Annotated in this window: 48 protein-coding genes (2 of these 48 only partly in view); 32 read left to right on the top strand and 16 right to left on the bottom strand. The window is 36.8% G+C overall.

All coding sequences use genetic code 11. The features are described from left to right. Window positions 1–398 carry the 5' portion of a hypothetical protein gene (locus tag SJY30_RS00275; RefSeq protein ID WP_396633652.1) on the bottom strand. It extends 289 nt beyond the left edge of the window, so only the first 398 of its 687 coding nucleotides appear in the window; it begins with the start codon at window positions 396–398; its stop codon lies off the left edge, out of view. 75 nt (window positions 399–473) lie between these two features. Then, entirely contained in the window at window positions 474–1217 is a 744-nt protein-coding gene (locus SJY30_RS00270; protein WP_396633651.1) for a hypothetical protein, read from the bottom strand. A gap of 294 nt (window positions 1218–1511) precedes the next feature. Between SJY30_RS00270 and SJY30_RS00265 the strand changes: the two genes are divergently transcribed. The 8 genes from SJY30_RS00265 (at window position 1512) to SJY30_RS00230 (ending at window position 15150) form a co-directional block, all read left to right on the top strand. After that, the gene (locus tag SJY30_RS00265; RefSeq protein ID WP_396633650.1) at window positions 1512–5339 is read left to right on the top strand and encodes a beta strand repeat-containing protein; all 3828 of its coding nucleotides are present in this window, start codon (window positions 1512–1514) and stop codon (window positions 5337–5339) included. Continuing rightward, a complete protein-coding gene (locus tag SJY30_RS00260) occupies window positions 5339–6502 on the top strand; it encodes a gliding motility-associated C-terminal domain-containing protein (protein WP_396633649.1) in 1164 nt (387 codons plus the stop codon). The genes SJY30_RS00265 and SJY30_RS00260 overlap by 1 nt, the downstream gene beginning before the upstream one ends. Window positions 6503–6716: 214 nt before the next feature. Continuing rightward, window positions 6717–10835 carry a beta strand repeat-containing protein gene (locus SJY30_RS00255; protein WP_396633648.1) on the top strand — a complete coding sequence of 1373 codons (4119 nt, stop codon included), beginning with the start codon at window positions 6717–6719 and terminating at the stop codon, window positions 10833–10835. A gap of 2 nt (window positions 10836–10837) precedes the next feature. Further along, window positions 10838–11998, top strand: coding sequence for a hypothetical protein (locus SJY30_RS00250; protein WP_396633647.1), 1161 nt, complete (start codon window positions 10838–10840; stop codon window positions 11996–11998). 4 nt (window positions 11999–12002) lie between these two features. Further along, the gene (locus SJY30_RS00245; RefSeq protein WP_396633646.1) at window positions 12003–13175 is read left to right on the top strand and encodes a gliding motility-associated C-terminal domain-containing protein; all 1173 of its coding nucleotides are present in this window, start codon (window positions 12003–12005) and stop codon (window positions 13173–13175) included. Between the two features lie 128 nt (window positions 13176–13303). Beyond that, window positions 13304–14038, top strand: a complete 735-nt coding sequence (locus SJY30_RS00240; protein ID WP_396633645.1) for a M15 family metallopeptidase — start codon at window positions 13304–13306, stop codon at window positions 14036–14038. Window positions 14039–14077: 39 nt separating this feature from the next. Then, a complete protein-coding gene (locus SJY30_RS00235; protein WP_396633644.1) occupies window positions 14078–14848 on the top strand; it encodes a M48 family metalloprotease in 771 nt (256 codons plus the stop codon). Between the two features lie 134 nt (window positions 14849–14982). Next, window positions 14983–15150 carry a DUF6747 family protein gene (locus tag SJY30_RS00230; protein WP_396633643.1) on the top strand — a complete coding sequence of 56 codons (168 nt, stop codon included), beginning with the start codon at window positions 14983–14985 and terminating at the stop codon, window positions 15148–15150. 107 nt (window positions 15151–15257) lie between these two features. On the opposite strand, the gene SJY30_RS00225 is transcribed toward SJY30_RS00230, so the two are convergent. Beyond that, entirely contained in the window at window positions 15258–15650 is a 393-nt protein-coding gene (locus tag SJY30_RS00225; protein ID WP_396633642.1) for an ankyrin repeat domain-containing protein, read from the bottom strand. A 223-nt stretch (window positions 15651–15873) separates the two neighbouring features. On the opposite strand from SJY30_RS00225, the gene gpmI reads away from it, so the two are divergent. From gpmI to SJY30_RS00210, 3 genes are read left to right on the top strand one after another with little or no spacing between them, the layout of a single operon-like run. Continuing rightward, window positions 15874–17391, top strand: a complete 1518-nt coding sequence (gene gpmI / locus SJY30_RS00220; protein WP_396633641.1) for a 2,3-bisphosphoglycerate-independent phosphoglycerate mutase — start codon at window positions 15874–15876, stop codon at window positions 17389–17391. A 30-nt stretch (window positions 17392–17421) separates the two neighbouring features. Next, window positions 17422–18240, top strand: a complete 819-nt coding sequence (map, locus tag SJY30_RS00215) for a type I methionyl aminopeptidase (RefSeq protein ID WP_396633640.1) — start codon at window positions 17422–17424, stop codon at window positions 18238–18240. A gap of 9 nt (window positions 18241–18249) precedes the next feature. Beyond that, a complete protein-coding gene (locus SJY30_RS00210; protein ID WP_396633639.1) occupies window positions 18250–19014 on the top strand; it encodes a class I SAM-dependent methyltransferase in 765 nt (254 codons plus the stop codon). Here SJY30_RS00210 and SJY30_RS00205 read toward each other — a convergent pair whose 3' ends face one another. From SJY30_RS00205 to SJY30_RS00170, 8 genes are all read right to left on the bottom strand, one after another. Next, complete coding sequence (locus SJY30_RS00205) at window positions 19015–20028, bottom strand: FAD:protein FMN transferase (RefSeq protein WP_396633638.1); 1014 nt, start codon at window positions 20026–20028, stop codon at window positions 19015–19017. Next, window positions 20025–20387, bottom strand: coding sequence for a Na(+)-translocating NADH-quinone reductase subunit F (locus SJY30_RS00200; RefSeq protein ID WP_396633637.1), 363 nt, complete (start codon window positions 20385–20387; stop codon window positions 20025–20027). Before SJY30_RS00200 ends, SJY30_RS00205 begins: the two co-directional genes overlap by 4 nt. Before the next feature lie 75 nt (window positions 20388–20462). After that, window positions 20463–21770 carry an NADH:ubiquinone reductase (Na(+)-transporting) subunit F gene (nqrF, locus tag SJY30_RS00195; RefSeq protein WP_396633636.1) on the bottom strand — a complete coding sequence of 436 codons (1308 nt, stop codon included), beginning with the start codon at window positions 21768–21770 and terminating at the stop codon, window positions 20463–20465. Between the two features lie 2 nt (window positions 21771–21772). Then, entirely contained in the window at window positions 21773–22534 is a 762-nt protein-coding gene (gene nqrE, locus SJY30_RS00190) for an NADH:ubiquinone reductase (Na(+)-transporting) subunit E (RefSeq protein ID WP_396633635.1), read from the bottom strand. 20 nt (window positions 22535–22554) lie between these two features. Then, complete coding sequence (locus tag SJY30_RS00185; RefSeq protein WP_036156129.1) at window positions 22555–23202, bottom strand: NADH:ubiquinone reductase (Na(+)-transporting) subunit D; 648 nt, start codon at window positions 23200–23202, stop codon at window positions 22555–22557. Window position 23203: 1 nt separating this feature from the next. After that, a complete protein-coding gene (locus SJY30_RS00180; RefSeq protein ID WP_396633634.1) occupies window positions 23204–23956 on the bottom strand; it encodes a Na(+)-translocating NADH-quinone reductase subunit C in 753 nt (250 codons plus the stop codon). Window positions 23957–23958: 2 nt separating this feature from the next. After that, window positions 23959–25239: an NADH:ubiquinone reductase (Na(+)-transporting) subunit B gene (locus SJY30_RS00175; protein WP_396633633.1), complete on the bottom strand. Its 1281-nt coding sequence runs from the start codon at window positions 25237–25239 to the stop codon at window positions 23959–23961. A 3-nt stretch (window positions 25240–25242) separates the two neighbouring features. Beyond that, on the bottom strand, window positions 25243–26592 hold the full coding sequence (locus SJY30_RS00170; protein WP_396633632.1) for a Na(+)-translocating NADH-quinone reductase subunit A: 1350 nt from the start codon (window positions 26590–26592) through the stop codon (window positions 25243–25245). 152 nt (window positions 26593–26744) lie between these two features. Between SJY30_RS00170 and SJY30_RS00165 the strand changes: the two genes are divergently transcribed. The 5 genes from SJY30_RS00165 (at window position 26745) to SJY30_RS00145 (ending at window position 31867) form a co-directional block, all read left to right on the top strand. Next, the gene (locus tag SJY30_RS00165; protein WP_396633631.1) at window positions 26745–27986 is read left to right on the top strand and encodes a DUF5103 domain-containing protein; all 1242 of its coding nucleotides are present in this window, start codon (window positions 26745–26747) and stop codon (window positions 27984–27986) included. Between the two features lie 26 nt (window positions 27987–28012). Continuing rightward, on the top strand, window positions 28013–29137 hold the full coding sequence (locus tag SJY30_RS00160) for a DUF3667 domain-containing protein (RefSeq protein WP_396633630.1): 1125 nt from the start codon (window positions 28013–28015) through the stop codon (window positions 29135–29137). A 5-nt stretch (window positions 29138–29142) separates the two neighbouring features. Next, the gene (apaG, locus tag SJY30_RS00155; RefSeq protein ID WP_396635291.1) at window positions 29143–29529 is read left to right on the top strand and encodes a Co2+/Mg2+ efflux protein ApaG; all 387 of its coding nucleotides are present in this window, start codon (window positions 29143–29145) and stop codon (window positions 29527–29529) included. Between the two features lie 81 nt (window positions 29530–29610). Beyond that, entirely contained in the window at window positions 29611–31239 is a 1629-nt protein-coding gene (pruA, locus tag SJY30_RS00150) for an L-glutamate gamma-semialdehyde dehydrogenase (RefSeq protein ID WP_396633629.1), read from the top strand. Between the two features lie 115 nt (window positions 31240–31354). Next, window positions 31355–31867 carry a DinB family protein gene (locus tag SJY30_RS00145; protein WP_396633628.1) on the top strand — a complete coding sequence of 171 codons (513 nt, stop codon included), beginning with the start codon at window positions 31355–31357 and terminating at the stop codon, window positions 31865–31867. A 295-nt stretch (window positions 31868–32162) separates the two neighbouring features. On the opposite strand, the gene rsmG is transcribed toward SJY30_RS00145, so the two are convergent. After that, on the bottom strand, window positions 32163–32798 hold the full coding sequence (gene rsmG / locus SJY30_RS00140; protein ID WP_396633627.1) for a 16S rRNA (guanine(527)-N(7))-methyltransferase RsmG: 636 nt from the start codon (window positions 32796–32798) through the stop codon (window positions 32163–32165). 120 nt (window positions 32799–32918) lie between these two features. On the opposite strand from rsmG, the gene SJY30_RS00135 reads away from it, so the two are divergent. Together SJY30_RS00135 and SJY30_RS00130 are read left to right on the top strand one after the other, a co-directional pair. After that, window positions 32919–34019, top strand: a complete 1101-nt coding sequence (locus SJY30_RS00135) for an acyl-CoA desaturase (protein WP_348351188.1) — start codon at window positions 32919–32921, stop codon at window positions 34017–34019. Between the two features lie 15 nt (window positions 34020–34034). Then, window positions 34035–35225 (top strand): pyridoxal phosphate-dependent aminotransferase, encoded by a 1191-nt coding sequence (locus SJY30_RS00130; protein WP_396633626.1) that lies wholly within the window; start codon window positions 34035–34037, stop codon window positions 35223–35225. 54 nt (window positions 35226–35279) lie between these two features. On the opposite strand, the gene SJY30_RS00125 is transcribed toward SJY30_RS00130, so the two are convergent. The 3 genes from SJY30_RS00125 to trkA form a co-directional block, all read right to left on the bottom strand. After that, a protein-coding gene (locus SJY30_RS00125) for an IS3 family transposase (RefSeq protein WP_396633625.1) occupies window positions 35280–36514 on the bottom strand; the annotation gives its coding sequence in 2 pieces (ribosomal slippage) (window positions 35280–36178 and window positions 36178–36514; 1236 coding nt in all). A 106-nt stretch (window positions 36515–36620) separates the two neighbouring features. After that, window positions 36621–38114, bottom strand: coding sequence for a TrkH family potassium uptake protein (locus SJY30_RS00120; protein ID WP_396633624.1), 1494 nt, complete (start codon window positions 38112–38114; stop codon window positions 36621–36623). 1 nt (window position 38115) lies between these two features. Further along, window positions 38116–39465 carry a Trk system potassium transporter TrkA gene (gene trkA / locus SJY30_RS00115; protein ID WP_396633623.1) on the bottom strand — a complete coding sequence of 450 codons (1350 nt, stop codon included), beginning with the start codon at window positions 39463–39465 and terminating at the stop codon, window positions 38116–38118. A 229-nt stretch (window positions 39466–39694) separates the two neighbouring features. On the opposite strand from trkA, the gene ubiE reads away from it, so the two are divergent. Beyond that, window positions 39695–40426 (top strand): bifunctional demethylmenaquinone methyltransferase/2-methoxy-6-polyprenyl-1,4-benzoquinol methylase UbiE, encoded by a 732-nt coding sequence (ubiE, locus tag SJY30_RS00110; RefSeq protein WP_396633622.1) that lies wholly within the window; start codon window positions 39695–39697, stop codon window positions 40424–40426. 61 nt (window positions 40427–40487) lie between these two features. Next, window positions 40488–41180, top strand: a complete 693-nt coding sequence (locus SJY30_RS00105) for a porin family protein (protein WP_396633621.1) — start codon at window positions 40488–40490, stop codon at window positions 41178–41180. A gap of 138 nt (window positions 41181–41318) precedes the next feature. On the opposite strand, the gene SJY30_RS00100 is transcribed toward SJY30_RS00105, so the two are convergent. Then, window positions 41319–42038: a TrmH family RNA methyltransferase gene (locus SJY30_RS00100; RefSeq protein ID WP_396633620.1), complete on the bottom strand. Its 720-nt coding sequence runs from the start codon at window positions 42036–42038 to the stop codon at window positions 41319–41321. A 54-nt stretch (window positions 42039–42092) separates the two neighbouring features. Between SJY30_RS00100 and SJY30_RS00095 the strand changes: the two genes are divergently transcribed. The 12 genes from SJY30_RS00095 to rpe all read left to right on the top strand — a co-directional run. Beyond that, window positions 42093–44657, top strand: coding sequence for a BamA/TamA family outer membrane protein (locus SJY30_RS00095; protein WP_396633619.1), 2565 nt, complete (start codon window positions 42093–42095; stop codon window positions 44655–44657). A gap of 60 nt (window positions 44658–44717) precedes the next feature. Beyond that, the gene (gene fbaA, locus SJY30_RS00090; protein ID WP_396633618.1) at window positions 44718–45785 is read left to right on the top strand and encodes a class II fructose-bisphosphate aldolase; all 1068 of its coding nucleotides are present in this window, start codon (window positions 44718–44720) and stop codon (window positions 45783–45785) included. 30 nt (window positions 45786–45815) lie between these two features. Beyond that, entirely contained in the window at window positions 45816–46691 is an 876-nt protein-coding gene (gene accD, locus SJY30_RS00085) for an acetyl-CoA carboxylase, carboxyltransferase subunit beta (RefSeq protein WP_396635290.1), read from the top strand. Beyond that, entirely contained in the window at window positions 46688–47008 is a 321-nt protein-coding gene (locus tag SJY30_RS00080) for a hypothetical protein (RefSeq protein WP_396633617.1), read from the top strand. The genes accD and SJY30_RS00080 overlap by 4 nt, the downstream gene beginning before the upstream one ends. A gap of 272 nt (window positions 47009–47280) precedes the next feature. Beyond that, window positions 47281–47550, top strand: a complete 270-nt coding sequence (gene rpsO, locus SJY30_RS00075; RefSeq protein ID WP_036156156.1) for a 30S ribosomal protein S15 — start codon at window positions 47281–47283, stop codon at window positions 47548–47550. Between the two features lie 206 nt (window positions 47551–47756). After that, entirely contained in the window at window positions 47757–49973 is a 2217-nt protein-coding gene (locus SJY30_RS00070; RefSeq protein WP_396633616.1) for a polyribonucleotide nucleotidyltransferase, read from the top strand. Between the two features lie 160 nt (window positions 49974–50133). Beyond that, on the top strand, window positions 50134–50997 hold the full coding sequence (locus SJY30_RS00065) for an RNA polymerase sigma factor RpoD/SigA (protein ID WP_036156158.1): 864 nt from the start codon (window positions 50134–50136) through the stop codon (window positions 50995–50997). 253 nt (window positions 50998–51250) lie between these two features. After that, a complete protein-coding gene (gene pulA, locus SJY30_RS00060; protein ID WP_396633615.1) occupies window positions 51251–53233 on the top strand; it encodes a type I pullulanase in 1983 nt (660 codons plus the stop codon). A 28-nt stretch (window positions 53234–53261) separates the two neighbouring features. Then, window positions 53262–53486, top strand: a complete 225-nt coding sequence (locus SJY30_RS00055; protein ID WP_068482283.1) for a VF530 family DNA-binding protein — start codon at window positions 53262–53264, stop codon at window positions 53484–53486. Continuing rightward, on the top strand, window positions 53486–53938 hold the full coding sequence (locus tag SJY30_RS00050) for a tRNA (cytidine(34)-2'-O)-methyltransferase (protein WP_396633614.1): 453 nt from the start codon (window positions 53486–53488) through the stop codon (window positions 53936–53938). Before SJY30_RS00055 ends, SJY30_RS00050 begins: the two co-directional genes overlap by 1 nt. 271 nt (window positions 53939–54209) lie before the next feature. Continuing rightward, a complete protein-coding gene (locus SJY30_RS00045) occupies window positions 54210–57320 on the top strand; it encodes a WD40/YVTN/BNR-like repeat-containing protein (RefSeq protein WP_396633613.1) in 3111 nt (1036 codons plus the stop codon). 83 nt (window positions 57321–57403) lie between these two features. Next, window positions 57404–57671, top strand: partial view of a ribulose-phosphate 3-epimerase gene (gene rpe, locus SJY30_RS00040; protein WP_396633612.1) — the 5' end (the start) only. Its footprint extends 383 nt past the window's final position; only the first 268 of its 651 coding nucleotides appear in the window; its start codon is at window positions 57404–57406; its stop codon lies off the right edge, out of view.

The following is a 57671-nucleotide window of genomic DNA, read 5'->3' as shown; positions in this document are numbered from 1 at the left end:
ATAATAGGGTTTCCTGTGGCAGCCTTTAATTCGCGCTCTGCCTTGGTAGGTATTTTAACGTAGGCATTGGGTAGACCCAATGTAGATGCCGTGACTATGGGGTCGGTTTCCAAGGTAGCCAAATCTGTTAATAAATTGCCGCTTAGGCTATACGGAGTTACGGTGACCTCGTCTAATTCGGTCAAAGCGTCTTCTAAGCCCACGGAGATCAATTTGCTCTCAAAAATAGCGGAACTGACTACCACCATTTTCTTTTTGTATTGTACCGCAGAAAACTCTAAGGTATCCAATAATTTTACCGCAATGGCGAAATATCCATTTTCATCGGTAATACTGGCTCTTTTAGATGTTAGGTTAAGTACATGCGTTGCGGCAACGTCACCGTTGTCGCTATACACCCTACCCTCTAACTTTTTGAACTCCCCTATTTGCGCCCATGAGAAGAGACTTGAAAAAAGTAAAAAAAAAGGAAATTACCTCTCATTTAAACTTATAAGAAATGATTTACTGTTATTGACCAAAGCATCGATCAATTGAAATTCATTCTCTTTTTTAAGTAATGTCGTTGCTGGCATTCTGTCATCGCAGTAGTATAGAAACTCATCGATTTTATCTTGTGGTATCTGTAAATCGACCACAAAGAAAGAATCATCATAAACTTGACGTAGCACTTCGCTTACCTTCAATTTAGGCGCTTCTTCTACATTTTCATTTTGAGATTTAAAAATAGCCCTGAATATGTTCACAAAATTTAAACCGTCTTGCATCCCTTTTTCAGCATCTGACATCGCTATATTATCTACCCCTGTACCACGATCTATCTCGTACTCATATTCTTTGAACTCTTGGTTCTTGGCATTTAAAAATCGCTCTTTCTGTTCTGGTGTAATAACAACCTCGTCCAATTCTGTCACTTTTTCGTTGACCTCTACCACCAAACGATTATTGGCTAAAATTTGTTCGGTAACAGTCACTACTTTAATATTATAATTTACGGCAGTAAAAACGAGTTGATCGCCCACTTTTACATCTATTCTAAAGACACCTTGATCATTGGTTATCGTAGCACGTTCAGCTGTGGCATTGATCACATTTTCGTTTGGCACCCCAATATTCATGTAGATTACCGAACCACTTAAAGGCTGCCTGTCGTCTTCTTGTGCAAAACTTGCCACGGTAGTAAATAATACGATTAAGAAAAGTAATTTTTTAGTCATGTAGTGTATATTAAACTTATCATACCCTTTTTAGCGGGGCATTTAAAAGATAAAGAAAAGATTTGTAATCATCATAAAAAAAACTGCGCCAATAAACTTTTGTTAATTTCTTCTTCTTTACCACAAACTTGGCAAGTGTTTTCAGCCCTTTTATGGGCACTCTAAAACGAGCTGTTCAACGACGTTACATGTTCTTTAACCCATTACCCTATTATTTCAACTTATAAATAAAGAGGATTAGCAAGATAATTCTATTTTTGTTCATCACTATTTTCTCGTCATAAGACACTAAGTATGAAAGCAATAATTTTCTTTTTTTTATTTACAGTACTGGCGGCACCGACCGCATTCGCACAAATTAAAATTGGAGACAACCCGCAAAACATAGATGCTTCATCTGTTTTAGAACTTGAAAGCACCTCTAAAGTGCTGGTAATTACACGTGTTACCACGGCAGAAATGGAAGCTATTACACCACAACGTGGTGGTATGGTCTACAATACCGACACAGAGTGTATAAATTATTACGACGGTACCCAATGGGTTAATTTGTGTGATGCCGTTGACTTTTCGATTACCAACGACCCAATTATTAATGGTAGAAGTACTATTGAAATTACCGATACCGCAGGTAGTATTAACCTAGAAGTTGCCAAAAACAGTATTTTGGGCGATAATATTATAGATGGCGGTATTGGACCAGATGACATTCAAGACAATTCTATTTCTCAAGATAAATTAGCTGCCGAATCTGTAGGTTCGAGCGAATTGAGGCAAAATGCAGTTGGTGCCGAAGAAATTAGGGACGGTAGTATTACCCCGGCAGATATTGCCAATTTTACACCGGGGCAGGTATTGACTACCGATGAAAACGGAATTGTACAATGGGAAGATTCTGACGGACTTTACGATCTAACCTTCAATAAACTAGATACCACGTTAACCATTGCAAGATCCACCATTGCAGGCGTTTCTACTATAAGCTTAGGTGCCTTAATTGGTTCTGACGATCAGCAATTAGATCTTACAGACAATATTCTTAGTATTGAGAACGGTGAGAACACCATTGATCTGTCTACATATTTTCAAACCTTGAGTATTGACAATACCACAAACGAAATAACTTTAAGTAACGGTAATTCAATTCCATTACCCGCTGCAGCTGTGGAAGCTGATGGTATTGTCGGAAATGAAATATTAGACGCTACAGACGGCACTCTAGTTCGTAATGGTGAAGGCACTAACGCCAACCCTTATACCATTGATGTTAAAGCAGGTGGTATTGACACCACAGAATTGGCAAACAATTCTGTAACAACCGCTAAAATTGCAAATAATGCCGTAACAACCGCAGACATTCTAAACGGCACCATATTGCCGGAAGATATTGCACCATCTGCTGCTGCCCCAGCAAATGCACAGATTTTATCGACTAGTACTACAGGAGTTGTTGGATGGATAAATATCCCTGAAGGCACAGCAGAAGTCGATGGTGACATTAGCAATGAACTACAAGATTTAAATTTCAATCCAGCTACTAATGTTCTAACTATATCTACACCTTTGACCGCAGGAAACCAGGTTAACTTAAGTGGCTTGGCTAATGGAGGTGCCTTAAACGACGGACAAATTTTTGTTGGTAATGCAACAAATACCCCTACAGGAGTAAACGTTGGTGGTGATTTAACCATGAACAATATTGGACAGTATCAAATTATCGACAATACAATTGAAAGTGCAAACATTATAAATAACACCATTACCCTTGAAGATTTAAACCGGAATGGGGCAACTGATGGTCAAGTTATTAAATGGGATGCTACTCTTAATGCGGGTGTTGGAGCTTGGACGGTTGCCAATGATATAGCTAATGGAACAGGTTCTAACGTTACTGATACTGATGCTAATGATGGACTAAGTAATTATAGCAATACATTAGGTTATAATGTTATTGTCGACGACACCACAATCGAAATTTTAGGCGATGCACTACAGGTTAAAGAAGATGCAATAGGTTTAGATCAATTAAACCCTATGGGTGCAACAACGAACGGTCAAGTTCTCAAATGGAACCAAGACAATACAGAATGGGAATTAGGAACAGATGCTACTGGGTCTGCAGTTACCGATATCGATCCCAACGATGCACTGACTGATTTCAATGCTACCACAGGATATAATATAAAAGTAGACGACACCACAATCGAAATTTTAGGCGATGCACTACAGGTTAAAGAAGATGCAATAGGTTTAGATCAATTAAACCCTATGGGTGCAGATACCAATGGACAAATTCTAAAGTGGAATGAAACGACATTAGCTTGGGAACTGGGAACGGATGTCGGAGGTACTCTGCTTGAAGGGCAGGTTTTAATAGGTAATGCAGCTGACGAAGCTACACCTCAAACTATCACAGGCGACGCCACAATTAGCAATTCCGGCATTATCACCATTGAGGAGGACGCCATTGACAATACGATGATAGCGGCAGATGTAGCAGGTAACGGACTTGTTCAAAATGGAATTTCGGGAGCTTTGGATATTATCCCAGGAACTGCCGCAAATCAAATCCTGAAATGGAACAATACAACTTCAATTTGGGAACTGGGAACGGATCTCGGAGGTACTCTACTTGAAGGGCAGGTTTTAATAGGTAATGCAGCTGACGAAGCTACACCTCAAACTATCACAGGCGACGCCACAATTAGCAATTCTGGCGTTATCACCATTGAGGAGGACGCCATTGACAATACGATGATAGCGGCAGATGTAGCAGGTAACGGACTTGTTCAAAATGGAATTTCGGGAGCTTTGGATATTATCCCAGGAACTGCCGCAAATCAAATCCTGAAATGGAACAATACAACTTCAATTTGGGAACTGGGAACGGATCTCGGAGGTACTCTGCTTGAAGGGCAGGTTTTAATAGGTAATGCAGCTGACGAAGCTACACCTCAAACTATCACAGGCGACGCCACAATTAGCAATTCCGGCATCATCACCATTGAGGAGGACGCCATTGACAATACGATGATAGCGGCGGATGTAGCAGGTAACGGACTTGTACAAAATGGAATTTCAGGAGCTTTGGATATTATCCCTGGAACTGCCGCAAATCAAATCCTGAAATGGAACAATACAACTTCAATTTGGGAGCTGGGAACAGATGCAACTGGGTCTGCGGTTGTTGATGCCGAAGTCAATGACGGACTTACAGATTTTAACACATCAACAGGATACAGCATAAAAGTAGACGATAGCACTATAGAAATTGTTGGTGATAATCTCCAGGTAAAAGGTTCTACAGTAAATGGTCAAGTATTGCAAACCGTTGGTGGTGATGCTACGTGGCAAAATTTAACAGATGATACAACTACAGGCTCGCTTTTATTTTCAGATGGCAACGGTGGAATAACTGAAAATAACAATCAACTCTTATGGGATGAAACCAACAATCGATTTGCAATAGGAAATTTACCTGGAGCCCCTCAAAGCAAACTTGATGTTGATGGTCAAATTCAAGCAAGAGGTGGATTCGCTTCTACATCAGGTAGTGCTGGTAATCCTGGTTATGGTTTTTATACTAACGATAACACTAATCTAGGAATGTACAGAATAGCCGAAGATTTATTAGGCTTTTCAACCAGTGGTACAGAAGCAATGAGAATAAATGCCACAGGCGATGTTGGTATTGGTATAGCACCAACCTCCAAACTTCATGTAGCTGGTGACATTAGAGCTGAAGGGGCTATAACGGCATCTGGACCAATTACAACTGTTCCAGACTACGTTTTCCAAAAATACTTCTTAGGAAATTCTATATTAAACCCTAACTATAAGTTTAATGACTTAGCTGAAATAGAGGCTTTTGTGAAAGAGAATAATCACCTACCAGGTATACAATCTGCTGCAGCCGTAAAAGAACAAGGTTTTTGGAATGTAAGTGAATCATCTAGAGTCAACCTAGAAAAGATAGAAGAATTGTTTTTGCATACTATTGAGCAAGAAAAGAAAATTAAAGAATTACAAAGTGCCAATACTAACATGAGTACAGAATTAGAGGAGTTAAAAGCTCAAATGGCAGAGATCAAAACCATGTTATTAGAAAAGCAGAAAAACTAATGAAAACATACATACACATAATATTCATCCTATTTACGGCAACTATTTCTGCCCAAACAGCACTATACAACAACGGCAACTTACGTATTCACGAAGGTGGGCAAATTGGTTTTCATACCAACCTCATTAATGAATCGCCTTTAGATAATAATCTTGGGCTGGCAGGTTTTTACGGATCTGAGCTTTTGACCGTTTCGGGTAATGTTACTCCGCAGTTCCATGATATGGAAATTGCTCTGGAAAACAATATGCAGCTGAATTTGGGCATGGACAATACCAATAACACCAATTTTATTTTTGGCAGTATCATTACCCCTACTGCGCAACCTGATATTTTTTACAATTTTGTAGACAACTCATTTTACAGCGGCGAAAATGACTTTAGTAAAATTGAGGGTTATGCGGCAATTACCAATCAGCAGAATTTTGGTTTCCCAGTTGGTGATGTTCAGTACTTAAGACCATTGATCATAAATTCAGAGAGCGTTAATCTTTTTGCTAAATGTGCCTATTACTTTGAAAGTCCAAATAACGCACCTGCTCCACTTACACCTTACGATACCAATGCTACCGATTTAGATGTAGAACTGGTAAACACCTTTGAATTTTGGAGATTAGAAGGTACCGTTCCTTCAACGGTTACGCTTAGTTGGAATATACGTAGCACTGTAGAAAGTTTAACCGATAACGTAGACGAGGTCATCCCTGTAGGCTTTAGCAAAGCATCACAACAATGGGTAAACTTGGCAGGCAGTGCCCCTGTAGGTACTTTGACCGAAGGGTTTGTAACTACAGAGTCGTTTGTACCAGATGATTATGAAGCCATAACTCTTGGTTCATCCAAAAATCCGTTCGAGCCTTTTGCCAAAGATGTTCTTTTTATAGATAATTTCTATGTTTCTGTAAACGGCGACGGTATTAACGATAACTTTTATATTGAAGAACTTGAGGAATTTGGCGGTAATTTTCTTCAAATTTATGACCGTTACGGTCTAAAAGTGTTTGAGATGACCGACTATGTAAACGAATTTGTCGGATTTTCTAACCTTAACAATGTACCATTTGGAGAAAAAGAAGGACTACCTACCGGAGTTTATTTTTATACCATCTATATTCCTGAAGATGATTTAAATTATCAAGGCTTCTTATATCTATCAAGATAATACATGACTCTTACAGATAAAATGTAAGAATTTACTTACTTTTTTATTTTCCTACAAACCCCGAATTATTAATAATTTCTGTAACATACGATAAACATTGTACCTATAGACCTCTCTTGTTTGCCAACAAAATCGTCTACGTACACAACAAAATGTAATCCTCCTACAAATATTGAGTTAATTTCGAAAGCATAAACTATTCCCCTAGTATTTTATGTCTTCAAAAATTAAATTGCTCCTTTTTTTCATTTTATTTTCTTTCTGTGTAAACGCCCAAGTTAAGATAGGGGAAAATCCAAATAGTATTGACCCAGCTTCTATTGTCGAGCTTGAAAGTACAAACAAAGCCTTTGTACTTACTAGGCTAACTACTGCCCAAATGCAAGCGATGGCTCCCCTTAACGGTGCCTTGGTTTATAATATAGACACACAATGTGTGCACTATTATAACGGAGTTGTTTGGACAAATCTTTGTGACGGTCTTAATAACCCTATTTTCACCTTTGAAGATAATGGAAACGGGACTATTACACTATCTGACGGTAATGGTAACGATATAACTTTTGACGGTGCATCGCAAATAATATCCACTCTTGAAGATAATGGCGACAGTACGTATACCTACACCAATGAAAATGGAATAGAAACCAATTTTTCGATTGTTAATACCGACAATCAAAATTTACAGACCGACAGTACACCTGGTAATATCAGCATAGATAATGGTAACGCTATTACAATAAATGTAGAAGATGCAGATGCAGATGACCAAAACGAAATTCAGACCTTAGAGTATACCTCGGGAGTATTAACACTATCTAACGACCCAAATGCAACTACTGTGGATTTATCGGGATTTGACCAAAATGCTGCCGATGATTTCTCAGGAAGTTTCAATGATTTAACTGACCTACCCGTAAATTTAGATACAGATGCAACAGATGATTTCAATACAGGAATCTCTTTTGATGGAACCAACTTAACAGTAACGGATGCAGGTGGGGATGTTAGTACTAATATTAGCGGACTTGCATATGACGATACTGCCATAAGAGCGGATATTGATCAAAACGAACTTGATGCCGATAACGCTATCGCAGCCGTGGACACCAAAATAGATAACCATATTATTGCAGATGAAGATGTTTCCGCAACGAACGAACTTTCGGATCTGAGCCTGGACGCTTCCAATATCCTGACGCTAACGAACCCTGCAACGGGCACCAACGAAGTAGACCTTTCGGGATATGTTTCTACAGATGACCAAAACCTTGAATCCGCTACTCTTTCGAGTGATAGCGAACTAGGAATAAACATTGAAGGTGGTGAAGATGTTACGGTCGACCTTTCCGCTCTTGAGGAATCAGATGATATCACAGCTGTTCAGAACGATGTGGACCAGAACGAAGTGGATGCCGATAACGCTATCGCAGCCGTGGACACCAAAATAGATAACCATATTATTGCAGATGAAGATGTTTCCGCAACGAACGAACTTTCGGATCTGAGCCTGGACGCTTCAAATATCCTGACGCTAACGAACCCTGCAACGGGCACCAACGAAGTGGACCTTTCGGGATATGTTTCTACAGATGACCAGAACCTTGAATCCGCTACTCTTTCGAGTGATAGCGAACTAGGAATAAACATTGAAGGTGGTGAAGATGTTACGGTCGACCTTTCCGCTCTTGAGGAATCAGATGATATCACAGCTGTTCAGGACGATGTGGACCAGAACGAAGTGGATGCCGATAACGCTATCGCAGCCGTGGATACCAAAATAGATAACCATATTATTGCAGATGAAGATGTTTCCGCAACGAACGAACTTTCGGATCTGAGCCTGGACGCTTCCAATATCCTGACGCTAACGAACCCTGCAACGGGCACCAACGAAGTAGACCTTTCGGGATATGTTTCTACAGATGACCAAAACCTTGAATCCGCTACTCTTTCGAGTGATAGCGAACTAGGAATAAACATTGAAGGTGGTGAAGATGTTACGGTCGACCTTTCCGCTCTTGAGGAATCAGATGATATCACAGCTGTTCAGAACGATGTGGACCAGAACGAAGTGGATGCCGATAACGCTATCGCAGCCGTGGACACCAAAATAGATAACCATATTATTGCAGATGAAGATGTTTCCGCAACGAACGAACTTTCGGATCTGAGCCTGGACGCTTCCAATATCCTGACGCTAACGAACCCTGCAACGGGCACCAACGAAGTAGACCTTTCGGGATATGTTTCTACCGATGACCAGAATCTTGAATCCGCTACTCTTTCGAGTGATAGCGAACTAGGAATAAACATTGAAGGTGGTGAAGATGTTACGGTCGACCTTTCCGCTCTTGAGGAATCAGATGATATCACAGCTGTTCAGAACGATGTGGACCAGAACGAACTTGATGCCGATAACGCTATCGCAGCCGTGGACACCAAAATAGATAACCATATTATTGCAGATGAAGATGTTTCCGCAACGAACGAACTTTCAGATCTGAGCCTGGACGCTTCCAATATCCTGACGCTAACGAACCCTGCAACGGGCACCAACGAAGTAGACCTTTCGGGATATGTTTCTACAGATGACCAAAACCTTGAATCCGCTACTCTTTCGAGTGATAGCGAACTAGGAATAAACATTGAAGGTGGTGAAGATGTTACGGTCGACCTTTCCGCTCTTGAGGAATCAGATGATATCACAGCTGTTCAGGACGATGTGGACCAGAACGAACTTGATGCCGATAACGCTATCGCAGCCGTGGACAGCAAAATAGATAACCATATTATTGCAGATGAAGATGTTTCCGCAACGAACGAACTTTCGGATCTGAGCCTGGACGCTTCCAATATCCTGACGCTAACGAACCCTGCAACGGGCACCAACGAAGTAGACCTTTCGGGATATGTTTCTACAGATGACCAAAACCTTGAATCCGCTACTCTTTCGAGTGATAGCGAACTAGGAATAAACATTGAAGGTGGTGAAGATGTTACGGTCGACCTTTCCGCTCTTGAGGAATCAGATGATATCACAGCTGTTCAGAACGATGTGGACCAGAACGAAGTGGATGCCGATAACGCTATCGCAGCCGTGGACACCAAAATAGATAACCATATTATTGCAGATGAAGATGTTTCCGCAACGAACGAACTTTCGGATCTGAGCCTGGACGCTTCAAATATCCTGACGCTAACGAACCCTGCAACGGGCACCAACGAAGTGGACCTTTCGGGATATGTTTCTACAGATGACCAGAACCTTGAATCCGCTACTCTTTCGAGTGATAGCGAACTAGGAATAAACATTGAAGGTGGTGAAGATGTTACGGTCGACCTTTCCGCTCTTGAGGAATCAGATGATATCACAGCTGTTCAGGACGATGTGGACCAGAACGAAGTGGATGCCGATAACGCTATCGCAGCCGTGGATACCAAAATAGATAACCATATTATTGCAGATGAAGATATTTCTGCAACGAACGAACTTTCGGATCTGAACTTAGATGCTACTTCTAACATTCTTACCTTAACCAATGCGGAAGCCGGAGCAACAGGTGTAAACCTTTCTGGATATAAATTAACAGGTACTACAGGATCTATTTTCTTTGCGGATACCGATGGAACCCCTACTGAAGAAAATTCTGAATTATTTTGGAATAATAGCAGCAATAGTCTTGGTATTGGAACAAATACACCATCAAATAAGTTACATGTTTCTGGTGCAATTCGTTCTCAGGGCATACTTAATTCAAATGGAACTGTTGGCGAACCTTCGTACAGATTTTCAAATGACCCCAATACCGGTATGTACAGACCGGCAGCAGACGAAATTTCATTTAGTGTTGGCGGAATTGAAGCTTTAAAAGTGGAGGAAACATCTAACAACACTTCTGTAATAGTAAACGAAACTTTAGAATTAGAAGGTGCAGTATTAGATGAAAATGATTCTGCCGGTACTGCAGGACAAGTACTGACATCTACCGCTACAGGTACCGAATGGGTAGACAATTTCAACCCTGTTAAAGCAATAGGTAAAATTAGTTCTACCGGTACGATTACTAAAGCAAGCACCGGAGTGGCGGTCACAAGAATAAGCATTGGCTATTATAGAGTTACATTGCCAGCAGGCTCAGTATCTGATGCAGATTATATTATTCAATTAACACAGCCAGGTAGAGCAGGTGCAGGTAATGACGACCCAGGTATTTCTTACGCTAACCAAACCGCGACCAGTTTTGAGGTAATCATTGGTGATAATGATAATGGTGGTACAGATAGAAGTCGTTTCGATTCTGAATTTATGTTTACTGTTTTAGATTTATAATTATGAAGAAATTACTGATTTCATTATTCGTTCTAAGCATAGGTTCATGTTACGCACAAGCACCTACCGCAGGTGATTTGGTAGCTATACATTCGGCTACTTTAGCTGAAATAAATGCAATTGTTGACCCACATGAGGGATCATTGATTTACAATTCCGATGACAGCTTTCTGTATCAATTTACAGGTGCTTCATGGCAGAAACTTACCCCAGAGGGGAATGAAACGAAAATAATATCTGACGGAAACGTAAGCATATCTGGTTCAGGGACTTCGGCAGATCCATATATTGTGTCGTCAATTAAACCAACTTTTACCACCAACCCAGATGGTTCTTTTACATTTTCTAATGGTGTTGACCCAGATGTAGACTTCTTGCCAACTGTACCAGGCAACACACCTATTGTTTCAAATTCTGATGCCGGAACCGGTAATTGTAATTTATTTGGAACCAATGAAACCAGAAATGTAATCATTCAAGGTGCCTACTTTGACGGTGCTTCTACAGTTGCTATTACAGGACAGACAGTAAATTCGGTAGTTATTAACAGTTCTTCTCAAATAACCGCAAATGTTACTTCTGGCTCTTCGTTTGGAAACTATGATATTACAGTAACTAATAATGCAGGTGCCAGCACATTAGTTGGAGGGTTTGTACTACATGCATCAACAAATTTAACCACCACTAGTATCGCAATTGCAGATATGGTCTTGACAGGCTCTATGACCTATGATGGAAATACACTGACAAAGACAGCTACAGCTGGTTGGAATGCGCAAGGATATTCTCCTACACATGCCATTAGCGCAACAACTGGCGGTCACTTAGACTGGATTGCCGATCAATCCAACAAATACGTTATGATCGGCTTAAGCACTACCCCATCTACAAGTGCATCCTATACTAATTTAGATTACGCCATGTATATGGTAACCAACAGCAATATTCAAATTAGGGAAAACGGAGCAAGCTTAGGCTATGTAAGCGGTTATTCTGCTGGTGATAATTTGACTATAAACATAGACTGCTTAGGTAACGTAACATATTTGAAGAATGATATCGTCATATTTTCTTCATCTAAAAAAGCCACCAACCCACTGTATTTTGATTCGTCATTTCACGGTGTAGACGCCTCTATTTCCAATATAACAATGACCTACTAAAATCATGAAATTACTCAAAATCATACTTGGCTTCTTACTACTACAAAATACCATTGTAGCACAAGATGCAGTGCATAATTATGGTAATATTCAAATTCATGATGCCGGACTTGTTGGTTTTCATATGGATGTTATCAATAATGGCGCATTTAATCAAAATAAAGGGCTGGTAGGTTTTTATTCTTTTGACAAGGCTTTGACCATATCGGGTGGATCCAACCCCATGTTCTATGATTTTGAAGTTGCGGTAGACAATGATCTATACATAGACAACACCGTTCATGTTCAAAATAATGCCAACTTTATTACCGGTGATATCGTTACTAACAGAACTACATCAGAAGTAAACATAAATTTCTTAAACGATTCGTTTTATACTGGTGAATCAGATAATACAAAAGTTGATGGTTATGCCGCCATGAGCAAAAAATCTGAATTTACTTTTCCCATAGGTCAATTTGACAAACTACGCCCGTTGACCATTTCATCTATAAGCACTAACGATTATACTAAATCTGCTTATTTCTTTGAAGACCCGAATACACCAAGTGTTTTTGGTACCAGTTTTAATACCGGTATTACAGCAAATGAAATTTTAGCGGTCAGTGAATTTGAGTTTTGGCATTTAGAAGGTACTGTACCCTCTAAAGTAACATTGACCTGGGACGATGATAGCAATGCCAACCTTTACGGAGAGTTTATTTCTGACTTAAAAGTGGTAGGATGGAGCATTGAAGATATGCAATGGGTAGATTTAGGGAACAACAATGTAGAAGGCGATCTGGATAAAGGCGCAATAACTTCTAAAGAATTTACACCTAGCGATTATGCTATAATTACCATTGGAGGTAAAACGAATGATTTAGCTATTTTAGACGGCATTATTTTAGATAATTACTACATGACTCCAAATGGCGATGGCATTAACGATTATCTTGTTATAGAGGGTATTGAAGGTTTTCAAGATAATGTATTGGAAATTTATAATAGGTATGGTAGACTGGTATTCTCAAAACAAAATTATACTAACGAATTCAATGGTATTTCCAACGTTGATGCAGTAGTCTCCAAAAACGTTGGTTTACCTTCTGGCATTTACTACTATATCATTAAATTGAACGATATTGATTTTAAACATCAGGGATTTTTACATCTTACTACTTTAGAAGAAAATTGATCATAAATTCCAATACGATCAATATTCATTACTTTTACTTTATTATAATATGATTTACTACTTTCAAAAGTTTTTATCTTTTGTTTAGTTTGGCAAATCTTTTGCATTGAATAACACAATATATAATTATGCAGAGAAGAACATTTATCAATAGAAGTAGTTCGGCAGCTTTAGCCCTTGCCCTAGCCCCTAGTTTCTTTATACAAGAAGAAACCGAGTATGGTATATTAGAACTTATGGGCAAAGAAGATATTAAGTTGTACGGTAAGGACATCAATCTTAGAAAAGAAGCTCACGATGCTTTTCTTGAAATGAAGAAGGCCGCATATAAAGATGGTATTGACCTAAAAATAGTTTCAAGTTTTAGAAGCTATGACAGACAGGCTGCTATATTTGAACGCAAGTATTTAAAATATACAGACGATGATGGCATGAAACCTATAGATGCAATTGACAAAATCATTGAATACTCAACTATACCGGGTACCAGCAGACATCACTGGGGTACTGACATTGATGTTGTAGACGGCTATAGAAAAGTGGAAGGTGACGTATTGGTGCCCCATAAATATGAAGGTGACGGTCCCTACGCAGATTTTAAAAAGTGGATGGATGAAAATTCTGAAACATACGGCTTTTTTCTAGTTTACACAGACGAATCAAAAAGAAGAGGTTTTAAATATGAACCTTGGCATTACAGCTACGCACCACTATCAGTACCAATGCTAGAACAATTTAGAAGTAAAAACGTTGCTTCAATTATAATTAGAGAAGATTATTATGGGGCAGAGCATTTTACCATGAACTTTTTAAAAACGTATATTCAAAATAATATATTGGACATCAATAGAAACTTATTATAAGCATTTCGTACATTAGAACCTGTACTTTAACACGTTACCATGAGAAGAGGAAGTTGGAAAATTAGAATATTTATCGGTTTGGCCATTGTTGCCTTTGCATTTATACAAAAATGTAGTAATACCGAAGAGAACCCTTATACCGGTCGCTCCCAACATATCACCATGTCTGCTGACCAAGAAATTGCTATTGGTCTGCAAAGTGCTCCAGAAATGGCACAGCAACATGGCGGGCTCTACCCTGACCAACGTTTACAGGCTTTTGTAGAATCTGTAGGCAACAAATTAGTACAAAACAGTATAGCAAGAGAAACTCCCTACCAATATGATTTTCATTTATTGGCAGATGATCAAACCATTAATGCTTTTGCATTACCCGGCGGGCAATGTTTTATTACCTATGCGTTATTTTCACAATTAAACGAAGCTCAACTAGCAGGAGTTCTTGGTCATGAAATAGGTCATGTAATAGGTAGACATTCCGCAGAGAGAATTGCCGATAGCCAAACTTGGCAGACTGCAACAATGGGGGCAACCGTTGGTGCCGGAGATATGGGTAGTATCTTAGGTAGCATCGGTCAGAATACACTTTTAAAAAATGGTAGAGGTGATGAATTGGAAAGTGATGAACTGGGAGTTTTATTCATGATTCAATCTGGTTACGACCCCTATGAAATGATAAAGGTGATGGAAATTTTAAAAACAGCTGCCGGTCCAAACCGTACTCCTGAATTTCAAAGTACACACCCTGATCCCGAAAATAGAATTGCAAAAATCAAAGAAGCCATAGACAAATATAAAAACCAAGGTTAATCGGATTTTTTATACAGTTAGTCTAGTCAACTATTCCCCGCAATTAAATTTGTTTACATTTGGCAAGTCCCAAGCTTATTTTGCCATATTGAATTGCCTTTATAGCTATGATTTAATCATAGAAGAACACTATAATGGGAACAATTACACATTTCAAGAACTTGTACGTGCAGGCGTTTGAGAACTGTAGACCAGTAGTATTGGTTACATTTTTAAAAGTCTACTCTGTATTTTGTGCCCTAATGATATTTTCGGCACTGTATGCCTTTGTTGTCAGAGCAGCAAATGGATTTGATTTTTAACGCGTTTTACTCTTTTACCTGAACACTATTTGAAGTAGAATCTCGTAGTATTAAAAAGGGCTCAATGAAATTTCATTGAGCCCTTTAGTTATTTTAAAAATATAAAGCTAGCTTCCTGTTGCAGCCTTAATTACCTCCAATGCCTCTTTTGCGTTAGATAGTTCGGCGTAACGTTTGGCGGTATGACCTTGACGGCTCTGTATTTTTAAATCCGCCCCATTATTAATGAGCATTTCCAATACCGCTACCTTATTATAACGAGCAGCGAACATGGCAGGTGTCATACCTAGAGATTTCTGATTTACATCTTCCCCCAAATCAATTAAACGACTTACGGTTTCTAAATCGCCATTGATAACCGCTTTACAAAATGAACTTATTTCTGCCTTTTTCACAAGCTCTGTCGTAGAACTTGAAGCGTTTCTTGTTTTTTCTGCAGCCATTACAGTTGTGCCCATGGTAAGAGCTACCATAGATAATGTTAGAATTACTTTTTTCATGATGATTGATTTTAATTGATGAGTACAATAGTGTACACCTAAAAGACGCCGATCAGCACAAATTGTTTCATCCTTTAACAATGTTATAACTAAACTTTAACAAACAAATCTTCATTGAAAATGAAAAATTGTTGCGTTATGCCGCGAAAACAAAAAAGGTAGACAATCTAATAGCTTAACTTGGCAAATCATAGTATTTTTGTACTCTTAAAACCTAAAGAAGATGAACAAAAAAGTAATCTTAATGATATTAGATGGCTGGGGTAAATCTCCTGATCCATCTGTATCTGCCGTAGATAAAGCCAATACTCCTTTCATAGATAGTCTATATACCAAATACGCTAATTCCAACCTTCTAACAGATGGTATGAATGTTGGGCTACCTGAAGGACAAATGGGCAACAGCGAAGTTGGTCATATGAATTTAGGTGCGGGTAGAATCGTGTATCAAGATTTGGCTAAAATCAATAAGGCGGTAAAAGAGAATACGTTAAGTTCTGAACCTGTTTTAAAGAGCGCTTTTGAATATGCTAAAAACAACAATAAAGACGTTCATTTCTTAGGTCTTTTAAGTGATGGTGGTGTTCATAGCCATACCAATCACATTAAAGGGTTGATTGCTGCGGGCAAAGAATCTGGAGTTGAGAACATGTACCTACATGCATTTACCGACGGTAGGGATGTTGACCCAAAAAGTGGAAAAGGTTTTTTAGAGGATATTGTACACTTTGGTGCTGATAAAAACACAAAACTAGCCACGGTTATTGGTAGATACTACGCAATGGATCGCGACAAAAGATGGGAGCGCGTTAAAGAAGCTTATGATGTTATCGTAAATGCGGAAGGTGAAAAATCTACCGACATTGGTAAGACTATTCAAAAGAATTATGATGCCGATATCACAGATGAGTTTATAAAACCTATAGTAATGACCAATACAGATGGCACACCTGTAGCCTCTGTAAAAGAAGATGATGTTGTTATTTTCTTTAATTTTAGAACGGATCGTGGTAGAGAATTGACGCAAGTATTAAGTCAGGTTGATATGCATGAACAAAACATGCACAAATTGAACTTGCATTATGTTACGTTAACAAACTATGACGAATCTTACAATAATGTTCACGTTGTTTACAATAAAGATAATATTGTTGAGACATTAGGAGAGGTTTTAGCCAATGCTGGCAAAAAACAAATACGTATTGCCGAAACAGAGAAGTACCCTCATGTTACTTTCTTTTTCAATGGTGGTAGAGAAGTTCCTTTTGAAGGCGAATCGCGTATTTTATGCCCATCGCCAAAAGTTGCTACTTATGACCTTCAGCCAGAAATGAGTGCTTATGAAATTAGGGATAAAATTATTCCTGAAATTCAAAAAGGAGAAGTGGATTTTGTTTGCTTAAACTTCGCAAACCCAGATATGGTTGGTCATACAGGTGTTATGGAGGCTGCAATAAAAGCTTGCGAAACGGTAGATGAATGTGCTAAAGATGTCATTACAGCAGCTATAGATAAAGATTACTCTGTTATCGTTATTGCAGATCATGGTAATTGCGAAACAATGGTAAACAAAGACGGCACCCCTAATACGGCGCACACGACCAACCCTGTTCCATTAATTTTAGTGGATAAAGACATTCACCAAATCAAAGATGGTGTTTTAGGTGATATAGCACCTACAATTTTGAAATTGATAGGTGTAGAAAAGTCTGAATTTATGACCCAAAACTCGTTGGTATAAATTTAGACACACAAGAAAGGATAACATTTTATGATAAAATTAAAAACAGCCGAAGAAATTGAATTAATGCGTGAAAGCGCATTAATCGTTTCTAAAACTTTAGGAATGATTGCCTCTGAGGTTAAACCAGGAGTTACCACACTACAGCTAGACGCTTTGGCTGAAACTTTTATTCGAGACCATGGTGCAGTGCCAGGTTTCTTAGGTCTATACGATTTTCCTAATTCTCTATGTATGAGTCCGAATGCTCAGGTTGTACATGGTATTCCAAATAACAACCCTTTGGTTGAAGGGGATATTATTTCTATTGATTGCGGAGCGTTGAAAAATGAATTCTACGGGGATCATGCGTATACTTTTAAGGTTGGGGAAGTTAGTCTTGAAATTGAAAAACTACTTGAGGTCACCAAAAAATCGTTGTATGTTGGTATACGAGAATTTAAAGTAGGTAACCGCGTTGGCGATGTTGGGTATGCTATACAAAAATTCACTGAAGATCACGGTTATGGTGTGGTACGAGAATTAGTAGGCCACGGTCTTGGTAGAAAAATGCACGAAGGTCCAGAAATGCCAAATTACGGAAGACGTGGCAGAGGAAAGAAATTTGTTGAGGGAATGACCGTTGCCATTGAACCTATGACAAACATGGGAACAAAGAATATTAAACAACTTAAAGATGGTTGGACCATTCTAACGGCAGATGGTAAACCTAGCGCTCACTTTGAACATGATGTTGCTATTGTAAACGGAAAACCAGAGTTACTTTCTACCTTCAAATACATTTATGACGCTTTAGGTATTGTTAGTGATGAGGAAGATGAGTTTACTTCTTCTACCATGAAAAGTTAGGAAATACAGATGAAGAAAATTTTTAAATTTTTTCTTAACCTTGTTCCAAGGCCTGTATTAATTTCACTTAGCTATTTGGTAAAGCCTTTTTTTAAAGCATATTACCGAGGTAACACTTACGAAGACCCTATTGACGGAAATACTTTTCGTAGCTTTTTACCTTATGGATATGAAAGTCCGAGAGAAAATGTACTTTCTCCTTCCACCCTATCTTTAGAACGTCATCGCTTGCTGTGGTTATTCTTGAAAGAGGAGACCGATTTTTTTATAGCTCCCCTGCATGTATTGCATTTTGCACCAGAGCAAGCTTTCTATAAAAGATTTAGAAAACTAAAGAATCTTAATTACGTTACCACAGACCTAAATTCACCATTGGCAGACGTCAAGGCAGATATTTGCAACCTACCATTTGATGATAATACATTTGATGTTATTCTATGTAACCATGTATTAGAGCATATACCAGATGACACGAAAGCAATGTCTGAATTATATAGAATTCTTAAACCTGGTGGTTGGGGTATTTTTCAAATTCCGCAAGATTTAAACAGAGAAGCGACATTTGAAGATGATTCTATCACCGATAAAGTTGAACGTGCTAAAATATTTGGGCAATATGACCATGTTCGTATTTATGGTAGAGATTACTTTGATAAACTAAGAGATATTGGTTTTAAGGTAGAAGAAATAGATTATACCAAAATTATGAGCCAAGAAAAAATAGATAGATATCGTTTAGCCCCGGGAGAAATTATTCCCCTTGTAAAAAAATAGCTATTTAACTACTACCGATTTAAAACCTTCTGTTGAATACTCTTTTGTAATACCATTCTCATCTATATAAATGATATAAGCTTCTAACTTTTCATTTTCATTAATAAGTTTAAACGCTTCATCTAGATTCATCGCCATAAATGCAGTTGCATAAGCATCGGCAGTAGCACAATTATCAGCCAATACGGTTACCGCAAGCGTGTTTGAAATTTGTGTGTACCCTGTTATTGGATTTACGGTATGCACAAACTTTTTACCGGTTTCTTCATCTACCCTATACTTTCGGTAATTACCTGAAGAAGCTAATGCTTTATCGTTTAAATGTATTAGTATTTTAGTAGCTCTACTCCCTTCCATTTCAGGATCATCAATGCCAACTGTCCAAAACTTATCTTTAATCGTGTTTTTGCCTTTTGCAACCAATTCACCACCTACTTCTATAAGATAATTCTCAATACTCTTAGCATCTAACATAGTCGCTAACCTATCTATAGCATATCCTTTTGCAATAGCGTTAAAATCTAAGTAGATATTAGGATTGGCTTTTACTATACGATGATTATCATCTAATGTAACTTTATCCAACCCAACAAAGTTCAACAAGCTATCAATTTTTAAACTGTCCATAGAGATTTGGCGTTCAGGCCCAAAACCCCAGGCGTTGACTAACGTACCTACTGTAGGATCAAAGAAACCGCTAGTTTCTTGATGTATAGATTTAGAAAAATCCAAAACCTCCTGAAACATTTTATCGACAACAACAGTAGTATCTCCGCTATTAATTCTAGAAATATCGGACTCGGGAATATAGGTTGACAAAGATTGATTTACTACAGCAAATACAGAGTCAATCTCTTGTTGTAAATCCATCTCTTCAGGTGTAATAGAAATAATACTATAAGAAGTGCCTAATGCCCCTCCAGTATTCTGATTGCGTATATAATCTGTGTTATCCTGTTTACATGACTGTAAAGATCCTACAGTTACCAAAATAGCTAAAATGTATGTTTTCATATCTCAACCAGACCATCATAGTCCACTATATATTCTTCGTTCAAGTAAACTGGCAAATTATGATCTGTAGCATTGACCAAACCTACCCCTGCATAAAATGTGGTAGCTTCAAATTTAATGGCATGATCCTTCATTTTTTTAAGGTCAGACATAAAGAAGTCCATATCTTTTGGGTCGCCGGGGTATTCAATAGCCTTTACCACAACAAAGCGCATCTTTTTATCTTTAGTACACACAAATTGTGGATTCTTACGCAATTCACTGTTTACCGCTAAAAATTCAAAACCTTCTTCTTCCAATTGTTTTCCAACAATATTCATGGCTAAATTATGAAGTTCTTGTTCTGTTAGTACATGCATTTAAATATCTTTTTTATAAAAAAACCGATACATTACATATCGGTTTTTATACTATTCGTTTAAAGACTTAAAAGATTATCCTCCAAAGTCATCAAAACGTATATGCTCGTCTGGAATACCGAAATCTTCACCCATCTTCTGAACAGCTTTGTTCATTAATGGAGGTCCACAGAAATAAAGTTCAATATCTTCTGGAGATTCATGATGACTTAAGTAATTATCAATTACACAATTGTGAATGAAACCAACAAAACCATCACCAGGAGCATCAATATTCTCTTTTACTTTCCAGTTATCTTCTTCTTGAGGCTCTGAAAGTGCCAAGTAGAATTTGAAATTAGGAAATTCTTCCTCTAATTTATAAAAGTGATCTAAATAGAATAATTCTCTTTTAGAACGACCACCATACCAATACGTTACCTTACGATCCGTTTTTAATGTTTTGAATAGGTGATATAAGTGAGAACGCATTGGCGCCATACCTGCACCACCACCTACGTATAACATCTCTGAGTCTGACTCATTGATAAAGAACTCACCATAAGGCCCAGAAATAGTACAATCATCACCAGGCTTTAGGTTAAAAATATAAGATGATGCCACACCAGGGTTTACATCCATCCAACCATTTTTAGCACGATCCCATGGCGGAGTAGCTATACGAACATTCAACATAATCTCTCTACCTTCTGCAGGGAAAGAAGCCATTGAATATGCTCTTTCAACCGTTTCTGGATTCTTCATTACCAAAGGCCAAAGGTTGAATTTATCCCACTCAGCTTGGAATTTATCTGGAGTTTCATGTTCCTCTGGGTGTGCTGTAATATCAATATCAGAATATTTAACCTCGCACTCAGGAATTTCAATTTGAATATAACCACCAGCTTTGTAGCCCATATCCTCAGGAATCTCAACTACAAACTCTTTAATGAAAGATGCTACGTTATAATTACGAACAACTTTTGCAGGCCATTTCTTAATACCAAACACCTCTTCAGGGATGGTAATCTCCATGTCTTGCTTCACCTTTACTTGACAGGCTAATCGAGCACCATGGTTCAATTCTTTTTTAGAGAAATGTGGTGTTTCCGTAGGCAAAGCTTCACCTCCACCAGTAAGCACATGACATTCACATTGAATACATGTTCCACCACCACCACAGGCAGATGGTAAAAACACTTTTTGGTTACCTAAGGTAGACAACAAAGATCCACCAGATGCAACTTCAATTTTCTTTTCTCCATTTATCGTAATGGTCACAGGACCAGATGGAGAAAGTTTTTGTTTGGTAAACAGAAGCAATGCCACTAACACCATCAACAGTATTAGAAATGCGACAACAGTTATTAGTATTGTTCCGCCAGTACTTGCAGCTAAAATCATATTTATTTGTTTACGTCGTTATAAGAAATCACCTTTTCGTCAATTTCTTCGTTCTTATCTACTACTACTTCTTCTACAGGAGTTACTATTTCTGGCTGAATCGCCTGATTTACTTGTTCGTTAGCTTCTTCAGTTTCTTCTCCTCCGCCGGTTAACATACCACCAAAACTTTGAAAGCCGATACCCATTAAACCAGTAATAATAAACGTAATACCTAAACCTCTTAAAGGAGCAGGTACATTACTATATCTAATTTTTTCACGGATAGCCGCAATTGCTAAAATTGCCAAGAACCAACCAATACCAGAACTAACTCCATAATTAAATGCCAATCCGAAGGTTTCAATTTCTCTTGCCTGCATGAATAAAGAACCACCAAGAATTGCACAGTTTACCGCAATCAATGGTAAGAAAATACCCAATGAGTTATATAAAGAAGGTGAGAATTTCTCTACCACAATTTCTACCAGCTGTACCATTGTTGCAATGGTAGCAATGAATAGGATAAAGGACAGAAAGCTAAGGTTGTAATCCGCATATTCAGGACCCAACCAAACTAATGCTCCGTCTTGTAATAAATACTTATCCAATAACCAGTTCATTGGTACAGTTACCGCCAATACGAATATAACCGCTGCACCTAAACCAACTGCAGTAGCTACTTTTTTGGATACCGCTAAATAAGAACACATCCCTAAGAACACGGCAAACACCATGTTATCGATAAAGATGGACTTAAAAAATAATTCTACATGTTCTAACATAATTTCTACTTAAATGTCGTTTAATTTTCTTCTACAAGCGCAGGGTTTCTTGAACGTTGTACCCAGATAATGATACCAACAACGATCAATGCCGCTGGTGGAATAATCATAAATCCATTATTCTCATAACCTGTAGCATACAAACCTGTTTTTTCAATTGGATCACCTAATACCGGAATACCAAATAAGGTACCCGAACCCAATAATTCTCTAAAGAAACCGACAATTATTAAGATTACACCGTAACCTAAAGAGTTACCAATACCGTCTAAAAATGAACGCCATGGTCCGTTTGCCAATGCAAACGCTTCAAAACGTCCCATAATAATACAGTTCGTAATAATAAGACCAACGAATACCGCTAAGGTTTTACTTAATTCATAAGCAAAAGCTTTTAGTACCTGATCCACAATAATCACCAGGGTCGCAACAACAATAAGTTGTACAATAATTCTAATTTTGGAAGGAATAATATTTCTCATTAAAGAGATTACAACATTACCCGCACCTAATACGAACATTACAGAAATTGCCATTACTAATGATGCCTTCAATTCTGCTGTAATTGCCAATGCTGAACAAATACCTAATACCTGAATGGTAATAGGGTTGTTATCCGCTAATGGATCTGTAATAAGATTTGTATCTTTTTTTGATAGTAGTGCCATATTACTTTACTCTAATTGTTTCTAAATAAGGTTTGTATAATTTGACAGTTTCGCTGATCATAGCAGAAACACCGTTACCGGTAATGGTAGCACCGGCCAAGGCATCTACTTCATTATCATCTTTTGTTTTGTTCAATGGATCATTGTTACCCTTAGCAACAGAGATACCTGCATATTTGGTACCATCAAGAATAGTCTCACCTTTAAAATCGTCCATGAAATAACGCATTTTAATGTTAGCACCTAAACCTGGAGTTTCCCCTTTGTGATCAAAATAAACACCTTGAACAGTCATAGTATCATCTAAGGCGATAAAACCCCAAATAGCATCCCAAAGACCTTTACCGTACATAGGAACGATATAGAACTTCTCACCATCTTTTTCTCCAATAAATACAGGTAATTTATAATCTTCACCCTTTTTCATGGCAGCTAATTGCTTTTTTAAATCAATTAAATAAGCTTCGTTATCTTCGGTAATTTTATCACCCTGTATAACCAATTGCTCTTTGATATAACTGGCAAATTCATTTTCAACTACGTCTGTTGGTATAAAGTTTACACTACCGGCATCATCTCCATTTTCATTGACACCCATTGCATAAAGAATGTTCTGTTGCTTTTCAAAACGTTCGTTTTCTTTGATGTTAGGACTTAAAAATGAAGCCAAAAACGCAAGTATTGACCCAACTACCACAACCATAACAGCAGCAAAAACTACTGTATAAACGTTACTATCTGTCTTTAGTGCCATAATTAAACTGTTTCAGCTTTAAGTTCTTCTGCCTTACCATCTGAATCTTTTGGATAGATAGTTGCATTTTTTAATCTGTTCATTCTTCTCTTAATATTACCCCTAACAACATAATGATCTATTGTTGGTGCAAATACGTTCATTAAAAGGATAGCCAAGAAAACACCTTCTGGGTACGCTGGGTTGAATACACGAATCATCACAGAGATGAACCCTATAAAGAAACCATAATACCATTTCCCTTTATTTGTTTGCGAACCAGTTACAGGATCGGTTGCCATATAAACGATACCAAATGCCAAACCACCTACAATTAAATGTTTCCAGAAATCGAAACTCATTAAACCATAAAATTTACTTGATTCGCCAACCCAACCAAAATCAACAACTTGGTTGAATATTAAGCCCATTACCAATGAACCTATAACAGCACTTAGCATTATTCTCCAGCTAGCAATTTTTGTGAATATCAAAAACAAACCACCTAATAGAATTAGAAATGCCGAAGTTTCGCCTACTGAACCTGGTATAAAACCGAAAAACATATCTGAAACGGAATAGGTCATTTCAGCTCCTTTATTCTGAGCTAGATATCCTAAAATAGTTTCACCGGATATCGCATCGACGTTCGCACCAGCTAAAATTTCTTCTGAACGTTCACGTGCTCCGTAAACCCAAACCTTATCACCACTCATCCAAGTTGGATAAGCAAAAAATAAGAACGCTCTAATTGTTAATGCCGGATTAAGAATATTCATTCCCGTACCTCCAAATACTTCTTTACCTATTACCACACCGAATACCACAGCAACAGACAGCATCCAAAGCGGAGTATCCACAGGAACTATTAATGGCACCAACATACCGGTAACCAAATAACCTTCCTCAACTTCGTGTCCTTTAATTACCGCAAAAATAAATTCAACGATAAGACCAACTGCGTAAGAAACAACAACCAACGGCAATACCTTAATAATACCGATCCAAAAGTTATCCCAAGTCAGGAAGTCGTTCATTAAAGAAAAATCTGCCGGAAAACCATTAATTGCAGAATAGTGCTGGTAACCTGCATTGAACATAGAAAATATCAACACTGGTATTAGCGCCATGATTACCGTATTCATTGTACGCTTTAAATCATCTGCCGCCTTTACATGCGTACCGCCAGCATGGGTAGTTTCATCTGGCGAAAACAAAAAAGTATGAAAGGCATTAAAGGCAGGAGCCATTTTCTTGCCCTGATACTTCAGTTTAAGTTCGTGTAATTTGCTTTTTAAACTCATTTCTTATCCTATTTCTTGTTGCAATAAATCTAACCCCTCACGAATAATCTTTTGGTGTGGTTGTTTAGAAATACATATAAACTCAGTTAACGAAAAATCTTCTGGAGCTACTTCATACAAACCTAATTGCTCCATTTCATCCAAATCTTTAACCATACAAGCTTTTAAAAGCTGCATTGGAAAAATATCCATCGGAAAAACTTTTTCATATTGCCCCGTTACCACGAAAGCCCTATGCTCACCGTTGGTATTGGTATCTAAATCATATTTCTTATTTGGCTGCATCCAAGAGAAAGTCAATGCCCTGGTTGCCGAAATTTTATTGAAAACGGGTTTATTCCATCCAAACAACTCATAATCGTCTCCTTCTGGTATAACAGTTACCGTATTATTATAGTAGCCTAAATAACCGTCTGGCTTACTTTTAGAACCTGTAAGCACATCACCGTTTATAACTCTAAAATTTTCTTCATTTACACCACTAGCATACAAGAACGTAGAAATCTCTGCCCCTATTTTAGTTGTATAATATTTAGGCGCCTTTACCGAAGAACCTGCAAGAGCTATAGTACGCTCTGCATTGAATGTACCTGTCAATAAATATTCACCTATTATAATTAAATCTTGAGGTGTAACAGTCCATACCAACTCCCCTTTATTAATAGGGTCTAATTTATTGATCTGTGTTCCAACCAAACCTGAAGGGTGTGGTCCAGAAACATTATGTAGCTCAATACCGTTCATTGTGGACAATGGCGATTTGCTAGAACCTACAGATACATGTACTTTACCAGGCGTTAATTTACCCAAAGCAATTATTGCCGTTTGCAATTCTTTTTCCTTTCCTTGCAATACATAATCCAAATCTGCCTGTAAAGGTCCGCTTGAATAACCGGAAATAAAAATTGATTTAGGGGTAGTATCAGGATTAGCGACTACATCATAAGGTCTTTGTTTAATAAATGGCCAACAACCACTTTTCAACAAAACTTCTTTCAGTTGCTCCTTAGATGCTTTTTCAACATCTAACGCTGTACCTGAAAACGCTTCTTGCGTTTTATCTGCCAATATCTTTAAGGTCAAAATACGTCTTCTATCTCCTCTTTCAATCTCTATAAGCTCACCGCTTACAGGAGAAACAAAAAGCATATCTTCTATGTTTTTGTTGTAAAACAAAGGTTCTCCCGCTTTTACCTCGGCACCTTGTTTAACCATCATTTTTGGAGTAATTCCGTGAAAATCACTTAACTGTATTGCATAAACATTACTCAAGACAGCTTTTGAAGTAGTCTGTTCTGCGGTGCCCACCAATTTAATGTCGAGCCCTTTCTTAATTCGAATGTCTTTTGACATGTGCGTTTAGACCTTTAGGTTATCAAAATTTGAGCAAATTTAAGTACAAAAAGTTCGTTTTCATAATTATTGTCCGATAATTTAGACAATAGAACGAGCTATATTTTTTAGGCATCCTTTTTGTTTACCTTTACTGTAAAAAAAAGGGTATAATGCGCATTTTCTTCAAACATTTTATTTGTCTGTTATTTTTACAGAATTTGGTTGCTCAAGTTCAGACAGAGATAAATCCGCCAGAAAACATAAAATCCGTAGTTTTCAAAGGACCTACGGAAGATCAATTTCCCGTAATTAAAATAGGAGAACCAATCTACCTTGAGTTCGATGATATTTTAGGCAACGAACAGGACTACTATTATAAGGTAATACATTGCGATTATGATTGGACCCCTTCTTCCCTATTGAAATCACAGTACTTAGACGGTGTTGATAACCAGCGCATCACCAACTACGAGAATAGTTATAGCACTTTGCAGTCCTATTCCAATTACCAGCTGACCATACCCAACGACAATGTTAGACTTAAAGTGAGCGGTAATTATTTAATAGAAATTTACAACAGCTACAACGAACTACAGTTTTCAAGAAGGTTTGTCGTTTATAAAGATATTGTATCGGTAGCCACTGAAGTAAAGCGCTCACGAGATTTTAATTTTATCAATGAAAAACAAGTGGTACAATTCAGCATCAACTCAAACTCTTTAAGATTGATCAACCCTAAAAAAGAGGTTAAAGTCGCCATTCTGCAAAATCATTATTGGCCAACTACAATAACCAATATACCGCCGCAATATACCATTGGAAGCGAGTTGGTCTATAAATACGACCAAGAAACCGCTTTTTATGGTGGCAATGAGTATTTGCTGTTTGACACCAGCGACCTAAGGGCTCCTAGTTCACAAATTTCAAGTATAGATTTAACCGACCTATATAATCATTATTTATTTTCCGATGATTTCAGAAACGATAAAGCTTACACCTATTTTCCTGATATAAATGGTGATTTTGTCGTTAGAACCTTACAAGGCGACAATGCCTCTAGAGAAGCTGAATACACCAATGTTTATTTTAGCCTGCCCTACACCGAATTCATTGCCCTAGACGATGTCTACATTTTTGGCAAATTCAACAATTACGCACTTACCGATGAAAACAAAATGATCTACAATGAAAAGAACGGTATGTTAGAGGCAACATTAAAAATGAAACAGGGTTTCTATAATTACAAATATGCCGTTAAAGGTAAAGACGGAGTTAAACTAAACGACGTTAGCGGCAACTTTCATTTTACAGAAAACAACTATTTGGTGCTCGTATATTACCGTAATTTCGGAGACATGTACGATAGTATAATAGGTATAGGGTCTGCCAATTCTAGAAATATCACCAACTAGCTGTATATTTACGTTTTTCATCATTTATGGAAAACAAACCAACCACTCAACCCAAAGGAAGATTCGAACTTAAATACAGGGGTGTAGACTGCCTAAACTGTGGTCACCCGCTGCAATTGAGTGATAAATTTTGCCCAAATTGCTCACAGGCCAATAGCACAAAAAAACTTACACTATTAGATTTTTTTGAAGAATTTCTAGCCAACTACCTATCTTATGATTCTAAGTTGTGGCGTACTTTGGCCGCACTTTTATTAAAACCCGGTAAAATCACTAAAGAATATATTTCTGGCAGAAGATTATCATACACCAACCCTTTTCGTTTTTTATTGAGCCTAGCTATTATTTATTTTTTGATCATTAGTTTCAATAATGAATTTGACTCGTTCAACAAATACGGTTACAACAACCAAAAACCAATATTTGACCTGAACAAAGAATTTGACAAACTAGAATTCGATAGCGAAGAAGAAAGAGAATTAGCATTGAAGCAAATAGATTCTCTTAAAATAAATAAGTATTTCAAGAATAAAATCAGCAATAAAGATTCAATCATATTAAATAATCCCACAAATTATTTTAAGGAAATCAATAACGAGAATATAGCGTATAGATTTTTAGAAAAAATCGACTTCTTCAACACCATAGTCAAACACGATACTATTTATTATTTTAACCAAGGAGTAACCAAATTTGAAATACCCGAAAATCGAGAAAACGAAATGGCTTTCAACTTGTCAAACAAGTTGTTGGACATTGAAAAACGGCCCGGTTCATTTATAAGCTCACTAATCTCAAAACTACCGTTCACTACATTTTTCTTTCTTCCGTTTTTTTCATTTTTCATTTGGATGGTCTATATCAGAAAAAAACACACTTATACCGATCATTTAATCTTTAGCTTTCACAATCAGTCTTTATTATTTATCTTGCTCATTGTTAGTAATTTGCTCAACGCATTGTTCAGTTTTAGAAGCGAAGGATTCTTTATTTTAATATTCGCCATTTACCTTTACAAAGCAATGCGCAATTTCTATCAACAAGGAAGAGTTAAAACGGTTATAAAGTATTTTTTCCTAAACACTATATTTTTTATCTTAGGGGTATTAGCAATAACCATATTAATAGCACAAAGCGTATTTACATATTAAATATGATGATAACACAGGTTACTAAAGGCATAAAAATTTCGGTTCAAACTACTTTTGAAGGCACGTTCTTCAAAAACTACAAAATGCATTATGCTTTCGGGTATACAATTACAATTGAGAACCAAAGTAAAGACGCCGTACAATTAACCTCTCGTCATTGGAAAACATACGACTCACTAAATGACATGGAAACTTTAGACGGTGAAGGTGTTATTGGTAAGAAACCAGTAATTCAGCCAGGGGAATCTCACACTTACAATTCTGGTTGTTTACTTACTTCGCCTATTGGCGCAATGAAAGGTCATTACAATATGGTTACCATGGATAGTACTGAAAAATTCAGGGTCTATATTCCAACTTTCAAATTTAGCGCACCTTTTGCTTTAAACTAAAGCCAAATACACCTCCAATAGTTTTTAGTCCAATACCCTTTTAGTACCTTTGGTCAACTTTTTAATATAAAAATTTAGACAATGGGTAAAGGATTTTTTCAAGTTCCTGCAGCATTTAATGAACCAATTAAAGGCTATGCTCCTGGATCTCCTGAAAGAGAAGCAGTTTTGGAACAATACAAAGCATATTTCAACGACAAGATAGATGTACCTATGTACATTGGTTCTGAAGAGGTACGCACTGGCAACACCAAGCCAATGTCCCCACCACATGATCACAAGCACATTGTTGGTACTTACCACACCGCAAATAAAGAAAATGTACAGTCTGCCATTGATAATTGCTTAGCGTCAAGAGATGCATGGGCAAATTTAACTTGGGAACAGCGTGCTGCAATTTTCTTAAAAGCAGCCGAGCTGATTGCCGGACCTTACCGTGCAAAAATCAACGCGGCCACTATGATCGCACAATCTAAAAACATTCACCAAGCAGAAATAGATGCCGCATGCGAGTTAATTGACTTTTTACGTTTTAACGTAGAATACATGTCTCAAATTTATGCCGAGCAACCAGACTCTGCCGAAGGTATTTGGAACAGAGTGGAATATCGTCCATTAGAAGGATTTGTTTACGCTATTACCCCATTTAACTTTACGGCCATAGCCGGTAACCTTCCTGCAAGTGCAGCTATGATGGGTAACGTTGTGGTATGGAAACCTAGTGATTCTCAAATTTTCTCTGCGAAGGTTATTGTCGATATTTTCAAAGAAGCAGGTTTACCTGACGGAGTTATAAACGTAGTGTACGGCGACCCGGTTATGATTACCGATACTGTACTAAGCAGCCCTGACTTTTCCGGACTACACTTTACGGGTTCGACACATGTCTTCAAAGAACTTTGGAAACAGATAGGAAACAACATACACACCTACAAAACATACCCGAAAATAGTTGGTGAAACTGGTGGTAAAGATTTTATTCTTGCACACCCTACCGCTAATACTAAACAAGTAGCAACGGCTATTTCTAGAGGTGCATTTGAATTTCAAGGTCAAAAATGTAGTGCTGCCTCAAGAGTATATTTACCAAAATCTACTTCTAAAGAGATTCTAGAATTTGTTAAGGCCGATATTGCATCTTTCAACAAACCAGGTTCGCCTGAAGATATGAGCAACTTTATTACCGCTGTTATTCACGAAGGTTCTTTTGACAAATTGGCGAAGTACATTACGCAGGCTAAAGAAGATGAAAATGCCGAAATATATGCAGGTGGTTCTTTTGACAAATCTAAAGGGTACTTCATTGAACCAACGGTTATCTTAACAACAGATCCTAAATACACTACTATGGAAACTGAATTATTCGGTCCTGTAGTTACAATTTATGTTTATGATGACAAAGATTGGAGCGAAACATTACAATTAATTGATGGTACTTCTGAGTACGCACTTACTGGCGCTGTACTTTCACAAGACAGATATGCTATTGACGAAGCTACAAAAGCATTACAAAACTGTGCAGGTAACTTCTATATTAATGACAAACCTACAGGTGCCGTTGTTGGCCAACAACCATTTGGTGGCGCAAGAGCATCTGGAACAAACGATAAGGCTGGATCAGCTCAAAACCTTTTACGTTGGGTTTCTCCAAGATTGATCAAAGAGACTTTTGTTACCCCTGTAGATTACAGGTATCCGTTTTTAGGATAAGAAAAAGCAACTTTAAAGGCTGAATGTAAATTCAGCCTTTTTTTTGACATAACGCTACTTTTAGCTTAAATTACAAGTATTACAAATTACTTTTAACAACCTTAACACACTAATTATGAAAAAGTTATTACTCGCAGCAGTCTTATTTGCAGGCTGCTTTTCTTATGCACAAGAAGAACTAACACAAACCACGATTAAAGCGGTTTTAGCTAGAAATCAATCTCAAGTGATACAACTAGCCGAAGCTTTCCCTGAAGATAAATATGATTGGAGACCAGCAGAAGGCATCAGTTCCGTAGGCGAAGCTTTGCTACATGTTGCGGGTGGTAATTATTTTTTGGCTTCTAAATTAGGATTCGCACCACCAGAAGATGTCGATGTTATGAATCTTGGTAAAATCACCGGAAAAGAAAACATCATTGCTGCACTTAAAAAATCGAACGAATTCGTTCTTGAAAATATCATTAAAGTAGAAGATGGAACTTTAAACGACGAGGTTGATTTCGGTTTTATGAAGTCTAATAAACTAGGCGGATTATTAGCTATCATGGAGCATAACGGAGAACACAAGGGTCAACTTATTGCTTATGCAAGAAGTAATAATGTGGTACCACCATGGAGTAAATAAGCTTTTGCAATCCCTAATAAAATGCCCGTTAACTTTTAAGTTAACGGGCATTTTATATTAATTAAGAAACATTAACACCTATCGAATACAATATCAATGTAAATTTAACGTTAATTAATTGTAAACTCAGGGTAATTTCCTGAAATTTGTACTTCATTTAAAATCAATTGCTTATGACTATCAACAGTATTAGATTACACATTACATGTATTCAGATTCACACTTGGAATTATTTAAAAGAGTTTGCCCGTAAATACAAGAAAGCTTATTGCAGTTCTTTTCTACTTTAAAAGACTTACCCTTTATACTTTAACGGCAAATAGACCATTTTCTTTGTCTCAAAGAAATCTTCTTTAAAATAATCGGTCAAATTATAAATTTCAGCCGTTTTATAGTCTTTTAATTCTTCCTTTAAATCACCACCTTTTAAATACAATATCCCATTACGAATAGGGTGTTTAGATTCCTTTTTAATTTTCCCTTTTATCCAGTGTACAAAAGTGGGCATAGCAGCCACAGCTCTACTGACGATAAAATCGAATTTACCAGGTATCTCTTCTACCCTAGCGTTTATGGTGGTAACATTTGTTAATTGTAGACCATAAACCACCTCATTTACTACTTTTATTTTTTTTCCTATAGAATCCACTAATGTAAAGTGTACTTCAGGAAATAAAATTGCCAAAGGTATACCAGGAAAACCACCGCCTGTTCCAACATCAAGTATAGATGAGCCATCCTTAAATTCTATAAACTTTGCTATCCCTAAGGAATGCAAAACATGCCTTAAGTAGAGTTCATCTATATCTTTTCTTGAAACCACATTGATTTTTTGATTCCAATCTTTATATAATTCCTCTAGTTTTTCAAACAATTGTTTCTGATGTTCAGATAAATTGGGAAAATTTTCAAATATGATTTCAGCAGTCATCCGTATATTTGTAAATAGATATTATTAGTATTTTCATTAATGCAAAGATTTAGCTTTTAATTAAGCTATCAAACTATTATAGATTCAATTACATTATATTAAGTAAAAGATTACCGAATTATGGAACAAAATATCATTCGTTTCCCTAGAACAGATTCTGCAAAGTTTTTTAAAACTTTGAACAGTAGAGTTAACGATTATTTTAAAACGAACAAATTAAAGAAAACAGGCAACTGGAAATTACACTTGAAAACCGTGGTAATGTTTGCGCTTTTTCTTGCTCCTTATTTTTTAATACTGACCTTAGGGCTACCTAATTGGGCCAATATTCTTTTAACCATTGTTATGGGTATTGGTATGGCGGGTGTTGGCATGAACGTTATGCATGACGGTAACCATGGCGCATATTCTAACAAGAAGTGGGTTAACAAACTAATGGGTAGCAGCATTTACATTCTTGCTGGTAACGTATATAACTGGCAAGTACAGCACAATGTACTTCACCATACATATACGAACATTCACGAACATGATGAAGATATGGAAGCGGGCAGAATATTACGTTTTTCTAAACATGCGGAATGGAAAAAACACCATAGATTTCAACACTTTTATTCTGTTTTTCTTTACGGTCTACTAACGTTCAACTGGGCAATTACAACAGATTTTCAACAGATGTACCGTTATATGAAACGCAAATTATCTTATGGTAAATTGCCTAGCGCTACTATGAACTGGAGTACCTTAATCATTACAAAATTACTTTACATTACTATTTGGATCGTATTGCCAATGTTAATTTTAGACATCGCATGGTGGAAGATTTTAATAGGATTCTTTTTAATGCATTATGTTGCCGGGGTAATCTTAAGTGTTGTTTTTCAATTGGCACATATTGTAGATGACGCAGACACTCCTTTACCAGATGAATCAGGTACAATGAAAAATACTTGGGCAATTCACCAATTGTTTACCACGGTTAATTTTGGGACTAAGAACAAGATTGTTAATTGGTTTACCGGTGGGTTAAATCACCAAGTTGAACACCACATATTCCCCAACATAAGCCACGTACATTACACAAATATTTCGAAAATTGTGAAACAGACGGCACAAGAATTTAATTTACCATATCACGAGTATAAAACTACTAGAAAAGCTATAATTTCGCACTTTAAACATTTAAAAGAATTAGGCAAGGAGCCTACATTACAATACTAGAAATTTAAAGCAACCATGAGCAATCAACTTTCGGACAGAATTAACAGCGTTACACCGTCAGCTACTTTGGAAATGGCCGCTAAGGCCCGTGAATTAAGAGCACAAGGAAAAGATATTATTGGTTTAAGTTTAGGGGAACCGGACTTCAACACTCCAGATTATATTAAGGACGCTGCAATACAAGCAGTAAATGATGATTATAATTCCTATACTCCCGTTGATGGCTATGTAGAGCTTAAAAAGGCAATTATCACTAAATTCAAGAGAGATAACAACCTTAGTTATGAACCCTCTCAAATTGTAGTCTCTACAGGAGCAAAGCAGGCTCTATATAATGTTGCCCAAGTTATTTTGAACCCAGGTGACGAGGTTATATTGCCATGCCCTTACTGGGTTAGCTATAGCGATATTGTAAAATTAGCGGATGGTGTACCGGTTGAAGTTTCTACTTCTTTGGAGAACGATTTTAAAATGACTCCTGAACAGTTAGAGGCAGCAATTACACCTAAAACAAAAATGTTATGGTATAGTTCCCCTTGCAACCCAAGCGGATCTATTTACAGCAAAGAGGAATTACGTGCACTTGCGGATGTTCTTAAGAACCATCCTCAAATTATTGTGGTAAGTGATGAAATTTACGAGCATATTAATTATGGTGTTACCGCACATGCTTCAATGGCAGAGTTTGATGACATGTATGATCGTACCGTTACCGTAAACGGGGTTGCAAAAGCATTTGCAATGACCGGATGGCGTATTGGTTACATTGGTGCTCCTGCATATATTGCACGTGCAACAAACAAGCTACAAGGTCAAGTAACAAGTGGTGCAAACTGTATTGCTCAGCGTGCCGTTATTACCGCTTTAGAAGAATCACCAGACCGTATACAATACATGGTAGATGAATTTAAAGAAAGACGTAAACTAATTTTAGGTCTGTTGAACGAAATCGAAGGTTTTAAATGTAATGAGCCTGAAGGTGCTTTTTATGTATACCCAGATGTAACCGCTTATTTTGGCAAAACATTCAATGGTACTACTATTAATAACGCTTCAGATTTTTCAATGTATATCTTAGAAGCTGCAAACGTAGCCACCGTAACAGGTGATGCTTTTGGTAACGGAAACTGTATTCGTATTTCTTACGCAGCATCAGTAAAAGAAATTAAAGAAGCTATATCGAGAATAAAAGAAGCGTTGAAATAACCTCAACATCTTTTTAGTGAGTCGTCCTAAAATAGGTTGACATTTTTTAAATAATTAAATCAATCCTGCGAAGCTAGCTTCGCAGGATTTTTTGTTGTGTATAAAATTAGGTGTTTCATAATTAAGACTCAAGTGGGGTCTTTTGCTATTATACGTTTTTATAGATTCTTTGATAAGCTGTCTTAATTCTCTTGCTGTATTACATTTATGAATCAAGAACTCTGTTTTTAAAATACCATTTACACGTTCTGCTAAAGCATTTTGATAACAGTCGTATCCATCCGTCATTGATGGTATGACCTTAGATCTTTTTAGCTCTCTTTGGTATGTAGCAGAGCAGTATTGTAGACCTCTATCAGAATGGTGTATTAATCTGTTGGAAGTAACTCTATTCTTTACAGCCATTTTCATGGCTTTTACTACATTTTCCGTACTCATATCATCACTTAGATGATACCCCATAATCTTTCTGCTAAAAGCATCTGTAACTAGAGAGAGATAATGAGTTCTTTCTCTGCTTTTGATATAGGTTATGTCACTTACAAAATACTGTTCTGGTCTTGTAGCAACTGAACTTTTCATTAGATCAGGATACTTTCTTAGCCAATGTTTAGAATGAGTAGTTTTTGTATAGTTCTTTTTTGGTTTTATAAGCATTGATTCAGATCTGAGGTAATCGAAAAGTGCATCCCTACCTATCTTGACACCTACTATTTCAAACTCAGCCTTGAGCAGATAGTAGAGTTTTCGAGTACCAAGTCTGGGCATTTCTTGACGTATTTTTGAAACTAATGGTTTAATTTGAGCTAGTTCACGAGCTCTTTTATCAGCACGTTTTTCTGCTTGATAAACAGCTTGTCTACTTATCCCAAACAATCTACAGCAACGCGATAGGCTTAGCTCTTGTTGTTGTCGGACTCGTTGGATTGCTTGGGTGAATACTTTTTTCTGATAGAAGTACCATACTGCTGTTCAGAGATGTCGATCATCGTGTTAAGCACTTTGTTCTTGAGCTTCTCATCAGAGAGTTCTCGTTCCAAACGCTTAATTTTCTGAGCTGGAGTCTCTTTGGATTTTGGCATTTGATGCTTAATTGGGTTTGTCCAGTCTAAGGTACCGTGTTTACGCAACCAAACCAAAACAGTACTCCTGCCTTGAATACCATAAGCCTTTTGAGCTTGCTTGTAAGTCATCTCGCCCTTTTCTACTTGGGAGATGACGGCTAATTTAAAGCCTAAATTGTAATCGCGCTGAGTGCGCTTATTCCCTGGGTTCTCTGAAGGTTTCATAAATAAGTCGAATTTGTGTCAACTTATTTCAGGACGGGACAAGAACATAAAAAAAGTCCCATCAAATGATGGGACTTTTTTTTATGCTTGATATATTTTACTTTATTTAAGTTCTTTTCCAGAAATATGGTGTCAATAAGATAAGTACGGTAAATAATTCTAGCCTACCTGCTAACATTAAAAATCCACACCACCATTTTGCCAGATCCGGTAGACTATTAAAATTGCTCACAGGGTTCAAACTCCCTAACGCAGGACCAACATTACCTAAAGATGATGCCGCACCACCAATAGCGGATTCAAAGTCTAACCCTAAAAAGCCTAACACCAAAGCACCAATAATAAAGAGTAGCATGTACAGCACAAAGAATCCGATTATATTATAAACTATTTTCTCTTTTACAGTCTTATTGTTATATCGTACAGGTATAATGGCATTCGTATGCAATGTTCGCTTAAACTCCAATACACCATTTTTGATAATCAATAAATGACGCATTACTTTAATACCACCTGCCGTTGATCCAGCCGAACCTCCTAAGAAGAACAATCCGAAGAAAAAAACGGTCAAGAATGGTGTCCATTGCGTAAAATCAGCACTTACGAATCCGGTTGTAGTTATCACCGAAATTATTTGAAACAAGGAATGCCTGAATGCACTTTCCGCCTTACCCAACACCATAGGATACCCAGGAGTCAGCTCAGTGATATTTGCCTGAAAATAAACTACCAATGCTACTATGATGGTAAACACAATTACAAAACCTGAATAATATTTAAACTCCTCATCTTGTATTACTTTTTGTACTTTTCCTTTGAAAGCAAAATAGCTTAATACAAAGTTACTACCTGCCAAAAACATAAAAAATATGATGATATATTGTATCATCGGTTGGTCATTATAGTAAGCCACACTCGCATTTTTGGTTGAAAAACCACCAGTGGACAACGTTGCCATTGCGTGATTTATAGCATCAAAAAATGACATTCCCGCAACTTGAAGCAGAATAGTTTCAGCAACCGTATAACCAAAGTAGATCAACCATAGTCGTTTTGCCGTATCGGTAATTCTTGGATGTAATTTATCGCCCGTAGGCCCTGGTGCTTCGGCAGAAAACAATTGCATTCCCCCTATTCCCAATAAGGGTAATATGGCAATCGCCAAAACAATAATACCCATACCGCCAATCCAATGGGTTAAGCTACGCCAAAACAAGATACCTTCTGGCATTGCTTCTATATCATCCATAATAGAAGCACCCGTTGTTGTATAACCGGATATAGTTTCAAAAAAAGCGTTAGTTACCGTGGGCAATGCACCTGAAAATAAATAAGGTAACATCCCAGAAATGGACATAACAATCCACCCAAAGGTTACGATAATATAGCCTTCTTTCTGTTTTACTTCTTTTTTATGACCTCTAGTATAGTACATCATAAAAACCCCTACGAACATAGTGGTTATAGATGCAAGTGCAATGCTTAACGTTGCGCCATCTTGGTATATACCACTGACCACTGCCGCCAAAAGCATAAATCCCCCATTGCACAACAACAGAAGCCCCATTATATGAATTATGATTCTTAAATTAAGTCGCATCTTAAAGGAACATTCGTTCTATTTTAGGTATCTCTGAAGGCAGACAACAAACCACTACCCTATCACCTTCCTGTATTTTGAACCCACCAAGAGCAATATGACCTTGCCCTTCTCTTACAACTCCACCAATTGTAGCAGCTTTAGGAAAATCCAACTCCCTGATAGTTGCCCCTGTTACCTTAGAGTTTCTTTTGACAATGAATTCTAAAATTTCAGCATTTAAATTATTCAAACGCATTAAAGCCACAACTTCCCCCTTACGTATATGTCTAAATATATTATTTGCGGCAAGAAGCTTTTTATTGATCAACGTATCAATACCAATTGAGTGAGATAGCTGAAAATAATCCATATTCTCAACCAAGGCGATAGTTTTCTTTATATACTTTGACTTTGCCACCAAGCATGACATAATATTGGTTTCAGAATTTCCGGTCACCGCAATAAAGGCATCCATAGATTCTAAACTTTCCTCATCTAGCAATTCAACATTTCTACCATCACCATTGATCACTAATGCATTTGGCAGCTCATCCGCAAGATCAAAAGCTTTCTCTTTGTTCTTCTCAATCAACTTTACGTTGAATTTGTTAGCACAAAGATCTCTTGCCGTTTTGTAACCCACTTTACTACCACCAAGAATCATCACATTCTTGATTTCCGCTTTCTTTTTACCTGTTAATTTATACAGCTCATCTACCCCCTCTTTCACTGTAATAAAATACACTTGATCACCTTCTTTAAAAAGGGTATCACCTCTTGGTATTACCGTATACTGTGTACCTGTACGCTGTAAAGCAATTGGCATAAAGTGTAATTCCGGGAAAATTTTTGCAGCTTCTTTCACTTGTTTACCTACAAATGGTGCAGACTTTAATAATGATACACCCACCATTATCAACTCACCATCTTCAAATTCATAGGTATCGTTAAAGGCCGACTTGTTTAAAAGCATCTGAATTTCAGTTGCCGCTAAAGCTTCTGGAGAAATTAATTCATCTATACCTAAATCTGAAAACCTCAACAGATCTTTATTCTTTATAAACTCGGTATTCGATATTCTGGCAATGGTTCGCTTACAACCTAATTGCTTAGCCAGCATACACAAGGTTAAGTTCGTAGTCTCAGAAGAAGTTACCGCAATAACCAAATCTGAATCTTTCACCTGAGCATCGATCAATACCGCAATAGAAGTTGCATCACCCTTTAAAACTCTTATATCTAGGTGATTATCTGCGTAAGCAAGACTTTCTTTTTTAGAATCGATTAAGGTAATATCTTGTGACTCATAGGATAGCAACTTGGCTAAATGAAAGCCTACTTCCCCAGCACCAGCAATTATAATCTTCATTTATTTTATTAGTCCGCTAAACATCAAGCACCAATTTTCTTCTCTTAACTATTACCTATACTTAAAAGTAGTCTTGAAAACAATAGCATTTATTATGGGGCAAAATTACATAATTAAATTAGTTTAATCTTAATTTTCAATTCTTTAACCTATCAATTACCAACCTAACTGATTAAAAAGTAATTAAGCATTAGCTATATCGTATATTTGCCAAAAAAATAGCTATAAAATGCCCCAAAAAGTTACTCCTTATAAAGATTCAGAATTAGGAAAGAAAGAACAGGTTACTAAAATGTTTGACACTATTTCTAAAAATTACGATGGTCTAAACCGTGTAATTTCTTTTGGAATAGACATTAAATGGCGCAAAAAAGTAGTCGAAATCTTAAAAAAAGAACAACCGCAGTCTATTTTAGACATTGCCACGGGTACTGGAGATTTAGCTATTGCCCTTGTTAAAACAGGCGCCAAAAAAATTGTAGGTCTAGATATTTCTCCAGGTATGTTAGCTGTTGGCAAAGAAAAGGTAACGGACAAGAATTTGGACAGCACTATAGAAATGGTGGTAGGCGATAGTGAAAAACTCACTTTTGAAGACAACTCATTTGATGCGGTTACGGTATCTTTTGGAGTACGAAACTTTGAAACGCTGAATACCGGTATGGCAGAGATATTACGTGTTCTAAAACCAAATGGCACACTGGTTGTTTTAGAAACTTCTGTACCTACTAAAACTCCATACAAACAAGGTTACAATTTTTACACTAAAAATATTCTTCCCTTAATTGGAAAATTATTTTCAAAAGATGATTCTGCTTATGGCTATTTAAGTGAATCTGCTTCTGTTTTTCCTCATGGCGAAAATTTCAACAATATTTTACGCGAAATTGGGTTTATAGATGTAACGAATAAACCTCAAACATTTGGGGTTGCATCAATTTATGTTGCGAAAAAAGGCTAATCTATATCTTTAGCATACTCACAATATATTTTTGACGTTTTACAATCGTAAACCAGGATATATGAAGAAGTGGTTTTTTATAAGCCTAACGTTGTTGATTACGAATTTAGTGAGTGCTCAATTCAACGAAAGTCCCATATTGAATAAACAAAACGAAGATAAGAAACTCTTAAACTGGGGTTACTTCCTTGGTTTAAACCAATATGATTTTAAAATAGAATACAAAGAAAATGCCCAAGATATTTTGGTTAGCAAAAGCTTTGGATTTAATGTTGGATTAATTGGCGAAGTGCGGCTTAACGAATTCTTAGATGTCCGTTTTGAACCAGGATTACATTATGGATCTAGGTTAATGGGTTTTCCAGGCTTTGAAGATGAGCGTGATGCCATTAGAGAGGTAAAATCCACTTACATTAATTTCCCATTACTCCTAAAAGCGAGCACTAGAAGATATGGAAACTTCAAACCATTTCTGTTGGGTGGTGTATCTACAGGACTTAACCTAGGTAGTAATGAAGAAAGTCTTGACGATAATAGCTCTGGCACCTTTAGAATGAAAAAATGGGTCTACAATTACGAACTTGGTTTTGGCATTGATTTTTACTTAGAGTATTTCAAATTCACCCCTTCTATTCGTGGTGTTTTTGCCATTACCGATGAGCTAGTTCCAGACAACGACCCTAATAGCCCTTGGACAGGAAACATAGAGTCCCTTAAAACTCGCGGTATTTTCATCAACTTCACTTTTGAATAGCAATTAGCAATTAGCAATTAGCAATTAGCAATTAGCAATTAGCAATTAGCAATTAGCAATTAGCAATTAGCAATTAGCAATTAGCAATTAGCAATTAGCAATTAGCAAAAGTTAAAATTTTCGGTACACAATACCTGATTACTTTCTAATTTCATGTAATAAAATGGCAGTTGCAGATGCTACGTTTAAACTTTCTGTAGTCACACCTCCAAACTGTGGTATTGCCAATCTATCGGTACAAAGTTTTGCGACAGCTTCAGAAACTCCTTTTCCTTCATTACCCATAATCATTATTCCCTTTGCTGGCAACTGCGTTGAGTTTACACTTTTACCATCCATAAAAGTTCCAAAAACAGGTAACTGAGTTGAAGTTAAGAATGTATCAAGAGATAAATATTGAATATTTATTCTAGTGATTGAGCCCATAGTAGCTTGTAATACTTTTGAATTAAAGCAATCTACAGTATCCGTAGAACATACAATATCACTGATACCAAACCAATCGCAAAGCCTTATTATAGTTCCCAAATTACCCGGGTCCTGTACTCCATCTAACGCCAAAACCCAATCAGAAGTTATTTTTTCGGTTGGTTTTGGAATGTAGAAAACTGCAAGATATCCGTTCGGGTTCTTTAGGCTACTCATTTGACCAAGTTCCCTAGCGGTTACTTTTTCAACTTGTAGATCACCCACATCCAATCCAATAGGATCAACTGCAAAAAGCTTATAGACTTTCATGTCAGAATTCACTACTTCTTCAATAGTCTTCTTTCCTTCCACAACAAATAGTCCGTGCTCATTTCGGCACTTTTTTTGCTGTAGACTTTTGATAAGTTTCAATTCACTTTTGACAACCATTCAAATAATGTATTTTTGATTTCTATGAGGATGGCACTTTGCTCCAAAAACAACATGGCTAAATTAAGCTTATTATCCCTACTGGCAATAGTCTTGTTATCCTGTAACTCGCTAAAGAAAGTTGAGGATGATGAATACTTGGTAATTAAAAACGCCGTTTATGCCGATTCTGTTAAAGTAAACAATGAAGAGTTGGAAAGTCTCATCTACCAAAAATCCAATTCTACTGTATTAGGCTACCCCCTTAGACTTAATCTTTACAACCTTGCAAAAGAAAATCCAGATTCTTCTTACAATGCATGGATATACAGAAAAGAGAATAGAAAAAAGAGACTTGACAAACTACTTTCAGAAAAACAAGTGGAACGCCTGGGCGAATCATTTATAGTTAAAGGACTTAGTAATTGGTTAAAGGATATTGGCGAAGAACCCACAATTTTGGACACTACCAAAACACGATTAAGCTTAGCAAAACTTAGTGCATACTACCAAAGCAAAGGCTACTTTACCAACAATACCACCTATGAAATTGATAGTTCAAAGCACAAAAAAGCTAGAGTCAATTATCATATTAAACTTGGCGATCCGTACATGATAGATTCTCTGGGCAACAATATTTCATCTAGAGCAATAGACTCCTTATATTTTTTAAATTCGTCACAATCATTAATAAAAGAAGGACAACAGTTTGACCTAAGTAATTTTAATAATGAACGTGAACGATTAACCGGTATTTTTAGAAATAGCGGAATTCGTAATTTTCAAGAAAGCTCTATTACCTTCGATATTTTAAGAGATACTATTAAAGCTGCTGATGATCAGCAAATGAATATTACTTTAAACATTGGCGATTTAAAAACTAGAGGAGAAAATGAAGTGACCACCTCTGCATATAAAGTAGAGAAAATCAATAAAATACATATTTATACAGATTACCTTTCTACAAATTCACAAGATTCACTGTACACCATAGACTACCAAGACTACACTATTCATTATTCCAATAATTTTGATATTAAGCCAAAAACCTTGGCTAATGCCATCTTTTTCAAAAAAGACAGTACTTATAGAGATGTAGATAAAATCAGAACCTCTAGACAACTAAATGCGCTTAATGTTTTTAAATATCCAAATATCATTTTTGAAGCTGATTCTGTAGGTAACAAAGTAAACACAAACATTTATTTGGCCCCAAAAACAAAGTATGCTTTAGGTACCAATTTTGAAGTTAGCAGATCTAACTTACGTAGACTAGGTGTTGGTTTAGGCACAACCCTACTAATAAGAAATATCTTTAAAGGTGCAGAAAACTTGAGTATCTCTGCAAATGGATCATACGGTCTTCTTAGCAGTAATACATTTGAAGCAAATTACTTCTCAGAATTTGGTGGAGACATTGCTTTAGATTTTCCAAGAATCTGGTTTCCCTTTGTAAACACTTCCAGAATTATACCCAAATATACTTTGCCAAAAACAAGAATTGCCATTGGTACAAATTTCCAAAACAATATAGGTCTGGACAAACAAACCTTTAATACCGTTTTAGGCTACAATTGGGTACCTAGTGATTTTGTAAATCATGAAGTTGAGCTATTGAACATTCAGTTTGTAAGAAATGTAAACAGTAGTAGATTCTATAACGTTTATACTAACACCTACGAACTGTTAGATGACATTGCAGACTCTTACGAAGATGCTACATTATATCCTGAATTAGCAGATTTTTTTGAACCAGGAGATAGTGATGATGAATTAAATCTAATAATTCCGTCAGGCACAACCGGATTTACAAATGCAATTTTAGATCGTGTTGTGTCTTCTTCAAGTGACAATTTTGATGATGTAAACACTATTGAAGAAAGAAGAATCAGACTTACCGAGAATAATTTAATATTCGCATCTAATTACACATTCAACAAAACAAATAGAACCGGACCTATAGATAATTCTTTTTATCAATTTCGTTGGAAGATTGAAGGTGCAGGTAATGTTTTATCGGCTTTCTCTTCTTTTATACCATTCAACAAAAATGACGATGATCAGTTATTGGTATTTGGAGTACCATTTTCTCAATACATTAAAAATGAGTTTGAATACGTAAAATACTGGGACCTAAAACGTTCTAATGTATTAGCTGCAAGAGCATTCTTCGGTATTGCCATTCCTTACGGTAATTCTGATAACATTCCATTTGTTCGTAGTTATTTTGGTGGTGGATCAAATGACAACAGAGCTTGGTTCCCATACTCATTAGGACCAGGAAGCACTTCAGCAATTAATGATTTTAACGAAGCGAATTTAAAATTGGCCTTGAACTTAGAATACAGATTTCCGATAGCAGGTGATATTAACGGGGCCATATTTGCCGATGCAGGAAACATATGGAACGTGCTGGATAATGTAGAAGATCCAGATGCTACTTTTGACGGATTTAGTTCTTTAAAGGATATTGCCTTAGGAACAGGTATTGGTATAAGATACGATTTCACCTACTTCCTATTTAGACTAGATTTGGGCTTTAAAACTTATAACCCTGCTGAAATTCAGTCTAAAAGATGGTTCAGAGATTATAATTTTGCGAACTCCGTGTTGCAAATAGGTATCAACTATCCCTTTTAAATATAATTGTTTTATTACATTTGTTTTTCATTTTTTTAAGAAACAAACAACAACATAATTATGGCTCACAATATTAAACCGGGAGTTGCAACCGGAGATGAAGTTCAAGCAATCTTCAACTACGCAAAAGAAAAAGGGTTCGCATTACCTGCAGTAAACGTTATAGGTTCAGATACCATTAATGGTGTTTTAGAGACAGCTGCAAGTTTAAACGCTCCTGTTATCATTCAATTTTCTAACGGTGGAGCACAGTTCAATGCTGGTAAAGGTCTTTCTAACGATGGGCAAAAAGCAGCCATACTAGGTGCTGTTGCAGGAGCCAAACATGTTCACCAACTAGCAGAAGCTTATGGTGCAACAGTTATTCTTCATACAGATCACTGTGCAAAAAAATTATTACCTTGGATAGATGGTCTTTTAGATGCTAGTGAAAAACATTTCGCTGAAACAGGAAAATCTTTGTTCAGCTCGCATATGATCGATCTTTCTGAAGAGCCTTTAGAAGAGAATATTGAAATATGTAAAGGGTACTTAGAGCGCATGAGCAAAATGAACATGACGCTAGAAATTGAACTAGGTATCACTGGTGGTGAAGAAGATGGTGTTGATAATTCTGATGTAGATGATTCTAAATTATACACGCAACCAGAAGAAGTAGCATACGCTTATGAAGAGCTTTCTAAAGTTAGCCCTAAATTCACTATCGCTGCTGCATTTGGTAACGTACATGGTGTTTACAAGCCAGGTAACGTTAAATTGACTCCGAAAATCCTTTTAAACTCTCAAGAATATATTTCTAAGAAATACGGTGTTGAGCACAACCATATAGATTTCGTATTCCATGGTGGTTCTGGATCTACAGTTGAAGAAATCAGAGAAGGTATTAGCTACGGAGTTATAAAAATGAATATAGATACCGATTTACAATATGCTTTTCTATCTGGTGTTCGTGATTATATTCAAGACAACAAAGACTACTTACAAGCACAAATCGGCAACCCTAAAGGCGCTGACGAACCTAACAAGAAATTTTACGACCCTAGAGTTTGGTTAAGAAAAGGAGAGACTGCTTTCATAGAGCGTTTGAAAAAAGCCTTTGAAGACTTAAACAACGTAAACACACTATAAAAGTATAGCATAACCAAAAAAATGGATGAGATGACGGCTTGGTTTAAAAGAAAAGAAAAAGGTATTCAAACCTCTACCGAGGAAAAAAAAGACACACCTAAAGGACTTTGGTATAAATCACCAACAGGTAAAATAGTAGAGTCTGACGATCTTGCAAAAAACTTTTATGTTAGTCCTGAAGATGATTATCACGTTAGAATAGGCAGTAAAGAGTATTTTGAAATTTTGTTCGATAACAATAAGTTTACTGAACTTGACGAGAAACTAAGCTCTAAAGACCCTTTGAAATTTGAAGATACCAAGAAATATAGCGAACGTTTAAAAGCGGCACAGAAAAAAACCGGACTTAAAGATGCTGTGAGAACAGGATACGGAAAGTCTTACGGTAAAGACATCGTAATCTGCTGTATGGATTTTAAATTCATCGGTGGTTCTATGGGTAGTGTCGTTGGTGAGAAAATTGCACGTGGTATAGACTACGCCATTAAAAAGAAAACACCATTTATGATGATTTCTAAATCTGGTGGAGCTCGTATGATGGAGGCAGCGCTTTCATTAATGCAACTTGCAAAAACATCAGCTAAATTAGCTCAGTTATCTGAAGCTGGTTTACCATATATCTCTTTATGTACCGACCCAACAACGGGTGGTACTACGGCTTCTTATGCTATGCTTGGCGATATTAATATTGCAGAGCCAGGAGCATTGATTGGTTTTGCCGGTCCTAGAATCGTAAAAGATACTACTGGTAAAGATTTGCCCGAAGGTTTTCAATCATCTGAATTTTTATTGGAACACGGCTTTTTAGATTTCATTTCACATAGAAGAGATTTAAAGAAAAAAGTGAATCTTTACATTGACTTAATTCAGAACAACCCAGTAAGAGCAGAAAAAGCAACAGCGTGAAATCATTAGTATTCACTATACTATCTTTTTGGTTTTTATGCTGTTCTGCAGATAAAGAAAAAGTGCTCGTCGAAGAATCAGATTCGGCGAGTATTTTTAATTCTAATGCACAAGTTACCCAAGTAAGCATATCAGGTGAACCAAATGGGTACACTTTCAATACTACAATTTCAAGTCCAGATACAGGGTGTGATCAATATGCAGACTGGTGGGAAATTATAGATTTAGAAGGTAAACTTATCTATAGAAGAGTTTTGGCACATAGTCATGTAGACGAACAACCTTTTACAAGGTCAGGAAGCAACATTCCACTATAAAGTACCACAGAAGTATATATAAGAGTACACATGAATACTACAAGCTATTCAAATGCGGTACTTAAAAGGTGCTATTGACACTGGCTTCTCTTCTTATGAATTGGATATTGAATTTGCCAAAGAACTAGAAAACGTAGAACCATTACCAAATGGTTGTGCTTTTTAATTTTAAATTATTAAAATTTAAATTAAACATTTCAAAAAATATCTTACCTTTGCGGCTTGATTGAAAATCAATCACGTACATAAAAATCATTTAAAATAATATTGGAATGTATTTATCAAAAGAAGTAAAAGCCGAAATTTTCAAAAAACACGGCGGTAGCGAAACAAACACTGGTTCTACAGAAGGACAAATTGCTTTGTTTACACACAGAATTAATCACTTAACTGGTCACTTGAAAAAGAACCATAAAGATTACAACACTGAGCGCTCATTAGTAAAGCTCGTGGGTAAAAGAAGAAGTCTTCTTGATTACATGATTAAAAATGATATTGTAAAATACAGAGAGCTAATTAAAGAGCTAGGTATTAGAAAATAATATTGCAAAAGGGGATAGCTAGCTATCCCCTTTTTTAATACTCCCGCCTTAGGAGTTTAAGCCAAATATTTGGCAAAGGAGAACAAAAAGCTACACACGGTTTTTCATTGGTCAACACAACAACACAACAACTCCGACCAGAGAAATTTCAGTCGGAAAGACCATTGTTTAACAAATTTGCATGATGCAAATTTTAATCGAATTTTATGATTCCAAAAGTATTTAAAGAGGTCATAGACCTTGGTGACGGTAGAGAAATTTCTATCGAAACAGGAAAATTGGCAAAACAGGCACATGGATCTGTTGTTGTTCAATCAGGAAAATGTATGTTATTATGTACAGTTGTTTCCAACTACAAACAAAGTGATGTGGACTTTCTTCCACTAACGGTAGATTACCGTGAAAAATTTGCAGCTGCAGGTCGTTACCCAGGTGGTTTCTTCAAAAGAGAAGCAAGACCAAGTGACGGTGAAGTTTTAACCATGCGTTTAGTGGATCGTGTTTTACGTCCGTTATTCCCTAAAGATTATCACTCAGAAACTCAAGTGATGATTCAGTTAATGTCTCATGATGAAGACGTTATGCCAGATGCAATGGCAGGTTTGGCTGCTTCTGCCGCTATTCAATTATCAGATTTCCCTTTTGAATGTGCTATCTCTGAAGCTAGAGTTGGTCGTGTAAACGGTGAATTCGTTATCAACCCAACCCGTGCTCAATTATTAGAGTCTGACATTGATATGATGATCGGTGCTTCTGCTGATTCTGTAATGATGGTTGAAGGTGAGATGGATGAGATTTCTGAAGAAGAAATGACCGAAGCTATTAAGTTTGCCCATGAAGCTATTAAGGTTCAATGTGCTGCTCAAGAAGCTTTAGCGAAAGCTTTCGGTAAAAAAGATGTACGTGAGTACGAGCCAGAACGTGAAGATGCTGATCTAGCTAAGAAAATTCATGACATGGCTTATGATAAAGTATACGCTGTTGCTCAAGCAGGTTCTGCAAAACATGAGCGTAGCGCTGCTTTTGGCGAAATCAAAGAAGAAATCAAAGCTTCTTTCTCTGAGGAAGAGCAAGCTGATTTTGGCGGATTAATTTCTAAATACTATAGTAAAGCTGAAAAAGCCGCTGTACGTGACTTAACGTTGAACGAAGGTTTAAGATTAGATGGTCGTAAGACTGATGAAATCAGACCAATTTGGTGTGAGGTTGACTATTTACCTTCTACACACGGTTCTTCTATCTTTACTCGTGGAGAAACTCAAGCTTTAGCTACAGTAACTTTAGGTACAAGTAGAGAAGCAAACCAAATAGACATGCCATCTTACGAAGGTGAAGAGCGTTTCTATTTACACTATAACTTCCCTCCTTTTTCAACTGGTGAAGCAAGACCTATTCGTGGAACATCTCGTAGAGAAGTTGGTCACGGTAACTTGGCTCAACGTGCATTGAAAGGAATGGTTCCTGAAGATTGCCCTTACACAGTACGTGTAGTTTCTGAGATTTTAGAATCTAACGGTTCTTCTTCTATGGCTACTGTTTGTGCTGGTACTATGGCAATGATGGATGCTGGGGTTCAATTGAAAAAACCAGTATCAGGTATTGCAATGGGATTAATTTCTGATGCAGATTCTGGAAAGTATGCTGTATTATCAGATATCTTAGGTGATGAAGATCACTTAGGCGATATGGATTTCAAAGTAACAGGTACTGCAGACGGTATTACGGCTTGCCAAATGGATATTAAAGTAAAAGGTCTTTCTTATGAGATTCTTGTTAATGCTTTAAAACAGGCTCGCGAAGGTCGTTTACATATCTTAGGAAAAATTACTGAAACTATTTCTACACCTAACGAAGATGTTAAAGATCATGCTCCTACAATGGTATCTAGACGTGTACCTAATGAATTCATTGGTGCATTAATTGGTCCTGGAGGAAAAGTGATTCAAGAAATGCAGAAAGAAACTGAGACAACTATCGTTATAAACGAAGATCCAGTTACTGAAGAAGGTATAGTTGAAATATTAGGTGTTGGTAGAAAAGGTATTGATGCTGTAATGGCAAAAATAGATTCTATCTTGTTCAAGCCAGAAGTTGGTAGCGTTTACGAAGTAAAAGTTATTAAGATGCTTGATTTCGGTGCAGTTGTAGAATATATGGAAGCTCCTGGTAATGAAGTATTATTACACGTAAGTGAACTAGCTTGGGAACGTACCGAAAATGTAGCTGATGTTGTAAACATGGGCGATGTATTTGACGTTAAGTATTTCGGTATAGATAAGCGTACTCGTAAAGAAAAAGTTTCTCGTAAAGCCCTTTTACCAAAACCAGAAGGTTTTGTTGAAAGACCACCACGTGATGATAAAAGAAGAGATGACCGTCGTGGAAACGATCGTAATCGCGATAGAAAACCAAGAAGAGATTAATTCTTTTGTAAGGTAATTCTTAAAGCCTCGACTAATCAGTCGAGGCTTTTTTTATGTAGTTCAACGGAAAAATGAACTTTTTTTGATTGAATTGTAACATTCGGAAGTTTTTTACGTATAAGTATATGCAGTCTATGCAAACTGAACTTAATTTATTTTAATGAGACAGCTTAAGATTACAAAACAGGTCACCAATAGAGAGACCGCATCTTTGGACAAGTACTTACAAGAAATTGGAAAAGTAGACTTGATTACCGCTGATGAAGAAGTAGAGTTGGCACAACGTATCAAGGCAGGCGACCAGATCGCTCTTGAAAAACTCACCAAAGCCAACCTCAGATTCGTGGTTTCAGTTGCGAAGCAGTACCAAAACCAAGGCCTTACTTTACCAGATTTGATTAACGAGGGTAACCTTGGATTAATCAAAGCTGCACAGCGTTTTGACGAAACGCGGGGATTTAAATTTATCTCCTACGCCGTATGGTGGATCCGTCAATCTATATTACAAGCATTGGCAGAACAATCTCGTATCGTTCGTTTGCCATTGAACAAAATTGGTTCTATCAACAAGATCAATAAAACTTTTGCTTTCCTTGAGCAAGCGCATGAAAGAATGCCTTCTCCTGAAGAAATTGCAAAAGAATTGGACATGACTGTTGATGACGTAAAACAATCATTGAAAAACTCAGGTAGACACGTATCTATGGATGCGCCTCTTATTGACGGTGAAGATTCTAACCTTTATGATGTACTTCGTAGTGGTGAATCTCCTAATCCTGATAGAGAATTGTTACATGAGTCTTTACGTACAGAAATTGAACGTGCTTTAGAAACATTAACGCCACGTGAGGCAGATGTTATTCGTTTATACTTTGGTCTTGCTAACCAGCATTCTATGACCTTAGAAGAAATTGGTGAAACTTTTGACCTTACTAGAGAAAGAGTTCGTCAAATTAAAGAAAAAGCAATTAGACGTTTAAAGCATACTTCTAGAAGTAAAATATTAAAAACGTATTTGGGTTAAAAACTCTTAGCGTTCAAGCTATAAAAATTACACGTTAAATATTCCCTAAATTGGTAATATGGCATATTAATTGTAATTTTAACGGTAACAACAGTTTATCATGACTGTTCGTTTTTTGATTGATGAATAAACTCCGGCTGATTACCGGAGTTTTTTCATTTATAATAGTTTCATTATTATTTACTTAGCTAACCCTAAATAACTATTATCCCCAAAATTTCTTTCCTTATCTTAGAGCATCAACACCATTTCAATGAAATACACACTACTAATTCCAATAGTTTTCATGTGCTTTAATTCTTGTAATCACCATAAAAATAATACTGATTTTGACAGCTACCCTACTCCTGTTAAAGAAAATTTATGGGCGCAATACAGTCAAAAATCAACTTTATTTAAACTTTGGTCCCCTAAGGCAGAAGAAGTGATTTTAAGACTCTATAGAACCGGAAACAACTCTAAATCATATGCAAAATATTCCCTAAACAAGGACGACGAGGGTATTTGGGAAATTAACGTTGATGGCGATTTAAACGGAATTTACTATACTTTTCAAGTTAAATCAGATAACAAATGGCTAAATGAAACTCCAGGAATTTACGCACAAGCTGTTGGAGTAAACGGAAATAGAGCTATGGTTATTGATATGGAAAAAACCAACCCTAAGAATTGGCAAAGTGATATCTCCCCAGCGCTCAATTACCAAAACGAAGCTATAATCTACGAGCTTCATATTAGAGACATGACCATTCATCCTCAATCTGGGTCTTCTATGCAGGGAACCTATCTAGGCCTAGTTGAAACCGGAACTAAAAACCCTAACCAAAGTACTACGGGCATAGACCACTTAAAGGAATTGGGCATTACTCATGTACATCTTTTACCTTCTTTTGACCATTATTCCATTGATGAAGCTAACTTAAACACCCCGCAATTTAATTGGGGATACGACCCTCAAAACTATAATATTCCTGAAGGTTCCTTTTCTACTGATCCTTTTAATGCAGAAGTTCGTATTAAAGAATTTAAACAAATGGTTCAAACGTTTCACGCTAATGGCATCGGTGTTATTATGGACGTTGTCTATAACCATACCGGCAAAACGGATGAATCTAACTTTAATCAAGAACTGCCAAATTATTATTACAGACATTGGGAAGATGGCTCGTATTCAGATGCTGCTGCTTGTGGTAACGAAACTGCCTCTGAGCGCCCAATGATGCGCAAATTCATGATTGAATCTGTTTTACACTGGACTAAAGAATATCATATTGATGGGTTTCGTTTTGATCTTATGGGCATTCATGACATTGAAACCATGAATATCATTGCTAAGGAAATTTTAAAAATAAATCCTGACGCACTATTATATGGCGAAGGATGGACTGCCAAAGATTCCCCATTACCTGAAGAAAAGAGAACGCTCAAAAAATACATGCAACAAATTCCAAAATTTGCTGCCTTTAGTGATGATTTACGTGACGGAATAAAAGGTTCTGTTTTTGAAGATGAAAGCTTAGGTTTTGTGAGTGGAGCTGTAAAAACGGAAGAATCAATAAAATTCGGGATTGTAGGTGCTATTCAACATCCCCAAATTAATTATAACAGTGTAAACTATTCTGAAGCCCCCTGGGCTAACGAACCTTGGCAATCTGTAAATTACGTGTCTTGTCATGACAATCATACGCTTTTTGACAAATTAAAAATCTCAAGACCTAATACAGATTCTAAGACCTTAATTGCTATGGATAAATTGGCAAATGCGATTGTTCTTACATCACAGGGAACTCCATTTTTACATGCCGGTACAGAAATGCTTCGTACAAAAAATGGCGAACACAATTCATACAATTTACCTGATAGTATTAACCAAATAAATTGGAACAGGAAAAATGAACACAAGGAGGTTTTTGAATACTATAAAAATCTAATTAAACTTAGAAAAGAACACCCGGCTTTTTATATGACTACAGGCTCAGATGTTCGTAAACACCTAATATTTCAAAAGACTGATAATTCGCTGGTTTCATTTACTTTGGAAGACAATGCAAATGCCGATAGCTGGGAGAAAATTTTAGTCATATACAATGCATCTAACGAAATAATAGATTATAAAATAGAAGGAATTTGGCAAGAAGCGGTTTCTGGTAGTACCTTTGATTTTGAAGGTTCAACTTTTTTGAAAGACCATATTAAGGTTCCAGCACTATCAATGTACATTGCTTTTCAAAAATAAAAGTAATTCCTACTAAATAAAAAATATCATGAGCTCAGATTCTCAACCCAACAATCCCCTTCACGGTGTAAAATTGGTAACTATTCTAGAAGAACTAACAGAAAAGTATTCATGGGAAGATTTAGCCGGTCAGGTAAATATAAACTGTTTTAAGAGTAATCCTTCCATAAAATCTAGCTTGAAGTTTTTACGCAGAACACCATGGGCACGTGAAAAAGTGGAACATTTATACCTTCAATCTTTTAAAAAATAATGGGATTTAATATTGTACTTATAGAACCGGAAATCCCTAACAACACAGGAAATATTGGTAGACTAGCACTTGGCACAGGTTCTACTCTACACTTGGTAAAACCTTTTGGGTTTGAACTTACAGACAAACGCTTAAAAAGGGCAGGGCTTGATTACTGGCAGCATTTAAATGTTATTATGTACGAGAATGTTGATGCATTCTTTGAGCAGAATAAAGAAAAGAAAATGATTTTCTTTTCTGCCAGCGCAACTAAAAATCATTGGGAAATTGATTTTGAGGAAGATATGTTTTTAGTCTTTGGCAAAGAATCTATTGGCTTGCCAAAATCTATTTTAAATGACAATGCGGATAAAGCTGTAAAAATTCCCTTATACAGTGAACATATCCGCAGTCTTAATTTAGCCAATGCAGTTGCAATTTCAATTTACGAAGGTTTAAGACAAATAGAATAGCAGCTATTAGCTTCTTGATTATTATGTCGTAGTAATTCTATAATCATACTATTTATTCTCCGTTTGCTGATAGCTACATTTCATAACTATGGAAATAGCAAAATAATTAGTGTATTCTAGTAGCATTCTTAAGACAAACATCATTTAATAAGCTTACCATATTAAATGAGTGCTATCCTCGTTAAAATTTTCCTATCGCTTATTATTGGCAGATTAAATTATTATTTTCAAGCTAGTAATAAACCAATCCACCAAACAAACAACGACTACAATGAACTCAAAATCATCTCTCCTTTTTATTTTATCTCTTATTTTTATTTGCAGCTCTTTACACGCACAAAAAAAGAAAATTAAAAAAACCAGCTCGCAAACAACAATCAATACAGCTTTTTATGACAATTTAGAATGGCGTAATATTGGACCTGTACGTGGCGGGCGTTCTTTAGGTTCTGCCGGTAGCCCTAGTAGACCCAATGAATATTATTTTGGTGCAACTGGTGGTGGATTATGGAAAACTACTGATGGCGGTAATGAGTGGAAACCAGTTACAGATGGTCAAATAACCAGCTCTTCTGTTGGCGCTGTAGCGGTAGCTGAAACAAATCCTGATATCGTATACATCGGCATGGGCGAAGTACAATTACGTGGTAGTATAACGCAAGGCGATGGTGTATACAAATCTATTGATGCCGGTGAAACATGGAAGCATTTAGGACTAGAAGAAACTCAGGCTATTTCTAGAATTAGAATTCATCCCACAAATCCTGATATAGTATATGTGGCAGCCCTAGGTCATCCATATGGCGATAATGAAGAACGTGGTGTTTTTAAAAGCACTGACGGTGGTAAAACATGGAACAAAACACTTTATGTGAGTGATAAGGCTGGTGCCGTAGATTTGATCATTGACCCCAACAACCCAAATGTATTATATGCCAGTACTTGGCAAGTGCAGCGTAAGGCTTGGAAAATGTGGGGCGGCGGTCCAGATTGTAACCTATGGAAGTCTACAGATGCTGGTGAAACCTGGACAGATCTTTCAAAAAATCCAGGTATGCCAGAAGGTCCGTTAGGAAAAATTGGAGTAACCGTTTCTCCGGCAGATTCTAATCGCGTTTGGGCAATTATTGAAGCAAATGAAGGTGGAGTTTTTCGTTCAGAAGATGCGGGTAAAACTTGGAAAAGAACAAATGATGAGCGTAAGCTTAGACAACGTGCTTTTTACTATTCTAGAATTTATGCCGACCCGTTGAATAAAGATATAGTTTACGGACTCAATGTAAACTTTTGGAAATCTACAGACGGTGGCGAAACATTTGATACAAAAATTACGGTACCTCACGGAGACAATCATGATCTTTGGATAGACCCTAATAATCCTGACCGTATGATTTCTTCTAATGATGGCGGTGGCGTTGTTAGTTTAAACGGCGGAAAATCCTGGACAGAAGAAGACTACACAACAACACAGTTGTACCATGTAATGACCACTAACGATGTACCTTACCATGTGGCAGGTGCACAACAAGACAACAGTACTATTGCTGTACCAAGTGATGGTTGGGGGCATATGCAAGCAAGAGGCCAAGGTGATGGTTGGGCATACGCTGTTGGTGGTGGTGAAAGTGGTTGGATTACCCAGCACCCAACCAATTTAGACATATTTTATGCAGGTAGTCAAGGTGCACTATTGACACGATATGACAGAAGTAATGGTCAATCTAGAGACATACAGGTATATCCGCGATTTTTCTCGGGCGAGCCTGCTAGCGCATTACCTGAACGTTGGCAATGGACGTTCCCTATCATGTTTGCACCAAAAGATGAAAACGTAATGTACACGTGTTCACAGCATGTTTGGAAAACTACGGATGATGGACAATCTTGGGAGAAAATTAGTCCAGATTTAACCTATGCAGACCCATCCACCTTAGGTAAAACGGGTGGTATTATTACCATGGATATGAACGGACCTGAAATTTACGCTACGGTTTTTGCTCTTGCTCCATCTAACCACAACATTAATACTATATGGGCAGGTTCAGACGATGGTAAAATTCACATTACTAGAGATGGCGGTAAAAATTGGTTAGACATTACTCCTAAAGAATTACCAAAATTCTCTAGAGTTAGTATTATTGATGAATCCATTCACAATCCAGGAACATTATACGTTGCAGCAAATAGATACCAAGTAGATGATAGACAACCTTATGTTTTTAAGACACATGATTATGGAAAAACTTGGACAAAAATTATCAACGGAATAGATGATGGGCACTTTGCAAGAGCGGTTCGCGAAGACCCTGTTAGAGAAGGACTTCTATTTTTAGCAACTGAACACGGAGTATATTTTTCAATGAACGACGGGGAATTATGGCAAAGTCTTCAATTGGAATTACCCGATACTCCAGTTAGGGATTTAGTCATAAAAGATAATGATGTCGTTTTAGGAACCCACGGTAGAGGGTTTTGGATTCTTGATGATATTCAACCCTTAAGACAGTATACTTCTGAAATGGAAGATCAAGAAGCTGTACTTTTTAAACCAACCAATGCTTTAAGAGGATTGACAAATGCTTCTATTCAATATTATTTAAAGGAAGAAAAAGACACCATCACCTTTGAAATTTTTGATACTAATGATAAACTCATAAATACGTTTACCGGTAGTAAACCTAAATATGAAGTTGACCCTAACATACCTTATTGGTTAAAAGGAGGGTCTACAAAACCTACCACAGCAAAAGGAATAAACAATTTTACTTGGGACATGAGGTATCAAGGTGCTACTACTTTTGAAGGAATGATCATTTGGAGTGCAAGACCTGCACGCGGACCAAAAGCTCCTTTAGGGACTTATAAAGTAAAAATGAAATCAGGGGATTATGAAAAAACATATGCGTTTGAAATAAAAATGGATCCAAATCTTAAAGGGATTACCAAAGAAGATTTAGATGAACAATTTGAGTTATCCAACAAAATAATGGGTAAAACTTCGGCTGCCAATGAAGCAGTTATTAAGATTAGAGAAATTAAAAAGACCCTTGGTGATGCAAAAGATGCTATTGATGACTACGATAAGAACATCACCCCTTTCTTAAACGAGTTAACCGAAGTCGAGGAAAGTCTATATCAAGTGAAAAATCAATCAGGTCAGGACCCATTAAACTTTCCAATAAAACTAAATAATAGATTAGCATCATTAAGAAGAAGTGTAGAATCAGGTGAAGCAAAACCTACAAGCGGAGCTTACAAAGTTTACAAAGAATTATCGGCAGAACTAGATGTTGAATTGAACAAGTTGAATACTATTATGAAGCAATACAAGTCAAAAATTAATCCCATACTCACTAAATATGGTGGAAGTAAAATTGATTAAATAGAGTTAAAGCTAATTTAAAAACGACTGTTGAACGAAATACAAATCCGTATTTTTGTATTGAATTACAAAGGTTATATATCATGAAAAAGGCAAGTATAGCGCCATCACTTTTAGCAGCAGACTTTGGAAATCTACAACGCGATGTAGAAATGGTGAACGCCAGTGAAGCAACATATCACCATATCGATGTTATGGACGGAGTTTTTGTGCCAAATATTTCTTACGGTATGCCTGTGGTCAAAGCAATACATAAATATGCCACTAAGCCTTTAGACGTACATTTAATGATTGTAGACCCAGACAGATATCTAGAGGAGTTTGCAAATTTAGGCGCTCATATCTTAACCG

Origin of the sequence: Maribacter sp. R86514 (assembly GCF_044597005.1) — a bacterium.
Classification (GTDB): domain Bacteria; phylum Bacteroidota; class Bacteroidia; order Flavobacteriales; family Flavobacteriaceae; genus Maribacter.
The sequence above is the reverse complement of the archived record's forward strand: the minus strand, read 5'-3'. Positions and strand labels throughout refer to the sequence as shown.

Bases quoted from the DNA above. Each gene is read 5' to 3' on its own strand.
- SJY30_RS00270 (WP_396633651.1), bottom strand. From the start codon at position 1,217: ATGACTAAAAAATTACTTTTCTTAATCGTATTATTTACTACCGTGGCA.
- SJY30_RS00265 (WP_396633650.1), top strand. From the start codon at position 1,512: ATGAAAGCAATAATTTTCTTTTTTTTATTTACAGTACTGGCGGCACCG.
- SJY30_RS00260 (WP_396633649.1), top strand. From the start codon at position 5,339: ATGAAAACATACATACACATAATATTCATCCTATTTACGGCAACTATT.
- SJY30_RS00255 (WP_396633648.1), top strand. From the start codon at position 6,717: ATGTCTTCAAAAATTAAATTGCTCCTTTTTTTCATTTTATTTTCTTTC.
- SJY30_RS00250 (WP_396633647.1), top strand. From the start codon at position 10,838: ATGAAGAAATTACTGATTTCATTATTCGTTCTAAGCATAGGTTCATGT.
- SJY30_RS00245 (WP_396633646.1), top strand. From the start codon at position 12,003: ATGAAATTACTCAAAATCATACTTGGCTTCTTACTACTACAAAATACC.
- SJY30_RS00240 (WP_396633645.1), top strand. From the start codon at position 13,304: ATGCAGAGAAGAACATTTATCAATAGAAGTAGTTCGGCAGCTTTAGCC.
- SJY30_RS00235 (WP_396633644.1), top strand. From the start codon at position 14,078: ATGAGAAGAGGAAGTTGGAAAATTAGAATATTTATCGGTTTGGCCATT.
- SJY30_RS00230 (WP_396633643.1), top strand. From the start codon at position 14,983: ATGGGAACAATTACACATTTCAAGAACTTGTACGTGCAGGCGTTTGAG.
- SJY30_RS00225 (WP_396633642.1), bottom strand. From the start codon at position 15,650: ATGAAAAAAGTAATTCTAACATTATCTATGGTAGCTCTTACCATGGGC.
- gpmI (WP_396633641.1), top strand. From the start codon at position 15,874: ATGAACAAAAAAGTAATCTTAATGATATTAGATGGCTGGGGTAAATCT.
- map (WP_396633640.1), top strand. From the start codon at position 17,422: ATGATAAAATTAAAAACAGCCGAAGAAATTGAATTAATGCGTGAAAGC.
- SJY30_RS00210 (WP_396633639.1), top strand. From the start codon at position 18,250: ATGAAGAAAATTTTTAAATTTTTTCTTAACCTTGTTCCAAGGCCTGTA.
- SJY30_RS00205 (WP_396633638.1), bottom strand. From the start codon at position 20,028: ATGAAAACATACATTTTAGCTATTTTGGTAACTGTAGGATCTTTACAG.
- SJY30_RS00200 (WP_396633637.1), bottom strand. From the start codon at position 20,387: ATGCATGTACTAACAGAACAAGAACTTCATAATTTAGCCATGAATATT.
- nqrF (WP_396633636.1), bottom strand. From the start codon at position 21,770: ATGATTTTAGCTGCAAGTACTGGCGGAACAATACTAATAACTGTTGTC.
- nqrE (WP_396633635.1), bottom strand. From the start codon at position 22,534: ATGTTAGAACATGTAGAATTATTTTTTAAGTCCATCTTTATCGATAAC.
- SJY30_RS00185 (WP_036156129.1), bottom strand. From the start codon at position 23,202: ATGGCACTACTATCAAAAAAAGATACAAATCTTATTACAGATCCATTA.
- SJY30_RS00180 (WP_396633634.1), bottom strand. From the start codon at position 23,956: ATGGCACTAAAGACAGATAGTAACGTTTATACAGTAGTTTTTGCTGCT.
- SJY30_RS00175 (WP_396633633.1), bottom strand. From the start codon at position 25,239: ATGAGTTTAAAAAGCAAATTACACGAACTTAAACTGAAGTATCAGGGC.
- SJY30_RS00170 (WP_396633632.1), bottom strand. From the start codon at position 26,592: ATGTCAAAAGACATTCGAATTAAGAAAGGGCTCGACATTAAATTGGTG.
- SJY30_RS00165 (WP_396633631.1), top strand. From the start codon at position 26,745: ATGCGCATTTTCTTCAAACATTTTATTTGTCTGTTATTTTTACAGAAT.
- SJY30_RS00160 (WP_396633630.1), top strand. From the start codon at position 28,013: ATGGAAAACAAACCAACCACTCAACCCAAAGGAAGATTCGAACTTAAA.
- apaG (WP_396635291.1), top strand. From the start codon at position 29,143: ATGATAACACAGGTTACTAAAGGCATAAAAATTTCGGTTCAAACTACT.
- pruA (WP_396633629.1), top strand. From the start codon at position 29,611: ATGGGTAAAGGATTTTTTCAAGTTCCTGCAGCATTTAATGAACCAATT.
- SJY30_RS00145 (WP_396633628.1), top strand. From the start codon at position 31,355: ATGAAAAAGTTATTACTCGCAGCAGTCTTATTTGCAGGCTGCTTTTCT.
- rsmG (WP_396633627.1), bottom strand. From the start codon at position 32,798: ATGACTGCTGAAATCATATTTGAAAATTTTCCCAATTTATCTGAACAT.
- SJY30_RS00135 (WP_348351188.1), top strand. From the start codon at position 32,919: ATGGAACAAAATATCATTCGTTTCCCTAGAACAGATTCTGCAAAGTTT.
- SJY30_RS00130 (WP_396633626.1), top strand. From the start codon at position 34,035: ATGAGCAATCAACTTTCGGACAGAATTAACAGCGTTACACCGTCAGCT.
- SJY30_RS00120 (WP_396633624.1), bottom strand. From the start codon at position 38,114: ATGCGACTTAATTTAAGAATCATAATTCATATAATGGGGCTTCTGTTG.
- trkA (WP_396633623.1), bottom strand. From the start codon at position 39,465: ATGAAGATTATAATTGCTGGTGCTGGGGAAGTAGGCTTTCATTTAGCC.
- ubiE (WP_396633622.1), top strand. From the start codon at position 39,695: ATGCCCCAAAAAGTTACTCCTTATAAAGATTCAGAATTAGGAAAGAAA.
- SJY30_RS00105 (WP_396633621.1), top strand. From the start codon at position 40,488: ATGAAGAAGTGGTTTTTTATAAGCCTAACGTTGTTGATTACGAATTTA.
- SJY30_RS00100 (WP_396633620.1), bottom strand. From the start codon at position 42,038: ATGGTTGTCAAAAGTGAATTGAAACTTATCAAAAGTCTACAGCAAAAA.
- SJY30_RS00095 (WP_396633619.1), top strand. From the start codon at position 42,093: ATGGCTAAATTAAGCTTATTATCCCTACTGGCAATAGTCTTGTTATCC.
- fbaA (WP_396633618.1), top strand. From the start codon at position 44,718: ATGGCTCACAATATTAAACCGGGAGTTGCAACCGGAGATGAAGTTCAA.
- accD (WP_396635290.1), top strand. From the start codon at position 45,816: ATGACGGCTTGGTTTAAAAGAAAAGAAAAAGGTATTCAAACCTCTACC.
- rpsO (WP_036156156.1), top strand. From the start codon at position 47,281: ATGTATTTATCAAAAGAAGTAAAAGCCGAAATTTTCAAAAAACACGGC.
- SJY30_RS00070 (WP_396633616.1), top strand. From the start codon at position 47,757: ATGATTCCAAAAGTATTTAAAGAGGTCATAGACCTTGGTGACGGTAGA.
- SJY30_RS00065 (WP_036156158.1), top strand. From the start codon at position 50,134: ATGAGACAGCTTAAGATTACAAAACAGGTCACCAATAGAGAGACCGCA.
- pulA (WP_396633615.1), top strand. From the start codon at position 51,251: ATGAAATACACACTACTAATTCCAATAGTTTTCATGTGCTTTAATTCT.
- SJY30_RS00055 (WP_068482283.1), top strand. From the start codon at position 53,262: ATGAGCTCAGATTCTCAACCCAACAATCCCCTTCACGGTGTAAAATTG.
- SJY30_RS00050 (WP_396633614.1), top strand. From the start codon at position 53,486: ATGGGATTTAATATTGTACTTATAGAACCGGAAATCCCTAACAACACA.
- SJY30_RS00045 (WP_396633613.1), top strand. From the start codon at position 54,210: ATGAACTCAAAATCATCTCTCCTTTTTATTTTATCTCTTATTTTTATT.